This is a genomic window from Haemophilus sp. CCUG 66565 (genome assembly GCF_001679495.1).
GTDB classification, from domain to species: Bacteria; Pseudomonadota; Gammaproteobacteria; order Enterobacterales; family Pasteurellaceae; genus Haemophilus; species Haemophilus haemolyticus_K.
This window is the reverse complement of sequence record NZ_LZOX01000001.1, coordinates 57672-115342: the sequence shown is the minus strand read 5'-3', so window position 1 is coordinate 115342 and position 57671 is coordinate 57672. Positions and strand designations below refer to the sequence as shown.

Below are 57671 nucleotides of genomic sequence, written 5' to 3'. Positions count from 1 at the left end.
CTTCACGCACCGACATTGATTCCGTTTCTTTATATCGGCGAGCCATATTATTCAAAATACCTTCAAAAGGATGCTTGCGAATAACCACATCCCCCCGATCATTCATATATTGGAATTCAATTTCCTCTTTACCTGAGCCATGCATAATGATGTGTTGAATTTTCTTTGGTAAAGATTCATAAGGGGCTTCAATATCAAAATTATAATGTTTTGCCAATGAGGTGAGCATTTGATAATAATAAAAATTACGACGATCCCAACCTTTCACCGCACCACCAGCAAGGGAAATAGTTGGATTTTGTACCACTCGCTCTTCATCAAAATATTGTTGCATACCCAAACCATCACAAGTAGGGCAAGCTCCGGCTGGATTATTAAAGGAAAATAAACGAGGTTCTAATTCTGGCACAGAATAACCGCAATGCGGACAAGCAAAATTTGCCGAAAAAACTAATTCTTCCGCTTTCGGATTATCCATATCTGCCACAATCGCGGTGCCACCTGAAATCTCTAATGCGGTTTCAAAAGACTCCGCTAAACGTGTTGCTAAATCTGACCGCACTTTAAAGCGATCCACTACCACTTCAATAGTATGTTTTTTCTGTAACTCTAATTTAGGCGGATCAGATAAATCGCAAATTTCGCCATCAATACGCGCACGAATATAACCTTGTGCAGCAATATTTTCTAAAATCTTAACATGTTCACCTTTTCGATTTTTGACAACTGGCGCAAGTAACATCATCTTGCTGTCTTCTGGCAAACTTAATACTTTGTCCACCATTTGACTAATCGTTTGTGCCGTTAATGGAACATCATGATCTGGACAACGCGGTTCACCTACTCGAGCAAACAATAAACGTAAATAATCATAAATTTCGGTAATTGTTCCCACCGTAGAACGTGGATTGTGTGAGGTAGATTTTTGTTCAATGGAAATTGCAGGGGAAAGTCCCTCAATAGAATCCACATCAGGCTTTTCCATTAAAGATAAAAACTGACGGGCATACGCCGAAAGAGATTCAACATAGCGGCGCTGCCCTTCTGCATAAAGTGTATCAAACGCTAAAGAGGATTTTCCCGAACCTGAAAGCCCAGTGATCACCACAAGTTTATTGCGTGGAATAGTTAGATTTATATTTTTCAGGTTATGGGTTCGGGCCCCGCGAATATCGATATTTTCCATAAAATAACTCAAAAGGATGAAATAAGTTTAAATTCTGCGATCATTATCGCATATTTTAATATCTGTGCAAATATCCAGTTAAAATATATAGATCTTTTGAAAAATTTCAGGCAAAATAACCGTACTTTTTTAGATAAAAAATGAGGTTTTTTATGGCTGGAGTTAATAAAGTCATTATTGTGGGTCATCTAGGCAATGATCCTGAAATTCGTACCATGCCGAATGGCGATGCCGTAGCAAATATTAGCGTAGCGACTAGCGAAAGCTGGAATGACCGCAATACTGGCGAGCGCCGTGAAGTAACGGAATGGCACCGCATTGTATTCTATCGTCGTCAAGCAGAGATTTGTGGTGAATATTTACGCAAAGGCTCTCAAGTATATGTAGAAGGTCGTCTAAAAACGCGTAAATGGCAAGATCAAAATGGTCAAGATCGTTACACCACAGAAATTCAAGGTGATGTAATGCAAATGCTTGGTGCTCGTAATCAAGCTGGTGGCTACTACTCTAGTGATATGGGATCTGCACCACAACCCTCTTACCAAGCTCGTCAAACTAACAATGGTGGTAGTTACCAATCATCTCGTCCAGCGCCACAACAAGCTGCACCACAGGCTGAGCCACCAATGGACGGATTCGATGACGATATTCCGTTCTGAATTCCATCATATACAGAATAACTGCAAATAAAATATATATACGTGTAGAGAGCCCTTTAATGACAAGGGCTCTCTTTTTTACATTTATTACAGCAATTCATCTGTCGACGCCCCCGTTTGCATCACCGTAATATTCACCATCGGAAACCGCATATCAGGATAGGCATTAATCGGCAAGGTTTGAAAAGTAGGAATACCAAGAATGGTTAAAAGCAAAAATAATATAATAATCGGAATAGGATAACGAATTACCCAAGATGAGATTTTGAAATTCATAATAGAACTTAAAATTACTAATTATCAGTGATTTTAGTAACTTGTAAGACTTATTTTAAGTGAGGGATTAGGGTAGGAAAGGAAGCGGTGAGATTTTCTGAATTGTTTGCAGATTGCGAAATTTTGGGAAAGTCTGACCGCTCTGTTATAGAGTAAATCATAGGTGCAAAGGTTTACAAATTGCTCATTTTTATAATATGGCAAATAGGCAACATGCTACCTTGAGCAGCATATCAAGCACAAACACTTATACTTGAATAACATCATAAATATCTTTATTAAATTCACTTTCATTATTTGATATCCAAACTTTTTCAGGAAATCCAACACAGATATACTTCATGGAATCTGTCAAAGCTATATTTTTACTCAAATAAGAAATAACATCATCCTTTGTAGAAAAGGATTCTATATTTTCTTTTAAAACTTCTAAAAATTTATCAAACCAGTTAGGTTGTAAAGGGTTTATAAGACAATTTATTTCAAGAAGTATTTTTAAAAAAGCAATTTCTTTTGATGTTAAATTATCATCTATCATAGTAAATAATACCTCTCGAACATATTCCATAATAAACCAGCCTTGAAAAACATTAATAAAACTTACTTTACCCGAAATGTTAATGGTTATATCAACATATTGTTGCAATCTATGTATTAATCTATAGATTGCAATACTAGCTTGTTTTCCATTGATGGGTAAATAAGTACCAATAGAAACGTAAGCACCTAAATTTATCACACTTTGTGCTGGAGATGTTTCTTGATTAGCATTTAATGGGAAACTATCACAAGTACTAAATATTACAATTGGAGGTAATTTCTTAATTTTATCTCTCAAATCATTGAGATTAACGGCTTTTCCATATAAATACAATCCGTAGTTGCCTTTATCATCAATTTTTTTGCCATGACAATCAAATATTAAAATACTTTCAGTAGCTTGATTTAATGTAGATACCAAATCGTCTTCAGAACAAACATCTACAAATCTATATATTGCATATAAATCCTTATCTTTTAAGTTGCTTATTTTATCTGTAAAATCTCTCAAATTAGTAGATTCTTCTAAATAATCGGTATTACTATTTATCATCTGCGTGATTTTATCACTTATCTGTTCGCTTGATTTAGGTCTTATATTTAAGGTATTCTCCATCAAATTCTTTAATGGGTCATTTTTATCAAAACTTCTAATGATAAGAATTTTTAAAGGTTCTTTTTTTATCATAACCAGGGTCTTGGGCATGGATAATTTATATTCATGCCTAGGTAACAAGCTATAATAATGCTTTAAAGCCAATGGGCAACCATTGATATTTAACCAGCCAATAGGTAAAGAACTATATAGTTTTAAATGAAAATTTACATTTTTATCTTTAAGAAAGTCTATTAAAGATATAATCCCATCATAACCCTTCATTTTTTTATCTAGACTTGTTATCAAATGAGATAATGATTTTCTATTTTCACCATCATTTCTGCAATGTGTAGAAATTATATTAACTTCTTGTCTAATATAGTTGATATTGTAATCCAATGAGAAAAATAAAAAATTATTTATTCTTGCATAAAATAAAGGAAACAATAATCTATCTTTTAAATCTTTAATAGTTTGATTTTCAAATTTTGAGTATGCTAATTTTCTGACATCTTTTGTTAACTCAAAATCCTTTGAGTACTTCCCGTAATAATAATATTTATGTTCAAATAAATGAAATATTAACCCTTCATGTATTTCAGGTCTCGATAAAGAAAATAAACTCTTATTTGCAAAAAGATCATTTAAACTAACACTTTTTTCATTATCAATTATATTAAAATTACTTTGGTTAAACTGCTCCATTAACTGCATGGATTTAACTAAGATTTCTTGCTCTTTTTTATTTAAATGGCTTATCTTTCCAGAAAGTAAAGAATTAATATCGATAAGCTTATAAGAGATTAACTTTGTAAAGTCATGAACTCTCTTTATAATCCAGGAATTAATATTAAAATTTTTACAAACTTGATCAAAATTTACAATATCTAATTCTGAAATAGTATGATAAAATTTACCTTGTGTTCTTAATATAAATTCTATTAGTCTACTTTTAGGCTCTCCTAAATTATGAGAATTATCCATTCTTATGATTAGGCAGAAAAGGTGATTATTGTATTCTTCCTCTATTTTCTGAGTATCTCTTTTGTGAATAAAAATGTAATTTGGGTTGATAACCCCTTGTTTTATGCAATTGTGTATTGTATCACTACTATTTTCAAATATCTCTCTTACATCCCAAGGAAAATTTAAAATTTTTTCCAGAACATCAACATAAGAATATTCATCATCATGCACAATAATATATTTTATATTGAAAAAATAATTTGTTTTTTTTGAAATTTGGTCAAAATCTTTACTCATGTCAATTACCTCAGTCTAAAAATAAGTGATATTGTGGTATTGTGATAATCCATAGATAGTCAAAAACACCGTTTCTAACTCTGAAAACGATGTTTTTCTCGCACAAAATGGATTTTTACCCCTTCAAACTTCCCACATCAATCACCAAGCGATTTCATATACGCCTATAAACAGTATTGATATCTTACACATTTTTCATTTCCACATCTGGCACGATATTATGCTCAACAAAAAAACATTTCTACTGCAAGTGGTAGAATTTTACAAAATTTTTACAATCACAAAATTTCGTGAAAATCCTACCGCACTTTTCAAAGTGCCTGAAAAATTAGCAGCGTATCTATACTCAACATATCCTTTCTATTGTGTATATTCCTTGTTACTTCACAATCGGCTCAGCTCGATCTCCTTCGTTAATCAACTCTCCAGCCTTTTTCACCACTTGTTCTCCGATTTCCAAGCCTGATAGAATTTCTGCCCTACCTCAATTGACTTCGCCTAAGCTAATCAGGTGGCGTTCTGTTTGTTTATTGTGATTGACCACCATCACAAAGGCGGTTACATCGGTGTTCAAATTGACTACACTCAAAAGCAAGGTGGTTTGGACTTGCATTTCGATCAGTTTGATTAAGGCTAGGGCTGGTGTACCGAGCGTGATTTTAGCTGGATTTTACAACCGAAACGCACTTTGCCTGTACAACTTGTTTGGTCAATTTGGGAGGAAAACAAGCGAATTTGCTCTCTTGCCGTGTGATCAAGCACTTGAGCTTTTTCCTGCAAATCCGTTTTTAACAAAGATATCGGGAAAAGAATAGAAGTAAAATAAGACAAATAGTCAGATTCAAATACTATACTTCATATTGTAAAAATATCACTCTAAATCTTTTAGGGCTTTATTTTACGCATTTACATTAACAAATATCTAAAATAAACACAACATATTGATTTATAATTTGCATTCATAAATAATATAGAAACAACCTTTTTAATTAAAATAATTTGAAAACCATCTTTTGATGGTTTTCTTTTTTCTCAGGGTTTTCATTGAGATAATTTTCTAAATCAGGTAAACTACCGTCCCGTCTTTGATAGCTAGTTATCTTCGATTTTTGACCGCACTTTCGGTTGATTTTGTCTGTAAGATGATTAGCTATAATCATTTATATCCCAATACAGATTAGGTTCCCTATGGCTACAAATTATATTTTCGTCACTGGCGGTGTGGTTTCATCGTTAGGTAAAGGCATTGCGGCAGCATCATTGGCGGCAATTTTAGAAGCTCGTGGTTTAAACGTAACCATTATGAAATTAGATCCATATATTAATGTGGATCCAGGTACGATGAGCCCAACCCAACATGGGGAAGTTTTCGTCACTCAAGATGGTGCAGAAACAGATTTAGATTTAGGTCACTATGAGCGTTTTATCCGCACGAAAATGACTAAACGTAATAACTTCACTACAGGTAAAATTTATTCTGAAGTATTACGTAAAGAGCGTCGTGGCGATTATCTTGGTGCAACAATTCAGGTGATTCCACATATTACCAATGAAATTAAAGATCGCGTTATTGCTGGTGCTCAAGGTCACGATGTTGTGATTGTTGAAGTGGGCGGTACCGTTGGGGATATTGAATCACTTCCATTCTTAGAAGCATTACGTCAATTAGCCGTTCAAGTTGGTCGTGAACATACGTTATTTATGCACTTAACTTTAGTGCCTTATATTCCAACGGCGGGTGAAGTAAAAACTAAACCAACTCAACATTCTGTAAAAGAATTGCTTTCTATTGGTATTCAACCTGATGTGTTGATTTGTCGTTCAGATCGTATGATTCCGCCAAATGAACGCGCGAAAATTGCTTTATTCTGTAACGTTCCAGAACGCGCCGTCATTTCATTAAAAGATGTAAATTCTATTTATCAAATCCCAGCATTATTAAAATCTCAAGGTTTAGATGATTTTGTCTGTGAACGTTTCCGTTTAACTTGCCCTGAAGCGGATCTTTCTGAATGGGAGCAAGTGCTTTACAAACAAGCCAATCCAGTGGGTGAAGTGACCATTGGGATGGTGGGTAAATATACTGAGTTACCCGATGCCTATAAATCTGTAAATGAAGCATTGAAACATGCAGGTTTAACGAACCGTTTAAGCGTTAACATTAAATATATTGATTCCCAAGATGTTGAAACCAAAGGTGTTGAAGTATTAAAAGGCATTGATGGCATTCTTGTTCCTGGTGGATTCGGTTATCGTGGTGTGGAAGGTAAAATTCGTACCGCACAATATGCACGTGAAAACAAAATCCCTTACTTGGGCATTTGCTTAGGTATGCAGATCGCGTTGATTGAATATGCTCGTAATGTAGCAGGTTTAACTAAAGCAAATTCATCTGAGTTTGATAAAGATTGTGAACAACCTGTGGTTGCATTAATCACGGAATGGCAAGATGCAGATGGTAATACAGAAGTACGTACCGATGAATCTGATCTTGGTGGAACAATGCGTTTAGGCGCACAGCAATGTCATTTGGTGTCTGGTAGTCGTGCTCGCGAGCTTTATGGCAAAGAAACTATTGAAGAACGTCATCGTCATCGCTATGAAGTGAACAATACCTTGCTTCCACAAATTGAAAAAGCAGGATTAAAAGTAACGGGTTTATCTGCAGATAAAAAATTGGTAGAAATTATCGAAGTGCCAAATCATCCTTGGTTTGTCGCTTGCCAATTCCATCCAGAATTTACTTCTACGCCTCGTGATGGTCATCCGTTGTTTGCAGGCTTTGTAAAAGCAGCTTATGAAAATCACAAACAATCTTTGAAGTAATGGATTAAATTAGAGTAAAAATAGCGGTGAGAAACAACGAATTTTTTCACCGCTCTTTTATTTTGTAAAAATAGATAAAGATCAAAGCATACGCATTTTTTACAAGACAAAATCTCAAAATAGCTTTATCATATCGCCTGTTTTAGGCTCGCCTAACCCGTTTTAATTAACTTAATTGAGGAAAATAAAAATGGCAAAAATCGTTAAAGTGATTGGTCGCGAAATCATCGACTCACGCGGTAATCCAACTGTTGAAGCTGAAGTTCACTTAGAAGGTGGTTTTGTTGGTTTAGCTGCGGCTCCATCTGGTGCATCAACTGGTTCTCGCGAAGCATTAGAATTGCGCGATGGTGACAAATCTCGTTTCTTGGGTAAAGGCGTATTAAAAGCTGTAGCAGCAGTAAATGGCCCAATTGCTGAAGCAATTCTTGGTAAAGATGCATCTAACCAAGCTGAAATCGACCAAATCATGATCGATTTAGACGGTACTGAAAACAAATCTAACTTTGGTGCAAACGCTATCCTAGCGGTATCTTTAGCAAACGCAAAAGCAGCTGCAGCGTCTAAAGGTTTACCACTTTACGCTTACATCGCAGAATTAAACGGCACGCCAGGCGTTTACTCTATGCCATTACCAATGATGAACATCATCAACGGTGGTGAACACGCCGACAACAACGTGGATATCCAAGAATTCATGATTCAACCAGTTGGTGCGAAAACATTACGTGAAGCACTTCGTATCGGTGCTGAAGTATTCCACAACCTTGCTAAAGTATTAAAATCTAAAGGCATGAGCACAGCAGTTGGTGACGAAGGTGGTTTCGCACCTAACTTAGCATCTAACGCAGACGCTTTAGCATGTATCAAAGAAGCTGTAGAAAAAGCAGGTTATGTATTAGGTAAAGACGTTACTTTAGCGATGGACTGCGCATCTTCTGAGTTCTACAACAAAGAAACTGGCAAATACGAAATGAAAGGCGAAGGCCGTTCATTCACTTCTCAAGAGTTCACACACTATCTTGAAGAATTAACTAAACAATACCCAATTGTGTCTATCGAAGATGGTCAAGATGAATCTGACTGGGAAGGTTTTGCATACCAAACTAAAGTGTTAGGCGACCGAGTTCAATTAGTGGGCGACGACTTATTCGTAACTAACACTAAAATCTTAAAAGAAGGTATCGAAAAAGGTATCGCGAACTCTATCTTAATCAAATTCAACCAAATCGGTTCTTTAACTGAAACTTTAGCCGCAATCAAAATGGCTAAAGATGCAGGTTACACCGCTGTGATCTCTCACCGTTCTGGTGAAACCGAAGATGCAACCATCGCTGATTTAGCGGTTGGTACAGCAGCAGGTCAAATCAAAACTGGTTCTATGAGCCGTTCTGACCGTATTGCGAAATACAACCAATTAATCCGTATTGAAGAAGCATTAGAACGCGCGGGTACTCCAGCAGCATTCCCAGGCTTAAAAGCGGTTAAAGGTCAAGCGTAATTCACGCTGAATTTACTGTAAAATCTCACCGCACTTTGTATAAAAGTGCGGTGTTTTTTTAGGGAGTTTTTATGAATACTCAATCTAATTCATTGCTTACTGAACCTTGGTTATCTTGGGCGATTGAAATTCAAAGTATTGCACAAAGTGGCTTGGCTTATTGTAAAAATATTTATGATATAGAACGCTATGAGCGTCTTCGAGATTTAGCAGCTGAAATGATTAGCCATAAAATGGCAATACCAAAAGAAACGGTTAAAAATCTTTTTTGTAATGAGGATGGCTACCAAACTCCAAAAATAGATACTCGGGCAGCGATTTTTCAAGACGATAAAATTTTGTTAGTGCTAGAAAATGATGGACTTTGGTCATTGCCTGGGGGATGGGTTGATGTATTGGAGACACTTCATAGTAATACAGTAAAAGAGGTGTATGAGGAAGCAGGGCTTGATGTGAAGCCAACTTTTATTATTGCAATCCACGACCAGCATAAGCATAACTATCCACCTTTGGCTCATCGTGTACAGAAGGCTTTTATTATGTGTGAAAGATTGTCAGGTGAATTTAAGAAGAACAGTGAAACGTTGGAGTCTGCTTATTTTTCCTTGGATAAACTTCCACCAATGAATGATGCAAAAAATACGAAAGCTCAAGTAGAGCTTTGTTTTCAAGCATATAATAGTTGCCATTGGATTACACAATTTGATTAGGAAAGATTATGTTACATTTAACTTTAGAGGATGAACTCTTTTTAGGAACGCCAAAGCAAGTGGGAACGCATTCTACGGTATTTGAGCATTTTGCTGTAATGTTTGAAGATGACGGTGAAACGGGCTATTTTTATGCACTTGATATGCGTCAAAATGCTCAACCGATAGTTGATATGTTGCATGTGTATAATGTTGATTCAACCTCTAATCATCATGAAGCGCGCAAACTTGAAATTTGTTGGGATGAGAGTGGTTATTTAGCATTGTTGCTTATTAATGGCTATCCTCATGCCGTATTTGATTTTGCTCGTTTAGTCGGCTATAACAGCAATAAATATCCACAACCAGATTTAATGAGTATGTGGACTCGTGAAGAAATTACCAATAAACAGGCCGAGCAATGGCTAGGCGTGAAAACCATTCGATAAAAATTGAGAACAATGAAAAAGAAAAATCAGATTTTAGTTAGTTTATCTATTGTGGCCTTATTAGGAGGCTGTTCAGAAGAACAAGTACAACGTGATGTGTATCAGTCTTTAGATGATTGTTTAGCGGATTGGAAAAAAATTGAGCTTTGTGAGGCAAATAAAAATACCGAGAGTACTCAGAAAACTGAAACCACACCACAACAGGGGCTTGGTTTAAATATTCGTGATAATGGTAATGCAGAAAGTGCGGTAAAAAATCCAGCTGAAAATAATGCACAAGCGAATCAAAGCGAGAACAATGTCGAATCGACTGCAAAAGCTGAAAGTACCGATCCTTCTTTAGGGGCCGCGATTGCTGGTGGAGTTATGGGGTATATGGCGGCTCGTGCAATTAGTAGTTTCCTTGGCCCAAGTTATCATCCTGGAAATCGAGCTGTCACCACGCCAACAGGGCAAGTTGTGCAACCGCAAACAAATCGTTCTGTTGGAAAACCAATGCTAGTGAAAGGAAATGCAGGAAGCATGAATAGCAAACCTGTATCTCGTGGTGGTTTTAGTAGCCCAAATAATACTAATCGTAGCAGTGGGGGCTAAATGAAACGTGTAACAGGGTTTCCTACTCGACCAGATATGGTGCAACAGCTACTTAATGTTGGGTTTGATTATTATAACTTGCCTTCCAGTGATGGATCTCATTATTGGTCTGATAATGTCGCCTATGAATTTACCTTAGCGGAAATTGATCGCATTGAGGATACAACTAATGAATTACATTCAATGTGTTTAGATTTTGCGGCGGATGAAATTAAAAAAGGCGATTATGAAAATTACCGTTTTACGGAGTTGCAAAAACAGCTTATTGAAAGCTCTTGGTGTAATCAAGATCCTTATTTATATGGACGCTTTGATTTCGGCTATGATGGCGAAAACCTTAAAATGTTTGAATATAACGCCGATACGCCAACATCTTTGTTGGAGGCTGCCGTTGTTCAATGGCAGTGGTTGGAGCAAATTGAGGGCTTGAAACACCGTGATCAGTTCAACTGGATTCACGAAGAATTAATTAAACATTTCCAATTTTTGAAACAACAAAGTGGTAAAACAGATTTCCATTTGAGTGCCATGCAAGATGCTGGCCGTGAAGATTGGGGCAATGTGGATTATTTAGCTGATGTGGCTTATAACGCGGGTTGGAATATTCATCAATTAGCAGTGGAAGATATTGGCTATAACAGCGAAACAAAAAAATTTGTAGATTTAAATGATCAGCCTATTGAAATGTTATTTAAATTGTATCCGCTGGAATGGCTAAGCCATGCTGAGTTTGCTCGCCATATTACAACGGCTGAAACACGATTTATTGAACCAGCATGGAAAATGCTATTAAGTAATAAAGCGCTATTGGCAAAACTTTGGGCGCGTTATCCTAATCATCCGAATTTATTGCCAGCTTATTTTACGCCCTTCGAATTACCAAAAGATTTATCAATGTGGGTGAAAAAACCATTGTTAGGTCGAGAAGGTGCCAATGTCTTCTATTATGAGAAAAACAATGGTGTAGAATTTGCAGCGAAAGGAAGCGAACATTCTACGTTTTATGGTAATTCAGGTTATGTTTATCAACAAAAATTTGAATTGCCGAGTTTTGATGGAATGTATCCCATTATCGGCTCTTGGGTTGTGGGTGATGTGGCTTGCGGTATGGGATTACGCGAAGATTTTACTGCAGTGACGGGTAATGATAGCCATTTTATACCTCATTATATTGTACCTTAATGTGTCCTGAGTATTGCTAAAATAACCAGAAAACTAACCGCACTTTTGTCTTTTTTGATAAAAGTGCGGTTATTTTTTTACCTAAAAACTATCACTAAAGAGTTATGGTTATTTTATCTGAAAAAATCTTGCAAAATATCAAATTTTGTTAGAATAAATCGTAGCATTTCTTTGAAATGAAAAATTAAAAGAGTAAAATGTCCTCGGTGGTAGAAGTATTTGAAGTTGTAAACATATTAGAAGTATTAAATTTTCATCAACTTTTTTAATATTTGGAGTTTGATTATGGCATCAGAAATTCAAAAACTGTCTTCTGTTGCGCTCACACCTGTTGAAGCAACGGATTATGCAGAAAGTACAGCTACTTATAAAGCAAATAAACGTCCATTTTTATCGTTTATGTCTGGCATTAGTGCTGGAGCTTGTATTGCTTTAGCTTTTGTATTTTACACGACAACACAAGCTGCTAGTGCCGGAGCACCTTGGGGGCTGACCAAATTAGTGGGTGGGTTAGTATTCTCATTAGGTGTGATTATGGTGGTGATATTAGGATCTGAATTATTCACCTCTTCTACTTTAACCTTAGTTGCCCGTGTTGGTGGTAAGATAACCACAACGCAAATGATCCGAAATTGGATTGTCGTATATTTAGGTAACTTTGTGGGCGGTTTATTTATTGCTGCAGTGATTTGGTTTGGGGGGCAAACCATGGCAGCAAATGGCCAATGGGGTTTAACAATTCTTGCAACCGCCCAACATAAAATTCATCACACGTGGTTTGAAGCATTTAATCTAGGTATTTTATGCAACATTATGGTATGTGTGGCGATTTGGATGTCTTATTCTGGTAAGACTGTTACAGACAAAGCTTTTATTATGATTATGCCGATTGGTTTGTTTGTTGCGTCAGGATTTGAACACTGTGTGGCTAATATGTTTATGATTCCGATGGGAATTATTACTGCACATTTTAGTACTCCTGAATTTTGGCAACAAATCGGCGTTGATCCGATGAAATACGCAGATTTAGATTTGTATCATTTCATTGTGAAGAATTTAATTCCCGTAACGTTGGGAAATATTGTCGGCGGGGCAATTTGCATGGGTGTATTCCAACGTTATTTAACCAAAACGCATTAAAGATTTATTTACTTATTTATTAATTAACAAAGGAAATGACTATGTCAGAACTTAATGAAGCGCAAAAATTAGCGTGGGCTGGTTTTACTGGTGGTGATTGGCAAGAAAATGTCAATGTACGTGACTTTATCCAAAAAAACTACACCCCATATGAAGGTGATGATTCTTTCTTAGCGGGTCCAACTGAAGCGACAACAAAACTTTGGGAGACTGTAATGGAAGGAATCAAAGTTGAAAACCGCACACATGCGCCATTAGATTTTGACGAGCATACGCCTTCAACAATTACTTCTCACGCACCAGGTTATATTAACAAAGACTTAGAAAAAATCGTTGGTCTTCAAACTGATGAGCCTTTAAAACGTGCCATTATGCCATTTGGTGGTATCAAAATGGTGGAAGGGTCATGCAAAATTTACGGTCGTGAATTAGATCCTGAAGTGAAAAAAATCTTCACTGAATACCGTAAAACCCACAACCAAGGTGTATTCGATGTTTATACGCCAGATATTTTACGTTGCCGTAAATCTGGTGTATTAACTGGTCTTCCAGATGCTTATGGTCGTGGTCGTATCATCGGTGACTACCGTCGTGTAGCACTTTATGGTGTTGACTTCTTAATGAAAGATAAATACGCACAATTCACTTCTTTACAAAAAGACTTAGAAGAGGGCGTAAATCTAGAAGCAACTATCCGTTTACGTGAAGAAATCGCAGAACAACACCGTGCATTAGGCCAATTAAAACAAATGGCTGCAAGCTATGGTTATGATATTTCTAACCCAGCGACTAATGCTCAAGAAGCCATTCAATGGATGTACTTTGCTTATCTTGCTGCAATCAAATCACAAAATGGTGCGGCAATGTCATTCGGTCGCACTGCAACCTTTATCGATATCTATATCGAACGTGATTTACAAGCAGGTAAAATTACTGAAACTGAAGCGCAAGAATTAGTTGACCACTTAGTCATGAAACTCCGTATGGTTCGTTTCTTACGTACACCTGAATACGATCAATTATTCTCAGGTGACCCAATGTGGGCAACTGAAACCATCGCAGGTATGGGGTTAGACGGTCGTACATTAGTAACCAAAAATACATTCCGTATTTTACACACTCTTTACAACATGGGTACTTCTCCAGAACCAAACTTAACTATTCTTTGGTCTGAACAATTACCTGAAAACTTCAAACGTTTCTGTGCGAAAGTATCGATTGATACCTCATCAGTTCAATACGAAAACGATGATTTAATGCGTCCAGACTTCAACAATGATGACTACGCAATCGCATGTTGTGTATCACCAATGGTTGTGGGCAAACAAATGCAATTCTTCGGTGCACGTGCAAACTTAGCGAAAACATTGTTATACGCAATCAACGGCGGTATCGATGAAAAATTAGGTATGCAAGTAGGTCCGAAAACTGCACCAATTACTGATGAAGTATTAGATTTCGATACAGTCATGACCCGTATGGATAGCTTTATGGATTGGTTGGCAAAACAATATGTGACTGCCTTAAACGTAATCCACTATATGCACGATAAATATTCATACGAAGCAGCATTAATGGCATTACATGACCGTGATGTATACCGTACCATGGCTTGTGGTATCGCAGGTCTTTCTGTTGCGGCTGACTCACTTTCAGCAATCAAATATGCGAAAGTTAAACCAGTTCGTGGCGACATCAAAGATAAAGATGGCAATGTTGTTGCAACTAACGTAGCAATCGACTTTGAAATCGAAGGTGAATATCCACAATATGGTAACAACGATAACCGTGTTGATGACATCGCTTGTGACTTAGTTGAACGTTTCATGAAGAAAATTCAAAAACTTAAAACTTACCGCAATGCAGTGCCTACACAATCTGTATTAACCATTACTTCTAACGTGGTTTATGGTAAGAAAACTGGTAACACCCCAGATGGTCGTCGTGCTGGTGCGCCATTCGGACCAGGTGCAAACCCAATGCACGGTCGTGACCAAAAAGGTGCGGTAGCATCATTAACTTCTGTAGCTAAACTTCCATTTGCTTACGCGAAAGATGGTATTTCTTATACCTTCTCAATCGTACCAAATGCGTTAGGTAAAGATGCCGAAGCACAACGCCGTAATCTTGCTGGCTTAATGGATGGTTACTTCCACCACGAAGCAACAGTTGAAGGTGGTCAACACTTAAATGTGAATGTGTTAAACCGTGAAATGTTGTTAGACGCAATGGAAAATCCGGATAAATATCCACAATTGACTATCCGTGTATCTGGTTACGCAGTACGTTTCAACTCTTTAACTAAAGAGCAACAACAAGACGTCGTAACTCGTACATTTACTGAGTCTTTCTAAGTAAATAAAATTATGTTTTAATATAAACCACTCACAGAATAGTTTTGTGAGTGGTTTATTTTTATATAGGAGAGCAAATTATGCTAACAGTTATTGCCCAATTTTCAGTAAAAGCGGACAAAATTAATGATTTTCTAACTCAATGCCAAGAATTAATTAAGCATACTCGTCAAGAAACAGGATGCGTATCTTATGAATTACAACAAAATAGCGAGCAGGCTAATCATTATGTTTTTATTGAGCAATGGAAAAGCAAAGCCGATTTAGAACAACATTTTGCAACGCCACACTTTACCTCAATTGTACCTGTATTGGTCGAGTATTGTGAACAAGCGCCAGTGGTGCAAACCTTTCAAAAAGTCAGCGAATAATGACCGCACTTTGATAAATATATTTTAATTATGAGCCTGATTTAAATCAGGCTCATTTTTTATAGACCAAATCTTTGGTAAAATTTAGCTATATCTAATTTTAGGAAATCTATGTATGTCAGTTCTTGGAAGAATTCACTCTTTTGAATCTTGTGGCACTGTAGATGGGCCAGGTATTCGTTTTATTTTATTTATGCAAGGCTGCTTGATGCGCTGTAAATATTGCCACAATCGTGATACTTGGGATCTTGAAGGTGGTAAAGAGATCAGTGTCGAAGATTTAATGAAAGAAGTCGTGACTTATCGCCATTTTATGAATGCTACTGGCGGTGGTGTTACTGCATCTGGTGGCGAGGCTGTGTTACAAGCTGAGTTTGTGCGTGATTGGTTCCGTGCTTGTAAAGAAGAAGGGATTAATACTTGCTTAGATACAAATGGTTTTGTACGTCATTATGATCATATTATTGATGAATTATTAGATGTAACAGATCTTGTTTTACTCGATTTAAAAGAGCTTAATGATCAAGTTCATCAAAATCTTATTGGGGTACCAAATAAACGTACCCTTGAATTTGCAAAATATTTGCAAAAACGTAATCAACGTACATGGATTCGTTATGTTGTTGTTCCTGGTTATACCGATAGCGATCACGATGTGCATTTATTAGGTCAATTTATTGAAGGTATGACCAATATTGAAAAAGTTGAACTTCTTCCTTATCATCGATTAGGTGCGCATAAATGGAAAACCCTTGGGTTAGATTATGAGCTTGAAGATGTATTACCGCCAACCAAAGAATCGTTGGAGCATATTAAAACAATTCTAGAAGGTTATGGGCACACTGTAAAATTCTAGAATGAATATCAGCTAACATAAGGAGTGAATAATGAAAAAACTGATTTTAATATTATCATTTGGGTTACTTAGCGCTTGTTCTATTCATCCTAAACAAAATCCAATACAACAAGATGTAAAACTCGCAACACCAACAGAAATTAGAAATGGCTATGTTCGTCTAGTGAAAGATATAAATTACTATATCGATACTAGTTCAATTTGGGTTGATAATGAAGAACCTCAAATTGTCCATTTTGATGCAGTGATTAACTTAGATAAAGGTTTATTTGTTTATCCAGAAACTAAACGTTATGCCCGTTCTGTTCGACAATATAAAATATTAAATTGCCAAAACTATCACTTAACCCAAGTCCGTACTGACTTCTACGATGAATTTTGGGGCGAAGGCGTACGTGCAGCCCCTAAAAAGCAAAAAAAACATACTTTACGCCTAATGCCTGATACTACACTTTATAATGCCGCACAAATTATTTGTGTAAATTATAGTAGAGAAATATCTGAAATAAAATCAACTAAAAAATAGAAATAAAAAATAGCTATAAATAAATTTATAGCTATTTTTCTTCTCTATTAAAAAAAACTTTGCCAAAGATGAGAAATCGGCATTGCTAAAAAAAGTGCCGGTAGCATATTTGCTACGTGGAAAATTTGAATATTGCAAATTCGAAAACCTGTAGCAATCATCAACACTCCACCTACAGCGCCAAAATCAGCACGCATTTCAGGTGTGACAAAAGGGATAATAAATACTGCTGAATATGCCAAAATAGATTGTAATACGGTTTGTGGGATAAAAATTGTTGTCACCGCATAACCTAATGTTGTTGCAAAAATCATTACAGTGAAAAAGTCCAAGAAAGATTTTATGATTAAGATGCTTGGGTCCCCTGTCATGCCTTCATTCATTGCACCAAAGATTCCAGTTCCACTAAAAGAAGCAAGAATCACAAGAGCCACAAATTTTCCTAAAAATTCATCATGACTAATCCCTTTAGGGGCAGAAGGAAATACCCGTTCTACTAGACTTTTAGCATAGCTAGCCAATTTATTAATACCATTTTCAAGCAAGATGATTTCACCAATAATTGTTCCAATCAGTATAGATAAAACCATTGCTGGCATACTTTCTACTTTAGAAAGCATTACTATTCCCATACACATTGAACACAAACCAAAAATTAATGTTAAATTAACTCGTAATCGTTCTGGTAATTTTCCACCAATCATTGCACCGATTAATGCGCCAGTAATAATTGCTGCCGCATTAATATAAGGCCCCACTATCATTATACTTCCCCTATTTTTCAAAAATAAAATAGCGCTTAAATATCAAGCGCTATCCAAAATACAATAAAAATTTACCGCACTTTATTACTTCAATAAGTAAGCCCGTAGTTGTGCAAAATCATTATCCATTTCATCAGAAAGCAATGGCAGTTGATTATGTTTATCTAGAGCTTCTGGCAATGGTAACTGAATACCAAGAATACGTTCTACAGATTCTTTAAATTTTGCAGGATGCGCTGTACATAGGAAGATTCCTGTTTCACCCGCTTTAAGTTGATCTTTCAACACTTGGTAAGCTATCGCACCGTGAGGTTCACATAAATAACCTTTTGCCTGCATCGCTTTTAAGGTATCTTCTGTTTCACTATCACTTAGCATACCCGAACCTAAATCAGTTAAATCCCAACCATTTCGTTTAAACAATTCTTCCACTCTTGGCCAGTTATTTGGGCGACTTACATCCATTGCATTAGAAAGGGTTGCAACTGTCATTTTAGGATCCCAATTTCCCGATTTCAAATAACGTGGCACTGTATCATTTGCGTTTGTTGAGGCAACAAAGCGTTTTATTGACAAGCCTAATGTTTTTGCGATTAATCCTGCAGTTAAGTTACCAAAATTACCACTTGGCACAGAAACCACAACATTATCACGTTTTTCTTTTGGCAATTGCGCTACAGCCTCAAAGTAATAACAAACTTGAGCTAATAATCGGCTGATATTAATAGAATTTGCAGAGTTGAGTCCAATAGTTTGGCGCAATTCAACATCATCAAAGGCTTGCTTAACTAAAGCCTGACATGCATCGAAATCGCCATTAATCGCAACTGTACGAATATTCCCACCTAAAGTACAGAATAGCTTTTCTTGTAATGGGCTGATTTTTCCTTTTGGATAAAGGATAACTACATTAATATTTTCTAATCCATAAAACGCATGTGCTACAGCCGCCCCAGTATCGCCAGACGTTGCCGTTAAAATAGTAATTTTGCCATCCCCACGAACTGCTGCAAGCGCCTGAGCCATAAAACGGCCCCCAAAGTCCTTAAATGCCAATGTGGGACCATAAAATAATTCAAGTGCATAAATATTATCGTCAACTTTTTCTAACGGTGCGGTGAAAGTGAATGCATTTCTCACCATCTCGTCTAACGTTGCTTTCGGTAATTCTTCACCAATTAATGCACCTAAAATTTTTTGGCTACGCTTAATAAGAGGTAATTCAAGTAATTCATCAATGTTATTAAGTTGAGGAATAACTTCAGGAAAGAATAAACCTTGATCCCGTCCAAGACCTTGACGAACAGCCTGAGAAAAAGTGACTTGTTCTTCGGGATGTTTGATATTGTATAAATTCATATTTAATCCGTTTTTAATTTAATTTTATCTATTTAAATTATGCTTATTTAATTTCTCTTGCGCCTTCGTTATCGACCTTACATACATGCACAAAACCTTCATTATTTTGTAAATAATGATTCTCTAAATAAGTTGAAAGTTTAATTGCATTTTGTAAATCAGGAGCAATGGAGAAAATTGTTGGCCCTGAGCCTGAAATACCAGTGGCAAGTGCACCTAAGTCTCGCGTAGCTTGTTTTACTTCAGCAAAATTAGGTAGCAGAGATTCACGATAAGGCTCGGCAATAACATCTTTCATCATAATCGCGGCAAGGTTTTCCTGATGGGTATGGCAAGCATGTACAAAGCCCCCCAAATGACGACCATGGGCAATCACGTCTTGTCGAGTATAGCTTTTCGGTAAAATTGCACGAGCTTCAGCAGTAGAAACTTCAATTCCTGGATACGCCAACACCCAATACCAATTATCAAAAAATGGAAGCTTTTGACAAATATTGCCGAGCGATTGCACCATAAATTGCACACCGCCAAGATAGCAAGGTGCGACATTATCATAATGGATTGAACCAGAAATACGCCCTTCCAATTCGCCCATCATTTCAAGCAATTCCATTTTCGAAAAAGGTTCATTATGAAACTGATTTAATACCACTAATGCAGCAACAATAGAACAAGCACTAGAGCCTAAACCAGAGCCAATAGGCATATTTTTTTCGAGCGTTAAACGCAAAGGCTTCACATTTGCTCCACGTAATTTTAATTGCTCGCTAAATAGCACATAAGCTTGGTAAACAATATTTTTTTGTGGTTCTTTCGGTAATTTACGAACAAAATAGCCCGCACTTTCTAACTCAAAACCACTTGAAATAGATTCTATTTGAACCACATCACCTAACAAAGAACCATCAATAGGAGAGATCGCAGCACCTAAAGTATCGAAACCTACGCTAATATTCGCGCTAGATGCAGGGGCGTAAATTCTTAACATCTGAAATCCTTATTAATGTTGTAATGTTCTTAAAATATCTGCAAAGATACCTGCCGCAGTAACTGCATTGCCAGCGCCATAACCACGTAATAAAAGTGGGATAGGTTGGTAATAACGAGTATAAAATGCCAAAGCATTTTCACCATCTTTCACTTTATAAAGTGGATTATTCTGATCGACTGCAACAATAGATACTTTACATTTACCTTCACAAATTTTTCCAACATAACGCAGTACTTTGCCTTCAGCTTTAGCGGTGGAAACACGAGTTTTAAACTCTTCATCAAGCTGCGGCAACATTGCCATAAATTCATCTGCAGATTTTCCTTCAGAGAAGCCTTTCGGCAATACACCTTCAACTTCAACATCTGAAAGCTCAAGTTCAATGCCTGCTTCACGAGCAAGAATTAATAATTTGCGCGCGACATCTTGTCCAGAAAGATCATCACGGGGATCTGGCTCAGTAAAGCCTTTTTCACGCGCAAGTGCGGTGACTTCTGAAAGAGAAAGCCCTTCTTCCAATTTACCAAAAATAAAGGAAAGGGAGCCAGATAAAATGCCTTCAAAATATTCAAGTTCATCACCCGCAGCAAGTAAGTTTTGAAGATTTTCAATTACTGGCAAACCAGCGCCCACATTGGTTTCATATAAGAATTTATGTTGGCTTGCTTGAGCGTTTTGGCGTAACTCATTGTAATAAGCTAATTCTCGTGTATTCGCTTTTTTATTTGGCGTGACCACATGGAAACCTTCTTTTAACGCACGAGCATAAAGCCCAGCTACAGATTCGGCTGAGGTACAATCTACAAATACTGGATTCACCACATGATGTAATTTAATGAAAGAAAGCAATACATCAAAATCTGATGGCTGAGTCGCATTTTCTAAATCGGTTTTCCAATCGTCTAAACATAATCCATTTTCATCGAGCAACATTCGGTTGGAATTCGCAATAGCGCAAACTCGAATTTCAACATTCTTCTTTGCTAGATACTCCTTTTGACGCTTTACCTGCTCAATTAATTCTCCGCCTACTCCACCAACGCCCACTAAAAACATATCCACGACTTTTTTATTATTGAAAAGCGCCTGATGGGTAGCTTTCACCGCTTCAATCGCTTTATTTTGCGGCACAACTGCAGAAATTGAACGTTCACTAGAACCCTGTGCAATCGCCACAATGCTAATATTTGCTTGTGCTAACGCAGAGAAGAAACGAGCAGCAATGCCTTTCGCTTGCTTCATTCCATCACCCACAACAGAAATAATGGATAAATCTTTAATCACTTCAATTGGTTCTAATTGATGTTCATTTAATTCATTAGCAAACTCAGTTTCTAGTACGGTTTTCGCTACTTCTGCAGATTTCACTGGCACGCAGAAGCTAATACTGTATTCAGATGAAGACTGGGTAATTAAGATGACTGAAATGCCTGCGCCTGACATAGCTGAAAATACGCGAGATGCCATGCCTACCATACCTTGCATACCAGGGCCTGATACATTAAACATCGCCAAGTTATCTAAGTTAGTGATACCTTTGACTTGTAAACCTTCTGATTTCACATTGCCATCAATAATCGAACCCGGCGCAGAAGGATTTCCTGTATTTTTAATGACACAAGGAATATTTTGTGGCAACAATGGGCCAATCGTACGAGGATGAATCACTTTCGCACCGAAATAAGAAAGTTCCATAGCTTCACGATAAGAAAGAGTTGGTAATAAACGTGCATCAGGCACTAAACGCGGATCGCAAGTATAAACGCCATCCACATCGGTCCAAATTTCGCATACGCTTGCGCCTAAACAAGCGGCTAAACAGGCAGCAGAATAGTCTGAGCCATTACGACCGAGCAGCACCAACTCACCTTTTTCGTTACCCGCAGTAAAGCCTGCCATAAGCACCACTTTATCTTTTGCGATACTTGCTGCATCAACACGTTTTGTTGATTCTTCAATTTCAACAGAAGATTCGAGGTAACCGCCTTTTGCCAATAATTGTTTGACAGGATCCACAATATGTACGCTATAGCCACGCGCTTCAAACCAAGCTTTCATCATTGCGATAGAAAGTTTTTCACCACGGCAATCAATCGTCGCTTTAACTGCATCTTCTACTTTTCCTGCTTGGCTAATTTCTTCTAATAATCCTTTGATTTGAGCAAATTCAGCATCAATAAGCGCCTTGGTGCCATTTAAGTCGAATTGATTATTTTCGGCATGTAAGCCATTGATGATGTTATAGAAAATTTCGATTGCTTCGTTGAAATGCGTATCGGTTGGTTGATTTAATGCAGCTTTTTCAGAAAGGGCGACGAGATGATTGGTTATTTTGGCTGGTGCTGATAAAACACCTGCAGCTTGCTCTTCTAAATGAGCTCGCTCGATCAATTTCGCTGCTTGGGAAAAACGTTCCGGATTTGCAAGCGAAGTGCCGCCAAATTTAAGTACGCGCATGATTGGTTCTCCTAGAGATATTGTGTTTTTAAATTTATAAAAAAACCCGCTATTCAGTTGAATCGCGGGTTTTCTGTATCCTGTTTTTTGGTGCACTAACCCGCGCCATTAATCATAGTAATGGTCATCATAATGGTGGTAATCGTGCTAATGATTACGGATAAAGTGCGGTTATTTTTCATTGTGTTTTATCTTGAAAAATGAATGCGTAAAGAAATACCGAAATTTCCCGAGCTTGTCAAACAGAAAGTAACAAATTTTTCGGAAATTTTCTCAGTAAATAAATTTCGTGTAAACTAACCGCACTTTTATAAAGGAGAACCTATGGATATCCAGCATAATCTCAACCTAATTCATCAAAAAATTGAAACGGCTTGCAAAGAAGCTAAACGCAATCAAAATACCGTAAAATTACTTGCCGTATCTAAGACCAAACCTATTTCCGCGATTCTTTCGGCTTATCAAGCGGGACAAATTGCCTTTGGGGAAAATTATGTGCAAGAAGGTGTAGAAAAGATCCAATATCTTGAATCTCAAGGTATTAACCTTGAATGGCATTTTATCGGTCCATTACAATCGAATAAAACACGTCTCGTGGCAGAACATTTTGATTGGATGCAAACACTTGAGCGAGCAAAAATTGCAGAGCGTTTAAATGAACAACGACCGACGAATAAGGCGCCGTTGAATGTCTTGATTCAGATGAATATCAGCGATGAAGAAAGTAAATCTGGTATTCAACCTGAGGAAATGTTAACACTAGCAAAACACATCGAAAATTTACCGCACTTATGCCTACGTGGCTTAATGGCAATACCTGCACCGACCGATAAAATCTCAGAACAAGAAAATGCATTTAGAAAGATGTTGGCCCTATTTGAACAACTTAAACAAGCCTTACCTAATCAACAAATTGATACACTTTCTATGGGAATGACGGATGATATGCCGAGCGCAATTAAATGTGGATCAACAATGGTAAGAATTGGTACTGCTATTTTTGGCTCAAGAAATTATACCCAAAAGTAAAATGAATAATTAAAAACGGCTTATGTTTCCATAAGCCGCCCCCCAAAATATACTGTACCTTAAAAAATATTCCGTATGTTAGAAAAATAGGATTCCCCCCCAAACAACAGCAACAATACAAAGAGCAATAAATACCGATGCAGAGCCTTGATCTTTCGCGCGCCCTGAAAGTTCGTGGCGTTCTGTACCAATGCGATCGACAACAGCCTCCACCGCACTATTTAAAAGTTCTAATGCCATCACAAGCAAAACAGAAGAAATCATCAAGATAATTTCAATTTTTGTTTCGCCTAAAAAGAAAGCAAGAGGAATTAAAATGCAGGCTAAAAAACATTCGTGGCGAAAAGCCGTTTCATTTTTAAACGCACTTTTTAAGCCTTGTAATGAATATTTAGTGGAATTGATTAAATGGGCTAGCCCCGTCGTTTTATACATAAATTTTCCTATTTTTATAAACGTTTCGCTTCAATAACATCATCTAATTTTGCTAATCGAGCCAATATTTTACTCAAACTTTCAACATTGTGGAGTTCAATCTCCATATCAATAGTAGCAAGCTGTTTTTTAGTATCAGCACGGCTTGACACTCCTAATACGCTAATTTTCTCATTTGCTAGAACGGTCGTAATATCACGTAATAAGCCGTTGCGATCGCCTGCCACAATACGGATATTAATATGGAAACCACTTGCGTAATTTTCACCCCAAATAGATTCTACTACTCGTTCTGGGTGAGCCGCTTGCAAATCTAAGAACTGTTCACAATCCGCTCGATGAATAGAAATACCACGCCCCATTGTGATATAACCAACAATCGCATCGCCAGGAATAGGTTGGCAGCAACGTGCAATATGATGCATAAGATTGCCCACACCTTCCACAATCACGTAGCCATTTTTTTTCTCAGATTTCTGCTGAGAATTCACCGCACTTTTGTTAGCAACATGACGTAAAATTTCTTGATCAGCCTCTTCAGCGGTCACTTTAATCAATTTACTTTGCAAGAAATTGATTAAGTTATTTAAACGAATATCGCCACTGCCAATGCCCGCATAAAGATCGTCCAAATTTTTCAAGTTATAGCGTGGTAACGCATAAGGTTCCACTTGCTTAATACTTAAATTTAAACGCGCTAATTCATTATCGAGTAATTCTTTACCCGCTGGAATATTTTTATCGCGATCTTGTTTTTTAAACCACGCTTGGATTTTGGCTCGAGATTTTGCGGTGTGAGTAAATCCTAAATTTGGGTTTAGCCAGTCACGGCTTGGATTAGGATTTTTCTGGGTAATAATATCGATTTGATCACCCATTTGTAGCTGATAGGTAAATGGCACAATACGTCCTGCCACTTTAGCCCCGATGCAACGGTGACCAATTTCACTATGAATTGCATAAGCAAAATCTAATGGTGTAGATCCCGTTGGCAAATCCACCACTTCGCCTTTTGGCGTAAACACATAGACGCGATCGTCAAATACTTGGCTACGCAATTCTGCCATCACTTCGCCTGAATCCGTAATATCATCTTGCCAAGCTAGCAATTTGCGCAACCATGCAATTTTTTCTTCATAGGCAGACATACTGCCCGTATTGCCTTCCTTGTATTTCCAGTGAGCCGCCACCCCTAACTCTGCATCATCATGCATTTGTTGAGTTCGAATTTGTACTTCAATTGGCTTGCCGCCTTTACCTAAAACAACAGTATGAATGGATTGATAACCGTTCGGTTTCGGGTTAGCGACATAATCGTCAAATTCTTTGGGTAAGTGTTTAAATTGAGTATGAACAATCCCAAGTGCGGTATAACAATCTTGTAATTTTTGCACGATAATTCTGACCGCTCTTACATCATATAAACCGCTAAACTCAAGATGCTTTTTCTGCATTTTGCGCCAAATGCTGTAAATATGTTTCGGACGACCATATACTTCCACTTGCTCAATACTTTCACGTAAATAACCGCTCAACTCGCTAACGAAATCAGCAATGTAATGTTCACGATCAAGACGACGTTCCTGCAATAATTTAGCAATAGCGCGATATTGTTCAGGATGGAGATAACGGAAGCAGTAATCTTCTAACTCCCATTTCAACTGACCAATCCCAAGACGATTGGCAAGAGGAGCATAAATATTAGAACATTCTTTGGCAGCAAGGACTTTGTCTTCCTCTGCGCAACGATGCTCTGCATCACGTAAGAAAGTAATGCGTTCAGCAAGTTTAATGATTACGCAGCGGAAATCATCCACCATCGCCAACAACATACGGCGAACATTATCCACTTGTAACGCGTTAGCGGAATGACTGGCATTGAGTTGGCGGATATTATCCATTTCCAACACACCTTTGAGCAATTTAGTGATTTTCGCACCAAACTTTTCTTTTAGACTTTCCCAGTCTGTTAATTTATTTACAACGATAGGAAACAACATTGCAGTAAGTAATGTTTCCGCATCCATATTAAGTTCGTGCAAAATTTCTACCATTTCCACGCCAGACTGGAGCATCAAGGTAGCATTCTTCATTTCATCGGGATGGGTGCTCATTAAGTCACGTGCGTAATACCACGCATCGATCAAACTTTTTTCTGTTTGTTCTGCCAGTTTTAAGCCAGCGCACCATTGTTCAATCACAAAATCCTGCGGATTTAACAAATGAGAACCACGAACAGCAACCATAACACCCCCTTGTTGATGAAGAGCAAGCAACTTCCTGTCGCTTTTATTTTGGGTGGATATTGTACCGAATAACCGAGTTATTTTGTAGTGAATAACGTTATCGATTCCAAATGCCCCGTATGAGGGAACATATCTATCACCGCGCTTTTTTCAATCTTGTAGCCAAAATCACGTAAAATTTCCGCATCGCGCACTAATGTTGCGGGATTACAAGACACATATAAAATTTTCTCTGCTTTCAACTCGCACAAAGCATTTAACGCGAAAGCTGCGCCACTGCGTGGAGGATCAAGCAAAATTTTATTGAACGACTGACGTGACCAAGGTTGTTCAACAAAGGATTGGTCAAGATCAGCTTGGAAAAATTCAATATTCTTGATTTGGTTTCTTGCGGCATTTTGTGCCGCTTTTTGTACCATATCAAAAACGCCTTCAATACCTACCGCACTTTTTACGCGTTTGGCGAGAGGAAGCGTAAAATTTCCCATGCCGCAAAATAAATCTAACACGCAATCCTGTTGGTTCAATTCAAGCCAATCCAACGCCGTATTAACCATACGTTCATTTAATGCACGATTTACTTGGATAAAATCACGAATATCAAAATGTAATTTTATACCATCAGAAAATTGATAATAAGGTGCATCGCCATAGTTTTGTTCAATACCTTCATCGCTTTGTAAAAACAGCATTAAATTTTCTTGTTCAGCAAATTTGAGCAATAAAGTGCGGTCAATTTCTACAAGTTTTTTGGTGTAACGTAACAACATTGCGACGCCATTGTCGGCCGCCACAAGTTCAATATGCCCAAGCTGTTTTGGTGTAGAGAATTGTTCTAAAAGTGCGGTTAATTTAGGCAGTAAATAATTAATTTCAGGTTCTGCCACTTCACAAGATTGAACGGTAACTAAATCATTGGTATTTTTCTGACGAAAGCCCATGTCGATTTGTTTTGTGTTTGGGTTAAACCATAAACTCAAACGCACACGACGACGATATGCCCAAGCATCGCCACAAATCATAGGTTGAAATGAAATCGGCTCTGACTGTAATTTACTTAATCGCTTAAACAATGCGGATTCTTTCGCCTTCCTCTGCATTTCAATAGGAATATGTTGCCCTTGGCAACCACCACAACGCATAAAATGAGCACATTTAGGTGCTAAACGTTCAGGGCTTTTTACTCGCCATTTTTTTGCCGTAGCATGCCCATATTGGCGTTTATCTTCCAGAATCCGACATTCCACTTTTTCGTGCGGAAGTGCATTTTCAATAAACCAAGTTTTACCATTAATTTTCGCTACGCCTAAACCTTGATAATCTAAATCAAGAATATTAGCCGTAATGGTTTGAACATTGTTTGTTTTTTGCTTTGGGGTATAAAGAAGAACCATTATTTTAGAAGTAAAATATTTTGAGTGAATAATTCCCGGCTTTTTAATGGTTTATCGCCAAGATAAGGTTTCAGTGCAATACGAGTAAAACGTTTTGCTGCTTGACGTACCGCCTCATCGGAAAAATCGAGAGCTTCAAAGGCTAATAAATCTCTGCCGTAAAAGGTGAGATTATCTTTCACTAAAGACGCGATAAAACCTTTTTCCTCACGATAACGATATGTCATTGAGAAATCGACTGGCTCGCCAGACCCTGCACAATGCAGAAAATCCACGCCGTAACCGAGAATTTGTAAAAGTTGAAATTCAAAAAGACGCAACGTTGGCTCAACATTGGTTTCAGTTGCCAAGCCTGTTAAGCATTTTAAATAATGTTGAAATAGCGAAGGATTCGGCATTTCAGGCTCAATGACACGAGTCAATAACTCATTCACATAAAAACCGCTATAAAGTGCGGTTTGTTGTAAAGGCAGTGTAATTGCGGCAGGTTCAGCTTTAGTGAGGGTTTTCAATGAGCTTTTTCCCGTCCAACGCAACAATAAAGGTGTGAAAGGTTGCAAGACCGACTTCCAAGATGAACGCTTTGCTCGTGCGCCCTTGGCGATCACGGTTAGGCGACCACTTTCTTCAGTAAACAAATCGACTAAAAGACTCGTTTCACTATAAGGGAGACGATGAAGAATAAAGCCACGTTGGAGTTCGGTTTGCACAATTAATTACCGGATAAACGCTCTACGGGTTGTAACACACATTGTTCCGCTAAAACTTCACCTAAATTAGTTTTTAGCACACTGAAATCCTCGCGCTCTTGCCACGTCCAACGAATATTGCCGTAATTCTTACCGCGCTCAGAAATCATTAATGTCAATTTTTCTGACATAGAATTGAACGTCACCGTAATGTGATGCAATGATTTTTTACGTTTTTTTTGAGTGGAATGAACAACACGAACTTGTTTGTCATCTTTACACAAATAAACTTTCGCCTCACCTTTTTGCAAAGCTTTATCTACTTTTTCCACCTGCATCTTTTGCAGCTCTAGCTTCTTTGGTAAATCACTTTGAGCACAACCGACCAAGCAAAGTGCGGTTAAAATTAGAAACGTTTTTCTAAACATAAAATCCTACTTAAAAAAGAAAAATGGGCGATTGCTCGCCCTAAAAATTATTTTTTATATTCATAAGAACCATCAGATTGACGAACAAATCGAGTACCGTTAGATAAACGCATTTCATTTACTCGCCCTTGACTGTTCACAGATACTGAAACTTTATCACCTGGTTTAAAGCTACTTAAAACATTGCCCGCTCCAGCTGCTTTACTCATTGCATTAACATCCGAAATATTAAGTTGATTGTCACGGAATACTTGCATAAGAGAAACGCCTTTAGGCACAGTTAATGTTTTCGCCGATGCCGTTGGTGCTGCTGCTTTCGTTGCAGGTTTTGCCTCAACAATTTGAACCTTAGCTTCTTTTTTAACTTGAATCGGTTTTGCTTCAACAATTGGTGCTTTTCCAGCTGTTTTAGCGACGGTTTGTTCAGTTGCTTTTGCTGGTACATGTGCTTTTTCCGCAACTTTCACTTCTTTTTTCGCGGTATCTTTATGCACAACTTGTTGTTCGACTACTTTTTTCACCGGTTGAACTGGCGCTACAACAGTTGGTGCTTTTGGCTGTTCCACTTGAGCTTGTTGAACTTGAGTTTGTAGTTGCTCAGGTTGAGCAGCTTGCATAGGCTTAGCTGAAGCTGAATCCATTGTATTGGAGGTTTGAACTGGAGATTGAGCCATATTTTGTGGCGCAGCCATGTTTTGTGGCGCAGCCATGTTTTCTGCAGGTTGATTTTGAGCAGTCGCACTATTAGCTGATTCATCTGCTTTTGGCGCATTTTCAGGTTGGTTAGCTTGCTCTGTAGCCATCTGATTTTGTGCAGGAGGATTATCTAAAATCGTGGTTTCAACTGGTTGATTTTGATCTAAAGATTGGAACTGCACTGGGATTTCATTGCTGTTAGATTGAGTGAAAGACTCAACCGTGTCAGAACTTGGTTTTAATGCAAAGAAAATAATTAATAAAATGACCAACGCCAAAATAGCCATAAATAAACGGCGATGTTTTGCCGGTAATACTTGCAACACTTTCCATTTTTCCGGTTGGCTTAAAGTGCGTTTTTCCGCTTGCTCAACAGTTTCTGTAGCAATAGTTTCAGTTTTAATTTCTTCTTCAACAGCAGATACTGTCTCTTCTGCAAATACAGTCTGAATAACAGGCTCTTGTTCTGTTCTCAATGTTTCGTTAGAAATAAAAGGTGCGCTTTCTTGAGCTGGAGTATGGCCAAAAGTGGGCTCTTTACGCTCATGAAAATTTGTTTCTACATGATCTTTTTTAGCAAATAAACCTTTTGCTTTATCAAAAATTGACTCACTTGGTTGCACCACTTTCTTTGGTGTAATTGGTTCAACTTGATTAAGACCTAAATCTAATTCATCTTGAGATGATTGTTCATTTTGATTTTTATTCATAGAATCCACTGGATTACTCCTGATACTTGTTGTTATTCATGTTAATTAGCCGCGGAAGTGCGGCGAAAAAAATTACGCGATATTTTATCGGATCTTATTCCGCGTATAAAGTCTTATTTGGTTCGCCAGCAATTTCTCGTGCAAGTTTGGGAACAAGATAGCCAGATGTAAGAGATTGCAAGGTTTTATAAATTTGCATAGCCTCGATATCGCTAATCAAAAAATGGCTCGCCCCTTGCACTTTATCTAGCAAATGCAAGTAATAAGGCAAAATTCCTGTTTGAAAAAGTTTATCACTCAATATTTTTAGAATTTGCGCGTCATCATTCACGCCTTTTAACAAAACGGATTGATTCAAAAGCGTGACATTCACGGCTTTTAATTTTTGCATCGCATGGGCAAAAATTTGATCAATTTCATTTGGGTGATTAATGTGTGTCACCATAACCGTTTGCAAACGAGTTTCTACTAATAAGGTACAAAATTCATCAGTAATTCGTTGCGGAATCACAACAGGCAAACGGGTGTGAATACGCAAACGTTGTAAGTGCGGTATATTTTCCAAATGTTTTATTAACCACGCTAACTCATGATCTTTCGCCATTAAAGGATCACCGCCTGAAAAAATCACTTCTTCAATTTCAGGATGCACCGCAATGTAATCTAATGCCAGTTGCCAGCTTCTTTTATTTCCTGGGTTTTCGTCGTAAGGAAAATGTCGGCGGAAGCAATAACGACAATTCACCGCACAACCGCCCTTCGCCATAAAGAGCAAGCGGTTTTGATATTTATGAAGAATATTCGGCACGGCATTGGCATTTTTTTCTTCTAATGGATCCGTACTAAATCCTTCGGCTTGTACAAACTCTAGATTAGAACACATCACTTGCAAGAAAAGGGGATCTTGCGGATTACCTTTTTCTATTTTATCAATGAAAGGTTGTGGTACGCGAAGAGAAAAAAGTTTCCGCGCAGCAATAGATTGCTCAAAATCATCTTCTGGTAAATTTAAGGCTTTTAGCAATAATTTAGGATCTGAAATCGCATTTTTTAGAATTGTGAGCCAATTTTGTTCTTCTCTAATGACGGGTTCTTGGGTTAAAATACGCACTTTTCAAACCATCTCTAATTTTTAGGATATTAAAAATATGGCTACATATACTACCAGTGATTTCAAACCAGGTCTAAAATTTATGCAAGACGGTGAACCTTGCGTAATCGTTGAAAATGAATTCGTAAAACCAGGTAAAGGTCAAGCTTTCACCCGTACTCGTATTCGTAAATTAATTTCAGGCAAAGTATTAGACGTAAACTTCAAATCTGGTACTTCGGTTGAAGCTGCTGATGTTATGGATCTTAACTTAACTTATTCATACAAAGACGATGCATTCTGGTACTTCATGCACCCAGAAACATTTGAACAATACTCTGCTGATGCAAAAGCTGTAGGTGATGCAGAAAAATGGTTATTAGACCAAGCAGATTGTATCGTGACTTTATGGAATGGTGCGCCAATTACTGTTACTCCACCAAACTTTGTTGAATTAGAAATCGTCGATACAGACCCAGGTCTTAAAGGCGATACAGCAGGTACTGGCGGTAAACCAGCAACATTAAGCACTGGCGCAGTAGTAAAAGTGCCTCTTTTCGTTCAAATCGGTGAAGTAATCAAAGTTGATACTCGTTCTGGCGAATACGTATCTCGTGTAAAATAATATTTTACTGTTAAACGAAGGTAAGCTATTTTCGCTGCTATTCAAAGCAAAAAATCTAAATAAAAAATAGCCCCAGACAATTATAGTCTGGGGCTTACTTTTAGTTGATTATCAAGAAATCACGGTAATTCATCAATTTCCTTATCTACTTTAGGCGGGATCATATGTTCTCGGCGTAATCCAACATCGTATGCAATTGCGATTGCAATAAAGATTGAAGAATATGTACCAAATCCAATCCCCACAAGTAACGCTAAAGAGAAGTTATGAATTGATGGACCACCAAAAAAGAACAATGCAATAACAACAATTAATGTTGTAGCAGAGGTCATGATGGTTCTTGATAAAGTTTGAGTTAAAGAAACATCAATAATATCAATCGTATCTAGACGTCTTATTTTTCTAAAGTTTTCACGCACACGGTCAAAGACCACGATACTATCGTTAATAGAATAACCCACAACAGATAAAATCGCTGCAACGAAGGTTAAATCAATTTCGATTTGTAACGCTGAAAACACACCAAGAGTAATAATTACGTCATGCGCAAGGGATGCGATACCGCCGAAACCTAAACGCCATTCAAAGCGAGAACCTACATAAACTAGCATCATCGCTAATGTCGCTAATGTCGCATACACCGCGCCTTGAGCCAATTCTTCCCCTACGTTTGGCCCAACGAATTCAACACTACGAATCTTAATGCCAGAATCTACTTCTTGGAGCATTCCTTTTACGCGATCGCCAATGCCTGAATCATTATCCGTAGCTGGTAAACGAATCATGACATCTTGAACAGAACCCGTTGTCTGCACAATTGGGCTTTCAATACCATTTTCATGGAGCTTACCACGGATTTTTTCTAAGTCTGCAGATTGTGAAAAATGGGTATCAAAAACAACCCCACCAGTAAAATCCAATCCCCAGTTAAAGCCTTTTGATACGATAAAAAATAGCGAAATGGCCATTAAAAGTGCGGAAAAAACATAGCCCCATTTACGCAGTTTCATAAATTCGGTCAATGGGAACGGGAGTTTAATCCCATTGATTTCACGGATAAAATGTCCGTCTTTATCTTTTGCAAAAATTTTCATCGTTCCCTACCTAAATTGATAATTTCTTAAGTTGTTTGCCGCCATAAAGTGCATTAACTAATGCGCGTGTTCCTGTAATTGCAGTAAACATTGAAATTGCCACACCAAGTGAAAGCGTAATTGCAAATCCTTGAATTGGGCCTGTCCCCACAGCATACAAGATAATTGCGGTTAAAATTGTCGTTAAATTCGCATCAAAAATAGAGGTAAACGCCCCGTTGTAACCTTCGTTGATTGCTTGTTGAATTGGGCGGCCATTACGAATTTCTTCTTTAATACGTTCAAAAATCAATACGTTTGCATCCACCGACATACCTAAGGTTAATACGATACCGGCAATCCCTGGCATGGAAAGTGTCGCACCAGGTAAAATAGACATTAAACCAACTAACAACACAATATTAATGACCAAAGCAAAACTTGCGATAATACCGAACATTTTGTAGTAGAACAGCATAAAGACAATCACAGCGATGAGTCCCCAGAAACTTGCATTAATCCCTTGTTCTACATTTTGTGCACCCAAAGATGGGCCAATTGTACGTTCTTCAACAATTTGAATTGGTGCAATTAATGCGCCAGATTTCAATAAGGTAGAAAGATTGTGCGCTTCAGCGATACTATCAACACCGGTAATTTGGAAATTAGAACTGAAACGACCTTGGATCGTCGCCACATTAATGACTTCCTCATGTTTTTCTAGAATGGTTTTACCATTTTCGTCTTTTTTACCGTTATCTTTATATTCAACATAAAGCGTCGCCATTGGTTTCTTGTAATATTTTTTGGTGGTTTGAGACATAATCTCACCACCTTCACCATCCAAGGTTACACTCACTTGCGGGGTGCTTGAATGCTGATCTAAACCAGAACTTGAATTAATAATATGCTCACCACCTAATACTGCACGTTTAAATAATGCGACAGGATGACCTTGGCGATCATATTTAACTTCCGAATCAGCTGGCAACATATTACGAGAAATTGCATCGGCCGTAACATTTTGATTTACGATACGAAACTCAAGCGTTGCAGTTGCTCCTAAAATTTCTTTTGCGCGAGCAGTATCTTGAACACCTGGTAATTCAATTACAATACGTTCCGCGCCTTGACGTTGAATGACAGCCTCAGATACCCCTAGTTCAGCAACACGTTTACGCAAAATCGTTAAGTTTTGCTCAATGGCTAAGTCGCGTGCTTCATTTAATGCTGAAGTTGAAAGACCTAAATTGATACTATCGTTATCCAACTCTGTGATATCTAAGGTTGGATGCAACTGATGAATAATACGTTCCGCTTTAGAGCGTTGACTTGCATCAGCCAATGTGACAGACGTGCCAAAATGCTCAGTATTTTTAATTGTCGTATATTGAATTTTTTCTTTGCGAAGTTCGTTACGTAAACTGTCTTGTAATTGCTCTTGACGTTTTACAAGTGCAGCATTCATATCGACTTCCATCAAAAAACGAACCCCACCGCGTAAGTCTAATCCCCATTTCATTGGGTTAGCACCAAACATGCTTAACCAAGCTGGAGTGGCAGGAGCAAGATTTAATGCAGTGGTGTAATTATTGCCAAGACGTTCAGCAATTTTATCTTTAGCGAGGAGTTGATCATCGGTATTAGTGAAACGAGCTAGAATTGAGCCGTTCTCAAGCACGACAGATTTGGTTGGAAGATTGTTGGTTTTAAGCACATCTTGAACTTGTCCAAGCACGCTAGTATTCGCTTCTTGACCGCGCGTACCAGAAATTTGAACCGCAGGATCTTCACCATAAATATTTGGAAGAGAATATAAAATCCCGATGGCCACAATAAAAATAACCATCAAATTCTTCCATAATGGATAACGGTTTAACATAGTTTTCCTTTTCTTTTCTAACGCACAGAGCCACAATTCGTGGCTCTGGAAAATAATTTAACGTTACTCTTAAAGTGATTTTAATGAACCTTTAGGAAGAACGCTCACAATGTAGTTACGATTAATCGTAATTTCTGTCGTGTCGTTTAACGCAATCACGATGCTATCGCTACCTTCGGTTACTTTAGTAATTTTGCCGATTAAACCACCAGCAGTTAAAACTTCAGTACCTTTTGCAAGCTCAGACATCAATTTTTTATGTTCTTTATTGCGTTTAGCTTGCGGGCGATAAATCATAAAGTAAAAAATTAAACCAAAGATCACGAAAATAAATAACGTGGACATCGGGTTTTGTGCTTCCATTGTATGTTTTCCTTGTTAATTTAAGTTAAAAATTGCGCTTAAAATACCATAAATTGGCTCATTGGGAAAGGTGAACCACGCCCAATATCCTACGTTATGGCGATTAATTTTATTTTTTCAAGATAACGATAAATTCTTTTTCCGAAGCGTAATATTGCTCGACCAAAACAACAGAATTTTCTTCTGCAAAAATAGAAAAATTTTCCACCGCACTTTCAAGGTTTAAGATCAACATTAGCTCATCATTTTTATCCAAATTTTTTAAGGCTTTTTTGGCACTTAAAATAGGAATTGGACATCGAAGTGCGGTTAAATTGAGCTGATATTTCATTCTTTAACTTGACGACGAGCACTCATGTTCTTGCCCATTTCAGCCAAAATATCCGCACTTAAGCATTCACGCCCCATTTCAAATAGCGGTTCTTCTAACGCAATATGACGCTCATAACCTTGAACAAAGCGTTCAATTAAATGTTCATCAATATTTTGACGTTGTTCAGAAATAAGTTCTTCTAACTGCGCAGATAGTGCATTCCAATTTTCATGCAAATATTCGTGCTGTTTTTCTAATTCATCAATGGAGGTTTGTGCTTGCGGAGCCACTTTGACTAATTGAGGAAAAAAATCTAATTCTTCATCCTCATGATGTAGCGGTGCTGCACGATTGAAATAAGTTAAAATCTGCTCAACATCATTTAATACAGCCTGAGTATAGCCGTGTTTTTCTAGATAATCAGGCAAAATGCTTAACTGGCGACAAAAACGTTTTACCTTACTATGACAGGCATAAAGCATTTCAATAGGTTCATTCCAGGTGGCGAATTGTTGAGGTTCAAGAATTTGCATAAGGTTTCCTTTGTTAAAAAGTGCGGTCAAAAAACATTTCATTTTTCTACCGCACTTTCATCAATTATGATTTATCTGCTAATTGTAATGGTGGAACAGGTTTGCCCATGAGAGCATAGAATTCCACCACAAAATCATCAAAACGATCATCTTCAATCGCTTGACGAATTTCCGCCATTAAACGTTGATAATAGCGTAAATTGTGAATGGTATTTAAGCGCGCACCTAAAATTTCACCGCACTTATCTAAATGATATAAATAGGCTTTGGTGTAGTTTTTACAGGTGTAGCAATCACATTCAGGATCTAATGGGCTGGTATCATCGCGATATTTTGCATTACGGATTTTAACAATGCCGTCAGTCACGAATAAATGGCCGTTACGAGCATTACGAGTTGGCATTACGCAGTCAAACATATCAATACCACGACGCACGCCTTCCACTAAATCTTCTGGTTTACCCACGCCCATTAAATAACGCGGTTTATCAGCAGGGATTTGTGGGCAAATGTATTCTAAAATACGGTGCATGTCTTCTTTTGGTTCGCCTACCGCTAAACCGCCCACTGCATAACCGTCAAAGCCAATATTCACTAAGCCTTCTAATGATACTTTGCGTAATTCTTCAAATACGCCGCCTTGGATAATACCAAATAGGGCATTCTTATTGCCTAATTCATCAAAGCGATCGCGGCTACGTTTTGCCCAACGAATAGACATTTCCATGGATTTTTTCGCATAATCGAAAGTCGCTGGATAAGGCGTACATTCATCGAAAATCATCACGATATCAGAACCTAAATCATATTGAATTTCCATAGATTTTTCAGGCGAAAGGAAAATGCGCTCACCGTTAATTGGATTTTGGAATTTCACGCCTTCTTCGGTAATTTTACGTAATTTACCTAAACTAAATACTTGGAAACCGCCACTGTCTGTCAAAATCGGGCGATGCCATTGCATAAAATCATGTAAATCACCGTGTTTACGCATCACTTCCTGTCCAGGACGAAGCCATAGATGGAACGTATTACCCAGTAAAATCTCTGCACCTGTCGCACGCACTTCTTCTGGTGTCATGCCTTTTACTGTTCCATAAGTACCCACTGGCATAAATGCAGGGGTTTCTACACTGAACGTGCCTTGTGGACGTTCAAATACCAAGCGACCACGACGGGCATTGCCGCTTGTTTTATCTAATTCATACTTCATTTTTGCTCCAACGAATAAACAGTTCGAAGATTTTTTGAACAAAAAAGCCTGTTAAAAAATACAGGCTTTGTGCTATCATATTTCCAATGCTCTTTGAGCAGAGGCGGATCTGCTAAAATCAGTCCGCCAGTACGCACCTGACGGGCTGTTTGAGTAGATCCTTCATTTGTAATCAAATTGAGGATAAAAACTATGATTAATCTCATCATTAAACTAATCATTGTTATTCTACTTTGCCTACTATTGAAAGGTAGCGCTGGCTAGGTAGATTCTCCGACAAGGGATGGTTACTGCCATCTCTTGTTCTTTATTGTAGGTGCTGACTAATTACAAGTCAAACAACTTATTCCAATCCTCTCACATTAGAATTTTTATTAATAAACATCGCATCTCCATAACTAAAGAAACGATATTTTTCTTGCACTGCATGCTTATACGCATTCATAGTATTTTTATAACCAGCAAAAGCTGAAACTAACATTATCAATGTGCTTTCAGGTAAGTGGAAATTAGTAATTAAACAATCTACTACTCGGAATTTTTTACCAGGATAAATAAAAATAGAGGTATCAGAAAAATAAGGTTCAATTAAATCTGGATTGCCAAATTCTTCCGCAGAAAGCGCCGCACTTTCAATAGAACGAACAGAAGTGGTTCCTACTGCAATAACACGTTTAGCCGCTTTCTTTGTTGCAATAATTGCATTGCAAACTTCTTGAGAAACTTCTACGTATTCTGCATGCATCACATGCTCTTCAATATTCTCGACACGAACAGGCTGAAATGTTCCTGCGCCGACATGCAATGTAACAAATTCAAAATTCACGCCTTTCGCTTTAAGTTTTTCAAGTAAGTTCTCATCAAAATGTAATCCTGCTGTCGGTGCAGCTACAGCACCCGGTACTTTACTATAAACGGTTTGATAACATTCTTGATCGGCTTCTTCATCTGGACGGTCAATATAAGGCGGCAATGGCATATGTCCAATGGCTTGCAACACATCTAAAAGAGCGGTTGATTTATCACTTAATTCCACTTCAAATAATGCACCATGACGCGCTGTCATTACCGCTTTAATTCCATTATTTTCGCCTAATTTATCTTCACCTAAAAATAATTCAGCCCCTTCTTTTGGTGATTTTGATGAACGGATATGGGCTAAGAAACGATACTCATCTAGCATGCGTTCAACTAAAACTTCAATTTTTCCACCACTGGCTTTACGCCCAAACATTCTTGCAGGAATGACGCGAGTATTATTGAAAATCAATAAATCGCCTTCATCAATTAAATCCAATACATCTGAAAAAGTGCGGTCAATTACCGCTCCATTTTCTCCATTCAAATGTAATAAACGGCAAGATGCTCTATCCTCTTTTGGATAGTGAGCAATAAGTTCATCAGGTAAATCAAAATTAAAATCTGAAACACGCATAATCAATATGGATAAAATAAAATGATGGTTAAGTCTAGTTTGAATTCAATATGAACTCAAGAAAAAATCAAATTAAGAGAATTTTATCCCCCTCATTGTATAGCTGTTAATTTAAGATTTGTTTCTTTCGAGAGAGAATAGCTAAATATTTTATGGTAGCCTTACATTAGCCATCAATGAGTATTCAAAATGTTAATAAACTATACCTACACGATCTTTTTGCTATCAAAAAAGATATCCTATAGAATGCCGAAATCAAGATAAGGTGAAAGACAATGACAAAGAAAAAAATAAAACCCGGATCAAATACTATTGCACTGAATAAACGAGCACGACACGATTATTTTATTGAAGATGAGATTGAAGCAGGTCTTGAACTACAAGGCTGGGAAGTAAAATCAATGCGTGCAGGCAAGGCAAATATTAGTGATAGCTATGTAATTTTCAAAAATGGAGAAGCTTTTTTATTTGGTGCCAGCATCCAGCCTCTAAATGTTGCCTCAACTCACATTGTTTGCGATCCTACACGAACACGTAAATTATTACTCAATAAGCGAGAACTTGCCTCACTATTTGGTAAAGCTAATCGTGACGGATTCACTATTGTGGCGCTATCTCTTTATTGGAAAAGTGCTTGGGCAAAAGTTAAAATTGGCTTAGCAAAAGGGAAAAAACAACACGACAAACGCGATGACATTAAAGAGCGTGAGTGGAAAGTTACAAAAGATCGCATTATGAAAAATGCACATCGTGGATGATATGAAAAAAGTATAAAGCCCGAAATGATTCGGGCTTTATTGCATTGTTTATTTTACTTTAGGCAAGGTTAATTCAGGTTCTTTCGGTTTTTCTACCGCTTCAAAAGATTTACCTTTATTCGCATCAATAATTTGTTGAGTTTGATTTTCTAATGTAGTTAGTCCCATCTTATTGTAGGCTTCTTTCATTAAGAATAAACCTTCATAGGTTGCTTGCGCATCAGGATATTGCTTTAACATACCAACAACACGATTTGACACAGCTACCCAAGCATCTCGTTTAGCATAAAACTTCGCAATATCTAGCTCATGGCGAGCAAGGGCCGCTTTAATATAAGCCATACGAGCAAGCGCATCTTGTGTATAAGGACTATTTGGAAAATGCGTAACTAAACCTTGGAAATAATTAAATGCATTACGCATAGAAACCGTTTCACGTGTTGCGCGATCGATTCCAAAAAAATCTTGAATAAAATTATCGCTCATAGCCGAATATGCAAGACCTGTCATATAAATCACATAAGGTTGGTTTTGGCTTTGAGGGAACATACGAATAAAATCATTTCCCAACGTCTCAATATCTGTATAGTTTTGTGACTTATAATTTGCGTAAATCAAATCAATCATTGCTTGTTCTTGATAGATGCTGCCAGGGAAGCGCTCATTTGCAGCTTTTAAGTAGCGAATAGCTTCTGAATATCCACCTTCTTGCAACGCATTTGAACCTTTCGTATAAAGTTCACTCACCGATGCTTGTTCAACATCTTTTGAGCCTGAACACCCAACTACCAATGCTGCCATTGCCAATAAAGCTAAAGATTTCATTTTACGCATTGTTTTTTCCTTAATTTTTACGAAAACCGATAAATAAGATACAATTGCTAGCTATTGTATAGAACATTAATCAATAAGCCAACTTTTAAAAAAACTTTGAGAGCCTTTTATGCCATTAATAACCCTTTCAGCTGAAATACAGTCAGAACAAATAGGACAACGCTTAGACCAAACGCTTGCAGAATTGTTCCCAGAGTACTCTCGCTCCAGATTAAAAACTTGGATTGAAGCAGATCTCGTTAAACTTAACAATCAAATTGTCAATATTCCTCGAGAAAAAGTGCTGGGGGGAGAACACGTAGAAATTACCGTTGATATAGAAGATGAAACACGTTTTGAGCCTGAAAATATCCCCTTGAATATTGTTTATGAAGATGATGATATTATAGTTATAAATAAACCCAAAGATCTTGTTGTTCATCCAGGCGCGGGGAATCCGAATGGAACTGTGCTCAATGCGCTACTCTATCATTATCCACCAATCGCAGAAGTGCCTCGTGCAGGGATTGTCCACCGACTAGATAAAGACACGACCGGATTAATGGTCGTAGCTAAAACGATCCCCGCACAAACCAAACTTGTACGAGATCTACAAAAACGAAAAATCACACGCGAATATGAGGCGGTCGCATCAGGCATAATGACTAAAGGCGGTACTGTAGATCAACCAATGGCTCGCCATGCAACCAAACGTACATTAATGGCTGTTCACCCAATGGGAAAACCTGCCATTACTCATTATCGTATTATGGAAAATTTCCGCAATTACACTCGCTTACGCTTGCGACTAGAAACAGGTCGAACCCACCAAATTCGTGTACATATGGCACATATAGCCCACCCATTATTAGGTGATCAAACTTATGGTGGACGCCCTCGCCCACCTAAAAATTCTAGTGAAGCATTTATGTCTGTTTTACGTGATTTCAAACGTCAAGCTCTACATGCCGTAATGTTACGCCTCGCACATCCAATTACAGGGGAAATGATGGAATGGTATGCGCCTTTACCAGATGATTTTGTGAAACTGCTCAACGCATTAAAAACAGATTATCTAGAACACCAAAATGAATTAGACTATTAATTAATGCGGATCATACAACCTAACTGGCCTGTTGCCGATAATATTCACGCCTTTACTACGACACGTGAAGGCGGTGTTAGTGCTGCACCTTTTAATGATTTTAATCTTGGCGATCATGTCGGCGATGATAAAAGTGCGGTCAAAATTAACCGCGCTTTACTCGTAGAAAAATTTAGCTTACCTCAAGAGCCTTTATTTCTCACTCAAACTCACAGTACACGCGTTATTCAACTCCCTTATTTGGACGATAATTTAGAAGCTGATGCCGTTTATACCAATGAACCCAATCAAGTCTGCACTATTATGACAGCAGATTGCTTGCCCGTATTATTTACAACAAAACGCGGAAATGAAGTAGCTGCAACTCATGCAGGATGGCGAGGCTTATGCGATGGCATATTAGAAGAAACAATAAAATATTTTCAAGCCAAACCTGAAGAGATCATGGCATGGTTTGGACCAGCTATCGGTCCAACAGCATTCCAAGTAGGAAACGATGTTGTAGAGCAATTTATCGCCATAGATCAAAAAGCGAAACTGGCATTTCAACCAGATAGGAGAGAAAAAGAAAAATTCCTTGGTAATCTTTACCAAATCGCTACACAACGATTAAACAACCTAGGTATTACTCACATTTACGGTGGAGAACATTGTACCTTTAACGAAAAAGAATATTTCTTTTCTTATCGCCGAGATCATCAAACAGGACGAATGGCAAGTGTTATTTGGTTTGAATAAAAAAAGAAAAGCATCTATTCATGCTTTTCTTCTTTTAAAATTCCAAGCTTAGCTATTAATTCAACCAGAATAAATATCCCATTGTTGAAATTACAAGAATACATACTAGATTTAGAACAAAGCCAGCTTTTACCATTTCACTTTGTTTCACTTGACCAGAACCAAATACAATAGCATTTGGTGGCGTTGCAACTGGTAGCATGAAGGCACAAGATGCACCAAGACCAATAATTAATGCTAAACCAATTTCTGGCATACCCAATGATTGGGCGATAGAAATAAAGATTGGGACAAGCAGTGCCGCACTTGCGGTGTTAGAGGTAAATTCAGTTAAGAAAATAATGAATGCTGCAACTAACAAGCCAATAAGATAGAAATGTTGTCCTTCAATCATAAAGACAATGCTATCTGCTAAAATTTTACTTGCTCCAGAATCCTTCAATACCGCACTTAATGTTAATCCACCACCGAAAAGCATTAATACGCCCCAATCGGTACTTTCTTGAATTTGTTTCCAGCTTGCAATGCCCGTAGAACAAATCACAATAGCCGCTAATAAAGCGACAACACTATCGAAACTCGCAATATTTTTCTGCAAACCAAGTAAGCCTGAAATCAGCGGATTAATTTGCCCACTAAATACCCAAGTTAAAGCAATCACAACAAAGATAACAAGTGTTAATACACGCACTGAATTCATTTCAATGCTTTCAAAAGATTGCTCAAAATTAATATGAAGTTTTGGCTTAAAAATAATGTAAAGCGTACCAATCATCAGTGGTAGCAAAATAATCATTATCGGTAAACCGTACCATAACCAATCTGCAAAAGTTAAATGCAAGTTACTTGCTACAATCGCATTCGGTGGACTACCCACAAGGGTTCCCATACCACCAATTGATGCACTATAAGCAATTCCTAACAACACAAACACATAAGTATTATGTTCTTTCTCACGATCAAGTTGGCTCAAAATCCCCATTGCGAGCGGTAACATCATGGCTGCAGTTGCCGTGTTACTCATCCACATAGAAAGAAAGGCTGTAATCAAAAAGAGATAAATAATGGCAATAAATAAATTACCGCGCGCTAACGCCATAATCTTATTAGCAATCATTTTATCAAGTTTTTGAATATGCAAAGCTGTAGCTAAAGAAAAGCCACCAAAGAATAAAAAGATTGTAGGATCAGCAAAAGCCACTAAAGCTTGCTTAGTGCTCACTAAATCTAGCGCAATCGCCAATAATGGCACTAATAATGCGGTAACCGTAACATGTAATGCCTCAGTTAACCAAAGCACTGCGACAAAAGCCAATAAAGCTAAACCAGCACTAGCCTTTGACTCATAAGGCAACACTTTTAATAACACAAAAAACAGCACTATATCTAAAATAAAAATAATGCCATTTTTGTGATTTTTGAAAGATTTCATCTCACTCATAAAGGTTCTCCATGAAGGTTACTACTCAAAAGAGTTATAATGTTAAAGGAATGTTATTAACATGCAATAAGTAATATTCAAAAATGTGATCCAGTGCAATAAATTTCGATAAAAAAAGTGCGGTTATTTTTCACCGCACTTTTGCTCTTTCGTATTATTCGTCCGAATCATCTAAATCTAAGGGCTCTTGCGAAAGTATAATTCCTGTCAGATCTGCGTAAATATAATCTTCTGGGAAAAAGGTTACGCCACCAAAGTTCACCGGAATATCGCTCTCACCGACACTGCTTTCATCTGCACTGACTGGAATTGGCGCAAGGGCATGAATACCAATATCAAGGTTTTCTAATTGCTGAATTTGGCGTACTGCACCATATACAATAATGCCTTCCCAACCATTATCAACGGCAAGTTGAGCCAATTCTGCATCAATCAAACCACGGCGTACCGCACCACCGCCATCAATGACAAGCACTCGACCTTCGCCGTTTTCTTCTAATACTTCAGCAATTAATCCATTATTTTCAAAGCATTTTACCGTCGTGACTTTACCGTAAAAATTACTTACGCCACCAAAGCTTGAAAAAATTGGCTCCACTACATCCACTTGTTCTGCATAAAGATCGCAAAGTTCTGAAGTATCAATAAACATAACTTTCCCCTATCGATTGTTGAAATTTTGTTTGCTTTAGTATATGCCGATTTAGCCGATAAGCAAGCCTAAACTAAACAAGATATTGATTAATAACGAAATCATCGACATTTGAGCCAAGATTGGACGCAATTCACTTGGCTGCTGACTGCGATAAACAAAGATCGCATGTTTAGCTAACAACGGCATCGCCAATACAAATAAATAATTTGTCCAAGAAATGGCCGTTGCCAAAGCAAATGCTAAATAACATAAGGCCGCCACACTTAATAAAATACTGTGGTAAACACGCCCTTTATATGCACCTAAACGAACAGCTAGAGTATTTTTGCCAGCTTTCGCATCCTGTTCAATATCGCGTAAATTATTAATATTTAATACCGCACTTGCCAATAAGCCTGAGCCAATAGCAGGCAAAATAATGTGGCTATCAATACTGTGAGTTTGCAAATAATAAGTACCGCCAACACCCAGCAAACCAAAAAAGACTAATACAGAAATATCGCCCAATCCCATATAGCCATAAGGTTTTGCTCCAACCGTGTAAGTAATGGCAGCAACAATAGCTAAAATGCCAAGCCCAGCGAACGCTAATAAATCGGAGAGGCTTTCATAAGCGATTCCAATCAAGAAACTTCCTGAAAGAAAACTAGCTACCACCATTAGAATTAATCCCCATTTCAGTTCTTTTGCTGAAATGGCTCCTTTTTGAATTCCACGTAATGGTCCAATGCGTTCTTCTGTATCTGAACCTTTTTGATGATCGCCATAATCATTAGCAAAATTAGAAAGCACCTGCAATAAAATTGTCGTGAGTAAACAAAGCGCCATTACAAGCCCATTAAAACCTTGTGGATTCGCCCAATAACCTAATGCCGAACCAGTGAAAATCGATGCCAACGCTAAGGGCAAAGTTTTTGGTCGAGCCGTTTCCCACCACATTTTCAATTTTTCATTTGTCATTTTTTTTGACCGCACTTTTGATTACAATAGGCCGCGTATTCTACACTAAGACACCCAATTTATGAATGATTTAACCTTATCGCCTATCGCCATTATCCACACGCCTTATAAAGAAAAATTCTCCGTACCACGCCAACCTAATTTAGTTGAAGACGGAGTAGGAATTGTAGAACTCTTACCGCCGTATAATTCGCCTGAAGCCGTGAGAGGATTGGAACAATTCAGTCACCTTTGGTTAATTTTTCAATTCGACCAAATCCAACAAGAAAAATGGCAACCCACCGTACGCCCTCCGCGATTAGGTGGTAACCAACGAGTTGGCGTGTTTGCTTCGCGCGCAACACACCGCCCAAATCCTCTCGGTTTATCCAAAGTCGAATTACGTCAAGTAGAATGTATCAACGGTAACGTTTTTCTCCATTTAGGTGCGGTAGATTTAGTGGATGGCACGCCCATTTTCGATATCAAACCCTATATTGCCTATGCGGATAGTGAGCCAAATGCGCAATCTAGCTTTGCCCAAGAAAAGCCATCAGCAAAACTGACAGTTGAATTTACCGAACAAGCCAAAAGTGCGGTAAAAAAACGAGAAGAAAAACGACCGCACTTAAGTCGTTTCATTCGCCAAGTGCTAGAGCAAGATCCGCGTCCAGCCTACCAACAAGGTAAACCGAGTGATCGTATTTATGGAATGAGTTTGTACGAGTTTAATGTCAAATGGAGACTCAAAACCGGAACAATAGATTGCGTAGAAGTAATTAACATTGAATTTTGTGGATAGATTTCAACCATCGAATATGATGATATTTTATCCACATTCTCTTAAAAAATAGATATACTAACTTCCTTGTAAGCTATTTGTTATGTTAACCAAGTCACATTGCTCAAGTAAAAAAACACCGCCAAGTGCGGTGTTTTTATCATGAGTTTTAGTTATTTCATAAAAGGGGCACGCTATATGAATCCACTTACATACTTATGATAAATAAATTAGCATACTTACCGATCTATTAATAAATTAACTAAGATACAATCCACCATTTACATGCAACGTTGTGCCTGTAATGTAAGCCGCATCATCAGAAGCTAAGAAACCAACGGCTTTAGCAATATCTTTCGCTTCGCCTAAACGACCAGCAGGAACATTAGATAAAATACCCGCTTTTTGTTCATCAGTAAGCACTTCTGTCATATCTGTTGCAATAAAACCTGGTGCAACCACATTTACAGTAATACCACGTGCAGCCACTTCTTTCGCTAAAGATTTAGAAAAACCAATCACACCCGCTTTTGCTGCACAATAGTTAGTTTGTCCAGGATTACCCATTGAACCCACCACTGAACCAATATTGATGATACGACCAAAACGTTTTTTCATCATTGAACGTAACATCGCTTTAGAAAGATGATACACTGAAGTTAAGTTAGTTTGCATAATATCAAACCACTCATCATCTTTCATACGCATCAATAAATTATCGCGAGTAATACCTGCGTTATTCACGAGAATATCAATATCGCCAAAATCATTTTTAATTTGTTCAAGTACAGTTTCAATAGATTCTTTATCAGTTACGTTTAAAACTAAACCTTTACCTTTATCCCCTAAATATGCAGAAATCGCCTCTGCACCTTTTTCAGATGTTGCAGTACCAATTACAAATGCACCTTTTGAACTAAGTTCTTCTGCAATCGCACGACCGATACCACGAGTAGCTCCTGTCACTAAAGCAATTTTACCTTGCATTTTTTCTTCCTTTTACGCTAAAAATTCTTCTACAACATTGAATGATGCAACATCATTTACAGATATTGCTTGTAAATCACCCACAATGCGTTTGGTTAAACCATTTAATACTTTACCTGGTCCCACCTCAACAAGCGCTTGAACACCATCTTGCGCCATTTTTTCAACTGTTTCAGTCCAACGAACTGGGCTATATAACTGACGAACAAGTGCGGTACGAATTTCTGCACCTTCAGTTTCCGCTTTCACATCAACGTTATTTAATACCGATGTTGTTGGTGTATTAATTTGAATATTCTCAAGTGTTACCGCTAATTGCTCGGCTGCTGGTTTCATTAATGCACAATGAGAAGGCACGCTCACAGCTAACGGCAATGAGCGCTTAGCGCCGGCTTCTTTACATAATGCAGCCGCACGCTCAACTGCAGCTTTCGCGCCAGCGATAACGACTTGGCCTGGTGAGTTGAAGTTCACAGCAGATACGACTTCGCCTTCCTCTGCTTGTTTACAAGCATTAATAATTGCTTCATTATCCAAACCAATAATCGCATACATTGCGCCTGTACCTTCAGGCACAGCTTGTTGCATTAATTTTCCGCGCAATTCAACTAATTTAATCGCATCTTGGAAATCCAACACACCAGCACAAACTAACGCAGAATACTCACCTAAGCTATGGCCTGCCATTACTTCTGGTTTTAATTGAGGAAATTTTTCTTGCCATACGCGATAAATAGCTACTGAAGCGGCCAAAAGTGCGGGCTGAGTTTGCCATGTTTTATTAAGTTCTTCAGCAGGACCTTGTTGAACAAGATGCCATAAATCATAACCAAGCGCATCAGATGCTTGTTTAAATGTTTCAGTAACGATTGGATATTCAGTTGCAAGATCAGCAAGCATACCGACAGTTTGGGAGCCTTGGCCTGGGAAGACCATTGCAAATTTTTTCATTATGTTTTGTCCTATTGTTTTTTAATTGAGAATTCTTCTTCGGTAATTAAAATCGGGTTTCGCCGATGGCGACTTACTTTTTCTTTGCTCGCCAAAGAAAAAGTAAGCAAAAAGAAAAGCGCCCCTGCTTTTCCTTATTTCCTTTGTTCCATTGAATTTGCTTAACGGAAATTTTCTGAACTCGCTACGCTCAAACAGACGAAAATTTCCTACAAATTCAATTCCACAAAGGTAGAAAAGAAGGGAACCCAATTTGTTCTTTCTCCTATTTAAAGTGCGCTCAAAACTCAAAATATTTTTTGTTCTTAAAATGAATTCAAAATTAACCGCACTTTTTAAATAATGCTCCGATAAATTCGGGGCCCCATATAAATCGCCTTTGCGACTTTCAATTTTTAGGCAATTTGCGTCTGTTTGAGCGTAGCGAGTTCAGCAAATTGCCGTTTAGAAAATTGAAACAAAGCAAAGAACAGCGATTTAACTGGGGCGTGTTTTCTTTGCCTACTTTCTTTTACACGTGTAAAAGAAAGTAGGTCGCCATCAGGCGAAACCTGACAACAAAATACTAAAAGTGCGGTCAAAATTAACCGCACTTTTTAAATTACTTACCTATTCTAACAAATTAATTAGAAGCGTACTAATGCTGAACCCCAAGTCCAACCACCGCCAAAGGCTTCTAATAATAATAACTGCCCACGTTGAATACGGCCATCTCGAACAGCCTCATCTAAAGCGACAGGCACAGTAGCTGCACTGTTGTTAGCGTATTTATCTAACGTTACCACCACTTGCGACATATCCATTTCTAATTTTTTAGCTGTCGCTGTAATAATACGTAAATTTGCTTGGTGTGGCACAAGCCAGTCTAAATCTTTTTTATCTAAATTATTTGCTAAAAGTGTTTCTTCCACCACATTTGAAAGTTCACGAACTGCCAATTTAAACGTTTCGTTACCTTGCATCTCGATATATCCAGATTTTTCTATACCACGTTCTGGCTGAGCTAAAACAAGGGCGTTATTTTTATCTGCTGAAGCATGCAAATGAGTCGAAATAATCCCTTCTTGTTCACTCGCTTCAAGAATAACCGCTCCCGCACCATCACCAAATAACACAACAGTGCTGCGATCAGTTTCATCTAATTTACGAGAATTGAGATCTGAGCCTATCACTAAGGCTTTTTTCACCTTGCCGGCACGAATAAATTGATCGGCTACGCTCAAGGCATAGACAAAACCAGTACAAGCTGCGGCTAAATCAAAAGAAATCGCATCATCAATATTTAATAAACCTTGTACTTGGCACGCTGCACTTGGATAAGCGTGTGAGTGACTTGTAGTGGCAACAATAATCAGTTCAATATCTTGAGGATTAATTTGAGCAGCCTCGATCGCATTTTTTGCCGCTTCAAAACCCATTGTTGCAACAGTTTCATCTGCCGCCGCGATACGACGTTCACGAATACCGGAACGAGTGACAATCCATTCATCTGATGTATCAACCATTTTTTCCAATTCCGCATTTGTGCGGATGTAGCTTGGTAAATAACTACCAGTAGATAAAATTCTGCTATTCATACTCAATAAGATAAGCGATTAAAAAAGGGAAAAATCGAGACACCGGATTATTTTCCGATGTTAAAAGAAATGTAGAGATAGTAATACGGGGACCAATGTCCCCGCCCATCACATCTAACGCCAAGGTTAGACGAGTCAAGTGAATACCTATAAGTAAAAATTACTTATTGATCACTTTACGACCACGGTAGTAACCGTCTGCAGTTACGTGGTGGCGTAAGTGAGTTTCACCGCTTGCTTTATCCACTGATACTGCAGCAGTAGTTAACGCATCGTGTGAACGACGCATGTCACGACGTGAACGAGATTTTTTATTTTGTTGAACAGCCATTGGCCATACTCCTAAATTTAATTTACTTTTGCTTTAAATTAGCTAATACAGCGAACGGGTTCGGTTTTTTTGCCAACTCATCAGGCAATTCGCCAAAAACCTGTTCCTGCGCGGACACTTCACAGTGTTCAGATAAATGCATTGGTACAAGCGGTAAAGCTAAAATTAGCTCATCTTCCACCGTGCCAATTAAATCTATTTCGCCAAACTCATTGAACTCGATTGGCTCATAAATTTCCGGCAATACATCAGCTTGATCCCAATTAGCCACTGGACTATAAGTAAACTCACATTCCAATGTTTGTTTGTAAGGTTCGTTACAACGCTGACATTCTAATTCGACATCAACTTGTACTTTACCTTTCATCACCACTAATTTTTGTGGATCAATATAAAACGATAATGTTACCTGTGCATCGCTGAGCACGTTTACCACTGATTCTGCCAAACGCTCAAGCTGATTAGCGGCATAATAGCCAACATAATCAAGCCGTCTCTGAGCATCTTTTACCGGATCAACGGTTAGGGGTAGTTTTACCTTTTGCATAGGGCGTGAATATTACCCGTTGTTGCGAAGATAGTCAAAGGGAAATCACGTTTTTTATGTAATAAAACTCGTAATTTCCCCCCACTCAATTAACTTTTACAGGAATTTCCTTTTTTCATCACTTTGCCAAAATCATTTTTCGAATCCGGTTTTGTCATATTATTTGGCGCACCTTTTTGTATAGGATAAACAGAATCCATTTGCCATTGATTCCAGCCACCATCATAAATCAAAGTATCTTTCCAGCCAGCTAGTTGAGTCATAAACCAAGGTACGCCGGCTCGCCAGCCTGTGCCACAATAAAAGGCTAATTTATTGCCTTTTTCGATACCTTGAGTTTTCCACAAAGCAAAAATTTCATTTGGGTTACGCAATGTGCCATCCGGATCATAAAAATCAGCCATATTGGAAGAATCAGTGCCGGCAAAGCCCCAAATTGCTCCTCGCGGTTCACCTTTGCCTGGAATGTAATCATAGCCACTCACTTTGCCAGTATATTCATCCCAAGCTCGGTTACTAATGAGTTTCAAACCATTTTGTTGTGCCAACATAATTTCTTTCGGCGTTTCAATATCAATTGCAGGATTTGCCGGAATTGTTGCACCAAAATGAGTTTCAGGTATTGGTGTATTCACTGTGGTTTCTGTTGGTAAATTGGCATCCATCCAAGTAGAAAGATTGCCATTTAATACGCGTATATCTTTCACACCAGCCCATTTTAAAGCCCAAAATACGCGATAGGCAGCCAATTGATTATCTGAATACAAAATAATAGTTTTGTCCGCCGTAATACCATTTTTCAACAAGTTTTGCTCAATCACTTCCGGCGATGATAAATTCCAAATCGGGCCATTTTCGATCCAATCTGTATCAAAATGATAAGCGCCAATAATGTGTTGTACATAGCCTTGGGATTTTTCTAACGGTCCCCAAGACACTTCAAAAATCGCAAATTTATCATTGTCGAAAGTTTCTGGTTTTTCGCCTTTCAGCACAGAATTAATCCATTCCGGAGAAACGCTATATTGGAAATTTTGAAAATGTTCTAATGGATAATCTGCATTAGCGTAACTGATAAAATCATTAAATACGCGAGTTTTATAGCCTTTTGCGGCGAAATCAGCACTAATGCAAGCTAAATTATCCAGATTAGAATCATAAAATACCAAGGTTTTATCCTTAGTAATCCCCTTGCCTGCTGCAAAAGATTCAAATTTATCTGGTGCAATGGAATCGAGCCATGAGCAAGAAAACTGCACAGCGTTAGGAATATGTCCACCACGCATCGTATTTTTATCTTTGAAACCGTTGTAAAGGCTATCTTGGCGAGAATCAATAATCACATAATTCGGATTATTCAAATTATCCAGAAGTTCTTTTGTTTCAATAGTTTTTACTTGATTGTCATCACAAGCTGCAAGTGCAAATACAATGCCAATACCTAATAAAGAGCGGTTAAATTTCATTGAGTTTCTCCTTTTTATCTTTTCACTAACAATCTGTTACCAATCCAACACCCTAATAAAATAAAGCCTGTGGCAAGCCAGCCTTGCCAAGAAAAATAGGCGGTTGCCACTAAAGAATTTGTCACTGTGCAGCCACCAGCTAATGCTGCGCCTAAGCCCATTAAAACGCCCCCTAAAATACGTCGTAAGGCTTCTTTTGGCTGAGGCATTCTGAGATTAAAATCACCACTAAGTTTTGCCATTAAAAATGATCCCAATGGAATCCCAACCACAAATAAACTCCCCCAGTTTAAATAACGTTGCTGACCGATGACTAAATATTGCACCACATTAGCCGAAGGCACAGAAATACCATAGCCAAAATTACGTCCGGCCTTAGCACTAAAATACCAAGCGACAACACCCAACAAACCAATTAATAATGCCCCTAAATAAGGATTCCAACTACGCTTAAAAGTGCGGTCAAAAAATGAAAGATTTGAAAGATTTTCTTGGGAAAGAATTTTTTCACGGCGAGAAAATAGAATCAGCGTGGCGATAATTAAAATCGCAACCAACCACCAAGGAGAAATGGAGAATGTTAAATAAATATTATTCCATTGTGTGGTTTGTTGGGTTAATCCGCCAATGAATTGACGAAGGCTGCCAGTTTGTGTTGAAGCCATTGTGAGCGCAAAAGCAAACAGAGCAAGTAAACTGCCTAACGCCCCTTCAGCACTGCGAAACCAAGCTCCACTCCCACAACAATTACTTAACACCATACCAATGCCAAATAATAATCCACCTAAAATACTGGCAAGCACAGGCAACTGAGATGTAGGAATTTTAATGAGTTCAAATTCAGCCAGCGTAAAAAGCCCGATAGATTGCACACTGACAGCAATTAAAAGTGCGGTAAAAAAACGGAAGTTTTTTTCAAATAAAAAACGACGAAAACCAGAAACAAAACAGAATTGTGTACGTTGAAGTAGAATGCCGAAAGCTATTCCAATAAATAAGCCGCTAAACATAGATTAAACCTTAATACTGATGGCGGAAATGAATTGCTGATATTAAAACATAATTGTTCTGTAGCTGTCATTATTTAAATAGTTGGAAGAATAAAAAAAATTGCTATAATCACGCCTCTTTTTTTAACAAGGAAAGATAATGATGACTTCAAATTCTTATTGGCAACGCTTGAAAGTGGCATTTCAATATGTCATGCCGCAAATTTATTTAACTCAAATTGCAGGCTGGTTTGCTAAACAAAAATGGGGTGTGCTAACCCATGTTGTAATTAAAGCTTTTGCGAAAAAATACAACATTGATATGAGCATTGCGCAAAAAGAACAATTTTCTGATTACGCAAGTTTTAATGAATTTTTTATTCGTCCGTTAAAAGAAAATGCGCGTCCAATTAATCAAAATCCTACCGCACTTTGTTTACCAGCAGATGGCCGCATTAGTGAATGCGGTCATATTGACGATAATCTTTTATTGCAAGCTAAGGGGCATTTTTTCAGCCTAGAAGACTTACTGGCAGAAGATAAAGAATTAGTGGAAACCTTTAAAAATGGTGAATTTGCCACTACTTATCTTTCTCCTCGTGATTACCACCGAGTGCATATGCCGTGCGAGGGTACGCTACGCAAAATGATTTATGTACCAGGTGATTTATTCTCTGTGAACCCATTTTTAGCCCAACATGTACCAAATTTATTTGCGCGTAATGAACGTGTGATTTGTGTATTTGATACTGAATTTGGCACAATGGTACAAATTTTAGTCGGCGCAACCATCACAGCAAGTATTGGCACAACTTGGGCAGGCGTAATTAATCCACCACGCCACAACGAAGTGAAAACTTGGACTTATGAAGGCGAAAGTGCGGTCAAATTATTGAAAGGTCAAGAAATGGGTTGGTTCCAACTTGGCTCGACAGTGATTAATTTATTCCAAGCAAATCAAGTGCATTTGGCTGATCATTTAAGCGTCAACGAACCTGTTCGCATGGGCGAAATCTTGGCATATAAAAAATAATTTTTTAACGAAAGGAAAACATCAAATGAATTTTGAACAAGTAAAATTAGAAAGCATTTCTGAAAAAGGTAGCTATGGGATTGGTTTGCAAATTGGCCAACAATTAGCCGATAGCCAAATGGAAATCACCGTTGAAGCTGTAGCGAAAGGTATTTTTGACGCATTAAATCATAATCAACCTGCATTAGACATCAATGAGTTAATGCATTCGGTTCAAGCACTTCAACAACAAGCCGCTGAAGCACAACAAGCGCAATTTAAAGCCATTGAAGAAGAAGGCAAAAAATTCTTAGAAGAAAATGCGAAAAAAGCGGGCGTAAACGTAACCGACAGCGGTTTACAATACGAAATCATAACTGAAGGCAATGGCGCAAAACCAGCTGCAACAGATAAAGTGCGTGTACACTACACAGGTACATTACCAGATGGCACTGTATTCGACAGTTCTGTGGCTCGTGGCACACCGGCTGAATTCCCTGTAAATGGCGTAATTCGTGGTTGGGTTGAAGCATTACAAATGATGCCTGTCGGTTCTAAATGGAAACTCACTATTCCACACGAACTTGCTTATGGTGAACGTGGTGCTGGCGCATCAATTCCACCATTCTCAACGCTTGTATTTGAAGTAGAATTATTAGATATTCTTTAATCGAAAAATACGATGCCTATAAAGGCAAAGTCATAAAGATTTTGCCTTTATTGTTAAAATAATGTTATTATTTTACCTGACAAATTTCATTTGTCTTATATCGCAAGTTTTGTGTATAGGAAAATGGGCACTTCTTTTTTCACTGCATTCATTATTTATACCTTTCTTGCAAATCTTTCTTTTCAATAAATTTAGGTTATCTTATGAAAGAGATTTGGCTACAATTTAAACAAAACTACTTAATTAAATACTGGAATCCGATTGTCGCAGTGACTGCAGCAGGTTTGCTTTCCGCTTATTACTTTGGGGTAACAGGCACTTATTGGGCTGTGACAGGGGAATTTACTCGGTGGGGAGGACATGCATTACAAGCATTAGGCGTTGATGTATCTGAATGGAGTTACTACAAAATCATAGGAATGCAAGGTAACATCTTCTCACGTGTTGATGGCGTCATGATCTTAGGCATGTTTGCAGGTTGTATTTCTGCAGCACTTTGGGCAAATAATGTAAAATGGCGCAACCAACCACATAAACGTCGGATTGTTCAAGCTTTAATTGGCGGTGCATTAGCAGGATTTGGCGCACGTTTAGCAATGGGATGTAATTTAGCTTCACTTTTTACAGGTATTCCACAATTTTCGGTACACGCTTGGTTCTTCACTATCGCAACTGCAATAGGTACTTATGCGGGTGTAAAAGTCACATTACTACCAATATTTCGCGTTAAATTAGAACTGAAAAAAGGCGCAGCGAAAATAAAAGAAACAGATCCTAAACAAGCACAACGCCGTTTCTGGATTGGTATGGTTATATTTTTTGCTTATCTTATTGCTTCACTTTATGTAATGACTCAATCTATTAAGCTTGGTTTTGCTATGCTTTGTGGTTTGGCTTTCGGGTTATTAATTGAACGTGCTCAAATTTGTTTTACCTCAGCTTTCCGGGACTTATGGGTAACTGGGCGTGCTTATATGGCAAAAGCGATTATTTTTGGAATATTAGTGGGCACCATTGGTGTATTTAGCTACATTCAACTTGGCGTCTCGCCTAAGATTATGTGGGCTGGTCCCAATGCGATTATTGGCGGTTTATTATTCGGCTTTGGTATTGTACTCGCTGGTGGTTGTGAAACTGGTTGGATGTATCGCTCAATGGAAGGTCAAGTACACTTTATGTGGGTTGGCTTAGGTAACGTAGTCGGTTCAACTTATCTCGCCTATGTTTGGGATGATATCGCTCCTGTTTTAGCACTTGATTACGAAAAACTTAATTTACTAAAATCTTTCGGGCCCGTAGGTGGCTTACTTGTGAATTACGGTTTATTAATTTTATGTTTAATTGCCGTAGTCTGGTGGGAACGTCGTTTCTTAGCCAAAGCAAAATCTCAAATAACCGCACAAACTGGCTGTGGATGTAATTAATCAAAAGGAGCATAATCATGGCATTTACTATTGTTCAAAAATTAGATAAAGATCCAAAAGACATTTCACCCGATTATACATTAGATACGTTAGGCGAACCCTGCCCTTACCCCGCTATTGTAATGTTAGAAACCATGCCACAATTACAAAAAGGTGAAATTTTAGAACTATTAAGCGATTGCGCACAATCTATCAACAACATTCCTATTGATACTAAAAATCATGGCTATACACTGCTAAGTGTAGAGCAAGATGGAACAAAATTACGTTACTTAATTCAGCGTTAAAAAATGGCTCCATAAGGAGCCATTTATTATCTACCCATAAAATCAAATTAATCTTCGCCCCAAACCTCTTTAGCGATTTCTTCAACGTGACGCACTTTTGCCCATTGTTGGGATTCAGTCATAATATTGCCTTCCTCTGTAGAGGCAAAACCACATTGAGGGCTTAAACAAAGCTGTTCGAGAGGCACGTATTTTGCAGCTTCGGCAATGCGTGATTTAATTACATCTTTATCTTCTAAATCAGGAAATTTAGAACTCACCAAACCAAGTACAACGCGACCTTTATGTGGATTTTGTGCAAAATATTTTAATGGCTCAAAACCACCTGAACGATCATCATCATATTCCAAGAAATATCCATCATAATTAGTCTTAGCAAATAATGCATCTGCTACTGGATCATAAGCACCACTTAATAAATATGTTGAACGGAAATTACCACGGCAAACATGCGTTGTAATCACCATATCAGCAGGCTTATCTGCCAATACCACTTGAATATTCTCAAGTGCTTGAGCTTTATCTGCCTCAAATTCAGGTTTTAAGTGGTTATTACAGAGTGAACCCCAGTAAACATCATCAAATTGTAAATAACGGCAGCCAGCATGATAAAAAGCTTTAATTGCTTCTTTATAAGCCTGTTGAACATCTTTAGCAAATTCTTCGCGTGTAGCATAAATGCCCGTATCCCACTGGATAGGATACATTAATTGATTGGGACTAGGGATGGTATATTTAACTATACCGCGATCACCTACAATAGCATTCAATTTCTTAAAATGTTCAATAAATGGATGATTTGGATTCCAAGAAACCTTTCCACAACAACGTGTATTATAAGGTTTCGTTTCAACACCATTAAATTTATAGCCATGTTCAGGGTGATAACCTTCAATACCATTTAATTCTTCTAGAAAATCAATGTGCCAAAATGCACGACGATACTCACCGTCAGTGATAATTTGAATACCCGCATCTAACTGAGCTTGGATTAACTTTGTAATTTCTTGATCTTCAATCTCAGTTAATTGTTCACGAGAAATTTCACCTGATGCAAATTTTAAACGGGCCTCTTTTAATACTTGTGAACGTAAATAAGAGCCGACTGTGTCTGCATGTAATGGGAGGATTTTTGACATTTTACTTCCTTATTTTATGATTTAATGAAAAGAATTCTAACGTATTTTCAACATCCCTTCTACTTTTCACTAATTCCTTGTGAACAAGCATAAGCCGAGCTCCACGCCCATTGGAAATTATAGCCACCGAGCCAGCCTGTCACATCCAGCACTTCACCAATAAAATACAAACCGCTGACTTGGTTACTTTCCATCGTTTTAGAAGAGATCACTTTGGTGTCCACACCGCCCATTGTCACTTCAGCCGTACGATAGCCCTCTGTACCATTAGGAGTGAATTGCCAGTGATGAATAAAATCCACCAGATTTTTTACCCGCACTTTACT

Annotated in this window: 57 protein-coding genes and 1 other annotated feature (2 of these 58 cut by a window edge); of the genes, 22 read left to right on the top strand and 35 right to left on the bottom strand. The window is 37.9% G+C overall.

Annotated features, from left to right (window positions below; genetic code table 11):
* A protein-coding gene (gene uvrA / locus A9501_RS00560) for an excinuclease ABC subunit UvrA (RefSeq protein ID WP_065264509.1) crosses the window boundary here: on the bottom strand, positions 1-1186 show its start. Its footprint begins 1646 nt before the window's first position; the window shows 1186 of its 2832 coding nt (coding positions 1-1186); its start codon is at positions 1184-1186; its stop codon lies beyond the left edge, outside the window.
* A 152-nt stretch (positions 1187-1338) separates the two neighbouring features.
* On the opposite strand from uvrA, the gene A9501_RS00555 reads away from it, so the two are divergent.
* Positions 1339-1845, top strand: a complete 507-nt coding sequence (locus tag A9501_RS00555) for a single-stranded DNA-binding protein (protein WP_065264508.1) — start codon at positions 1339-1341, stop codon at positions 1843-1845.
* An 87-nt stretch (positions 1846-1932) separates the two neighbouring features.
* On the opposite strand, the gene A9501_RS00550 is transcribed toward A9501_RS00555, so the two are convergent.
* The 3 genes from A9501_RS00550 to A9501_RS09775 all read right to left on the bottom strand — a co-directional run bounded on the left by A9501_RS00550 (position 1933) and on the right by A9501_RS09775 (position 5135).
* Positions 1933-2121 (bottom strand): efflux RND transporter permease subunit, encoded by a 189-nt coding sequence (locus A9501_RS00550; RefSeq protein WP_065264507.1) that lies wholly within the window; start codon positions 2119-2121, stop codon positions 1933-1935.
* Positions 2122-2368: 247 nt separating this feature from the next.
* Positions 2369-4522 carry a hypothetical protein gene (locus A9501_RS00545; RefSeq protein WP_065264506.1) on the bottom strand — a complete coding sequence of 718 codons (2154 nt, stop codon included), beginning with the start codon at positions 4520-4522 and terminating at the stop codon, positions 2369-2371.
* Positions 4523-5006: 484 nt separating this feature from the next.
* Positions 5007-5135, bottom strand: a complete 129-nt coding sequence (locus A9501_RS09775; protein ID WP_257006465.1) for a hypothetical protein — start codon at positions 5133-5135, stop codon at positions 5007-5009.
* A gap of 575 nt (positions 5136-5710) precedes the next feature.
* Between A9501_RS09775 and pyrG the strand changes: the two genes are divergently transcribed.
* The 11 genes from pyrG to A9501_RS00485 all read left to right on the top strand — a co-directional run bounded on the left by pyrG (position 5711) and on the right by A9501_RS00485 (position 17010).
* On the top strand, positions 5711-7348 hold the full coding sequence (gene pyrG / locus A9501_RS00535) for a glutamine hydrolyzing CTP synthase (protein ID WP_065264504.1): 1638 nt from the start codon (positions 5711-5713) through the stop codon (positions 7346-7348).
* A gap of 190 nt (positions 7349-7538) precedes the next feature.
* On the top strand, positions 7539-8849 hold the full coding sequence (gene eno / locus A9501_RS00530; protein WP_005635098.1) for a phosphopyruvate hydratase: 1311 nt from the start codon (positions 7539-7541) through the stop codon (positions 8847-8849).
* 71 nt (positions 8850-8920) lie between these two features.
* Entirely contained in the window at positions 8921-9559 is a 639-nt protein-coding gene (locus tag A9501_RS00525; RefSeq protein ID WP_046950595.1) for an NUDIX hydrolase N-terminal domain-containing protein, read from the top strand.
* An 8-nt stretch (positions 9560-9567) separates the two neighbouring features.
* A complete protein-coding gene (locus A9501_RS00520; protein ID WP_005636440.1) occupies positions 9568-9987 on the top strand; it encodes a DUF2251 domain-containing protein in 420 nt (139 codons plus the stop codon).
* Positions 9988-9999: 12 nt separating this feature from the next.
* Positions 10000-10581, top strand: coding sequence for a hypothetical protein (locus A9501_RS00515; protein WP_065264503.1), 582 nt, complete (start codon positions 10000-10002; stop codon positions 10579-10581).
* Entirely contained in the window at positions 10582-11763 is a 1182-nt protein-coding gene (locus tag A9501_RS00510) for a glutathionylspermidine synthase family protein (RefSeq protein ID WP_065264502.1), read from the top strand. It begins immediately after the preceding gene.
* A gap of 285 nt (positions 11764-12048) precedes the next feature.
* On the top strand, positions 12049-12903 hold the full coding sequence (focA, locus tag A9501_RS00505) for a formate transporter FocA (RefSeq protein WP_005627709.1): 855 nt from the start codon (positions 12049-12051) through the stop codon (positions 12901-12903).
* Positions 12904-12944: 41 nt separating this feature from the next.
* Positions 12945-15257: a formate C-acetyltransferase gene (gene pflB / locus A9501_RS00500; RefSeq protein ID WP_065264501.1), complete on the top strand. Its 2313-nt coding sequence runs from the start codon at positions 12945-12947 to the stop codon at positions 15255-15257.
* Positions 15258-15337: 80 nt separating this feature from the next.
* On the top strand, positions 15338-15628 hold the full coding sequence (locus A9501_RS00495) for a putative quinol monooxygenase (RefSeq protein WP_005636456.1): 291 nt from the start codon (positions 15338-15340) through the stop codon (positions 15626-15628).
* 115 nt (positions 15629-15743) lie between these two features.
* The gene (pflA, locus tag A9501_RS00490; protein ID WP_005636458.1) at positions 15744-16484 is read left to right on the top strand and encodes a pyruvate formate lyase 1-activating protein; all 741 of its coding nucleotides are present in this window, start codon (positions 15744-15746) and stop codon (positions 16482-16484) included.
* Between the two features lie 31 nt (positions 16485-16515).
* Positions 16516-17010, top strand: a complete 495-nt coding sequence (locus A9501_RS00485) for a surface-adhesin E family protein (RefSeq protein ID WP_065264500.1) — start codon at positions 16516-16518, stop codon at positions 17008-17010.
* 47 nt (positions 17011-17057) lie between these two features.
* Here A9501_RS00485 and A9501_RS00480 read toward each other — a convergent pair whose 3' ends face one another.
* The 4 genes from A9501_RS00480 to thrA form a co-directional block, all read right to left on the bottom strand.
* Positions 17058-17774, bottom strand: coding sequence for a DUF554 domain-containing protein (locus tag A9501_RS00480; protein ID WP_065264499.1), 717 nt, complete (start codon positions 17772-17774; stop codon positions 17058-17060).
* An 84-nt stretch (positions 17775-17858) separates the two neighbouring features.
* The gene (gene thrC, locus A9501_RS00475) at positions 17859-19133 is read right to left on the bottom strand and encodes a threonine synthase (protein WP_065264498.1); all 1275 of its coding nucleotides are present in this window, start codon (positions 19131-19133) and stop codon (positions 17859-17861) included.
* 43 nt (positions 19134-19176) lie between these two features.
* Complete coding sequence (gene thrB / locus A9501_RS00470; RefSeq protein ID WP_065264497.1) at positions 19177-20121, bottom strand: homoserine kinase; 945 nt, start codon at positions 20119-20121, stop codon at positions 19177-19179.
* A gap of 12 nt (positions 20122-20133) precedes the next feature.
* On the bottom strand, positions 20134-22581 hold the full coding sequence (thrA, locus tag A9501_RS00465) for a bifunctional aspartate kinase/homoserine dehydrogenase I (RefSeq protein WP_065264496.1): 2448 nt from the start codon (positions 22579-22581) through the stop codon (positions 20134-20136).
* 35 nt (positions 22582-22616) lie between these two features.
* Positions 22617-22735 (bottom strand) — a sequence feature (Thr leader region).
* Between the two features lie 170 nt (positions 22736-22905).
* On the opposite strand from thrA, the gene A9501_RS00460 reads away from it, so the two are divergent.
* Positions 22906-23610 carry a YggS family pyridoxal phosphate-dependent enzyme gene (locus A9501_RS00460; RefSeq protein WP_065264495.1) on the top strand — a complete coding sequence of 235 codons (705 nt, stop codon included), beginning with the start codon at positions 22906-22908 and terminating at the stop codon, positions 23608-23610.
* Positions 23611-23688: 78 nt separating this feature from the next.
* On the opposite strand, the gene A9501_RS00455 is transcribed toward A9501_RS00460, so the two are convergent.
* The 7 genes from A9501_RS00455 to epmB form a co-directional block, all read right to left on the bottom strand.
* On the bottom strand, positions 23689-24045 hold the full coding sequence (locus tag A9501_RS00455; RefSeq protein ID WP_065264494.1) for a diacylglycerol kinase: 357 nt from the start codon (positions 24043-24045) through the stop codon (positions 23689-23691).
* Positions 24046-24059: 14 nt separating this feature from the next.
* The gene (relA, locus tag A9501_RS00450; RefSeq protein WP_065264493.1) at positions 24060-26291 is read right to left on the bottom strand and encodes a GTP diphosphokinase; all 2232 of its coding nucleotides are present in this window, start codon (positions 26289-26291) and stop codon (positions 24060-24062) included.
* A gap of 77 nt (positions 26292-26368) precedes the next feature.
* Positions 26369-27685, bottom strand: a complete 1317-nt coding sequence (rlmD, locus tag A9501_RS00445) for a 23S rRNA (uracil(1939)-C(5))-methyltransferase RlmD (protein WP_065264492.1) — start codon at positions 27683-27685, stop codon at positions 26369-26371.
* A complete protein-coding gene (recO, locus tag A9501_RS00440) occupies positions 27685-28395 on the bottom strand; it encodes a DNA repair protein RecO (RefSeq protein ID WP_065264491.1) in 711 nt (236 codons plus the stop codon). Before recO ends, rlmD begins: the two co-directional genes overlap by 1 nt.
* Before the next feature lie 2 nt (positions 28396-28397).
* Entirely contained in the window at positions 28398-28802 is a 405-nt protein-coding gene (locus tag A9501_RS00435; RefSeq protein WP_065264490.1) for an Opacity-associated protein OapB, read from the bottom strand.
* A gap of 47 nt (positions 28803-28849) precedes the next feature.
* Positions 28850-30217 (bottom strand): opacity-associated protein OapA, encoded by a 1368-nt coding sequence (gene oapA, locus A9501_RS00430; RefSeq protein ID WP_065264489.1) that lies wholly within the window; start codon positions 30215-30217, stop codon positions 28850-28852.
* 85 nt (positions 30218-30302) lie between these two features.
* Positions 30303-31319, bottom strand: coding sequence for an EF-P beta-lysylation protein EpmB (epmB, locus tag A9501_RS00425; RefSeq protein ID WP_065264488.1), 1017 nt, complete (start codon positions 31317-31319; stop codon positions 30303-30305).
* A 37-nt stretch (positions 31320-31356) separates the two neighbouring features.
* Between epmB and efp the strand changes: the two genes are divergently transcribed.
* Positions 31357-31923, top strand: a complete 567-nt coding sequence (gene efp, locus A9501_RS00420; protein ID WP_005635150.1) for an elongation factor P — start codon at positions 31357-31359, stop codon at positions 31921-31923.
* Positions 31924-32042: 119 nt separating this feature from the next.
* Here efp and secF read toward each other — a convergent pair whose 3' ends face one another.
* The 7 genes from secF to queA all read right to left on the bottom strand — a co-directional run bounded on the left by secF (position 32043) and on the right by queA (position 38735).
* On the bottom strand, positions 32043-33017 hold the full coding sequence (secF, locus tag A9501_RS00415) for a protein translocase subunit SecF (protein WP_065264487.1): 975 nt from the start codon (positions 33015-33017) through the stop codon (positions 32043-32045).
* A gap of 10 nt (positions 33018-33027) precedes the next feature.
* Positions 33028-34878: a protein translocase subunit SecD gene (secD, locus tag A9501_RS00410; RefSeq protein ID WP_065264486.1), complete on the bottom strand. Its 1851-nt coding sequence runs from the start codon at positions 34876-34878 to the stop codon at positions 33028-33030.
* Positions 34879-34947: 69 nt separating this feature from the next.
* Positions 34948-35241 carry a preprotein translocase subunit YajC gene (gene yajC / locus A9501_RS00405; protein WP_005631054.1) on the bottom strand — a complete coding sequence of 98 codons (294 nt, stop codon included), beginning with the start codon at positions 35239-35241 and terminating at the stop codon, positions 34948-34950.
* A 109-nt stretch (positions 35242-35350) separates the two neighbouring features.
* Positions 35351-35572 (bottom strand): sulfurtransferase TusA family protein, encoded by a 222-nt coding sequence (locus tag A9501_RS00400; RefSeq protein ID WP_065264485.1) that lies wholly within the window; start codon positions 35570-35572, stop codon positions 35351-35353.
* Positions 35569-36087, bottom strand: a complete 519-nt coding sequence (locus tag A9501_RS00395; RefSeq protein ID WP_065264484.1) for a hemerythrin domain-containing protein — start codon at positions 36085-36087, stop codon at positions 35569-35571. The genes A9501_RS00400 and A9501_RS00395 overlap by 4 nt, the downstream gene beginning before the upstream one ends.
* Positions 36088-36151: 64 nt before the next feature.
* A complete protein-coding gene (gene tgt / locus A9501_RS00390) occupies positions 36152-37300 on the bottom strand; it encodes a tRNA guanosine(34) transglycosylase Tgt (protein ID WP_065264483.1) in 1149 nt (382 codons plus the stop codon).
* A gap of 343 nt (positions 37301-37643) precedes the next feature.
* Positions 37644-38735, bottom strand: coding sequence for a tRNA preQ1(34) S-adenosylmethionine ribosyltransferase-isomerase QueA (gene queA / locus A9501_RS00380; protein WP_065264481.1), 1092 nt, complete (start codon positions 38733-38735; stop codon positions 37644-37646).
* A 275-nt stretch (positions 38736-39010) separates the two neighbouring features.
* Here queA and smpB point away from each other — a divergent pair, with 275 nt between their 5' ends.
* Complete coding sequence (gene smpB, locus A9501_RS00375) at positions 39011-39493, top strand: SsrA-binding protein SmpB (RefSeq protein ID WP_065250223.1); 483 nt, start codon at positions 39011-39013, stop codon at positions 39491-39493.
* Between the two features lie 48 nt (positions 39494-39541).
* On the opposite strand, the gene A9501_RS00370 is transcribed toward smpB, so the two are convergent.
* The gene (locus tag A9501_RS00370) at positions 39542-40327 is read right to left on the bottom strand and encodes an outer membrane protein assembly factor BamD (protein ID WP_065264480.1); all 786 of its coding nucleotides are present in this window, start codon (positions 40325-40327) and stop codon (positions 39542-39544) included.
* Positions 40328-40436: 109 nt separating this feature from the next.
* On the opposite strand from A9501_RS00370, the gene rluD reads away from it, so the two are divergent.
* Positions 40437-41411 (top strand): 23S rRNA pseudouridine(1911/1915/1917) synthase RluD, encoded by a 975-nt coding sequence (gene rluD / locus A9501_RS00365; protein WP_065264479.1) that lies wholly within the window; start codon positions 40437-40439, stop codon positions 41409-41411.
* Positions 41412-41414: 3 nt separating this feature from the next.
* Entirely contained in the window at positions 41415-42149 is a 735-nt protein-coding gene (pgeF, locus tag A9501_RS00360; protein WP_065264478.1) for a peptidoglycan editing factor PgeF, read from the top strand.
* Positions 42150-42204: 55 nt separating this feature from the next.
* Here the strand turns inward: pgeF and A9501_RS00355 are convergent, their stop codons facing one another.
* The 3 genes from A9501_RS00355 to menA all read right to left on the bottom strand — a co-directional run bounded on the left by A9501_RS00355 (position 42205) and on the right by menA (position 45205).
* The gene (locus A9501_RS00355) at positions 42205-43590 is read right to left on the bottom strand and encodes a DASS family sodium-coupled anion symporter (protein WP_065264477.1); all 1386 of its coding nucleotides are present in this window, start codon (positions 43588-43590) and stop codon (positions 42205-42207) included.
* A gap of 154 nt (positions 43591-43744) precedes the next feature.
* Positions 43745-44242 carry a ribonuclease E activity regulator RraA gene (rraA, locus tag A9501_RS00350; protein ID WP_065264476.1) on the bottom strand — a complete coding sequence of 166 codons (498 nt, stop codon included), beginning with the start codon at positions 44240-44242 and terminating at the stop codon, positions 43745-43747.
* A gap of 51 nt (positions 44243-44293) precedes the next feature.
* Complete coding sequence (gene menA, locus A9501_RS00345) at positions 44294-45205, bottom strand: 1,4-dihydroxy-2-naphthoate octaprenyltransferase (RefSeq protein WP_065264475.1); 912 nt, start codon at positions 45203-45205, stop codon at positions 44294-44296.
* A 61-nt stretch (positions 45206-45266) separates the two neighbouring features.
* On the opposite strand from menA, the gene tsaA reads away from it, so the two are divergent.
* The gene (gene tsaA / locus A9501_RS00340) at positions 45267-45986 is read left to right on the top strand and encodes a tRNA (N6-threonylcarbamoyladenosine(37)-N6)-methyltransferase TrmO (RefSeq protein WP_065264474.1); all 720 of its coding nucleotides are present in this window, start codon (positions 45267-45269) and stop codon (positions 45984-45986) included.
* A gap of 237 nt (positions 45987-46223) precedes the next feature.
* Here the strand turns inward: tsaA and fabG are convergent, their stop codons facing one another.
* From fabG to A9501_RS00305, 7 genes are all read right to left on the bottom strand, one after another.
* A complete protein-coding gene (gene fabG, locus A9501_RS00335) occupies positions 46224-46952 on the bottom strand; it encodes a 3-oxoacyl-ACP reductase FabG (RefSeq protein WP_065264473.1) in 729 nt (242 codons plus the stop codon).
* Between the two features lie 12 nt (positions 46953-46964).
* The gene (gene fabD / locus A9501_RS00330) at positions 46965-47903 is read right to left on the bottom strand and encodes an ACP S-malonyltransferase (protein WP_065264472.1); all 939 of its coding nucleotides are present in this window, start codon (positions 47901-47903) and stop codon (positions 46965-46967) included.
* 626 nt (positions 47904-48529) lie between these two features.
* Entirely contained in the window at positions 48530-49480 is a 951-nt protein-coding gene (locus tag A9501_RS00325; RefSeq protein ID WP_065264471.1) for a beta-ketoacyl-ACP synthase III, read from the bottom strand.
* Positions 49481-49640: 160 nt separating this feature from the next.
* Positions 49641-49811 (bottom strand): 50S ribosomal protein L32, encoded by a 171-nt coding sequence (gene rpmF, locus A9501_RS00320; protein ID WP_005544470.1) that lies wholly within the window; start codon positions 49809-49811, stop codon positions 49641-49643.
* Positions 49812-49833: 22 nt separating this feature from the next.
* Positions 49834-50358: a 23S rRNA accumulation protein YceD gene (gene yceD, locus A9501_RS00315; protein ID WP_065264470.1), complete on the bottom strand. Its 525-nt coding sequence runs from the start codon at positions 50356-50358 to the stop codon at positions 49834-49836.
* 89 nt (positions 50359-50447) lie between these two features.
* A complete protein-coding gene (locus A9501_RS00310; protein WP_065264469.1) occupies positions 50448-51824 on the bottom strand; it encodes a rhodanese-like domain-containing protein in 1377 nt (458 codons plus the stop codon).
* A 14-nt stretch (positions 51825-51838) separates the two neighbouring features.
* Positions 51839-52834: a YeeE/YedE family protein gene (locus tag A9501_RS00305; protein ID WP_065264468.1), complete on the bottom strand. Its 996-nt coding sequence runs from the start codon at positions 52832-52834 to the stop codon at positions 51839-51841.
* A gap of 142 nt (positions 52835-52976) precedes the next feature.
* On the opposite strand from A9501_RS00305, the gene asd reads away from it, so the two are divergent.
* The 4 genes from asd to yedF all read left to right on the top strand — a co-directional run bounded on the left by asd (position 52977) and on the right by yedF (position 56206).
* Entirely contained in the window at positions 52977-53846 is an 870-nt protein-coding gene (gene asd / locus A9501_RS00300) for an archaetidylserine decarboxylase (RefSeq protein ID WP_065264623.1), read from the top strand.
* 25 nt (positions 53847-53871) lie between these two features.
* Positions 53872-54495 (top strand): FKBP-type peptidyl-prolyl cis-trans isomerase, encoded by a 624-nt coding sequence (locus A9501_RS00295; protein ID WP_032827240.1) that lies wholly within the window; start codon positions 53872-53874, stop codon positions 54493-54495.
* A 203-nt stretch (positions 54496-54698) separates the two neighbouring features.
* The gene (gene yedE, locus A9501_RS00290) at positions 54699-55919 is read left to right on the top strand and encodes a selenium metabolism membrane protein YedE/FdhT (protein WP_065264467.1); all 1221 of its coding nucleotides are present in this window, start codon (positions 54699-54701) and stop codon (positions 55917-55919) included.
* A gap of 17 nt (positions 55920-55936) precedes the next feature.
* Positions 55937-56206 carry a sulfurtransferase-like selenium metabolism protein YedF gene (gene yedF, locus A9501_RS00285; protein ID WP_005627337.1) on the top strand — a complete coding sequence of 90 codons (270 nt, stop codon included), beginning with the start codon at positions 55937-55939 and terminating at the stop codon, positions 56204-56206.
* A gap of 47 nt (positions 56207-56253) precedes the next feature.
* On the opposite strand, the gene A9501_RS00280 is transcribed toward yedF, so the two are convergent.
* Positions 56254-57345 (bottom strand): 5-methyltetrahydropteroyltriglutamate--homocysteine S-methyltransferase, encoded by a 1092-nt coding sequence (locus tag A9501_RS00280; RefSeq protein WP_065264466.1) that lies wholly within the window; start codon positions 57343-57345, stop codon positions 56254-56256.
* A gap of 59 nt (positions 57346-57404) precedes the next feature.
* Positions 57405-57671, bottom strand: partial view of an NAD(P)/FAD-dependent oxidoreductase gene (locus tag A9501_RS00275; RefSeq protein ID WP_065264465.1) — the 3' end only. It continues 939 nt past the right edge of the window; only the last 267 of its 1206 coding nucleotides appear in the window; its start codon lies beyond the right edge, outside the window; its stop codon occupies positions 57405-57407.

Coding starts and splice junctions, on each gene's coding strand:
- A9501_RS00555 (WP_065264508.1), top strand. CDS start 1,339: ATGGCTGGAGTTAATAAAGTCATTATTGTGGGTCATCTAGGCAATGAT.
- A9501_RS00550 (WP_065264507.1), bottom strand. CDS start 2,121: ATGAATTTCAAAATCTCATCTTGGGTAATTCGTTATCCTATTCCGATT.
- A9501_RS00545 (WP_065264506.1), bottom strand. CDS start 4,522: ATGAGTAAAGATTTTGACCAAATTTCAAAAAAAACAAATTATTTTTTC.
- A9501_RS09775 (WP_257006465.1), bottom strand. CDS start 5,135: ATGCAAGTCCAAACCACCTTGCTTTTGAGTGTAGTCAATTTGAACACC.
- pyrG (WP_065264504.1), top strand. CDS start 5,711: ATGGCTACAAATTATATTTTCGTCACTGGCGGTGTGGTTTCATCGTTA.
- eno (WP_005635098.1), top strand. CDS start 7,539: ATGGCAAAAATCGTTAAAGTGATTGGTCGCGAAATCATCGACTCACGC.
- A9501_RS00525 (WP_046950595.1), top strand. CDS start 8,921: ATGAATACTCAATCTAATTCATTGCTTACTGAACCTTGGTTATCTTGG.
- A9501_RS00520 (WP_005636440.1), top strand. CDS start 9,568: ATGTTACATTTAACTTTAGAGGATGAACTCTTTTTAGGAACGCCAAAG.
- A9501_RS00515 (WP_065264503.1), top strand. CDS start 10,000: ATGAAAAAGAAAAATCAGATTTTAGTTAGTTTATCTATTGTGGCCTTA.
- A9501_RS00510 (WP_065264502.1), top strand. CDS start 10,582: ATGAAACGTGTAACAGGGTTTCCTACTCGACCAGATATGGTGCAACAG.
- focA (WP_005627709.1), top strand. CDS start 12,049: ATGGCATCAGAAATTCAAAAACTGTCTTCTGTTGCGCTCACACCTGTT.
- pflB (WP_065264501.1), top strand. CDS start 12,945: ATGTCAGAACTTAATGAAGCGCAAAAATTAGCGTGGGCTGGTTTTACT.
- A9501_RS00495 (WP_005636456.1), top strand. CDS start 15,338: ATGCTAACAGTTATTGCCCAATTTTCAGTAAAAGCGGACAAAATTAAT.
- pflA (WP_005636458.1), top strand. CDS start 15,744: ATGTCAGTTCTTGGAAGAATTCACTCTTTTGAATCTTGTGGCACTGTA.
- A9501_RS00485 (WP_065264500.1), top strand. CDS start 16,516: ATGAAAAAACTGATTTTAATATTATCATTTGGGTTACTTAGCGCTTGT.
- A9501_RS00480 (WP_065264499.1), bottom strand. CDS start 17,774: ATGATAGTGGGGCCTTATATTAATGCGGCAGCAATTATTACTGGCGCA.
- thrC (WP_065264498.1), bottom strand. CDS start 19,133: ATGAATTTATACAATATCAAACATCCCGAAGAACAAGTCACTTTTTCT.
- thrB (WP_065264497.1), bottom strand. CDS start 20,121: ATGTTAAGAATTTACGCCCCTGCATCTAGCGCGAATATTAGCGTAGGT.
- thrA (WP_065264496.1), bottom strand. CDS start 22,581: ATGCGCGTACTTAAATTTGGCGGCACTTCGCTTGCAAATCCGGAACGT.
- A9501_RS00460 (WP_065264495.1), top strand. CDS start 22,906: ATGGATATCCAGCATAATCTCAACCTAATTCATCAAAAAATTGAAACG.
- A9501_RS00455 (WP_065264494.1), bottom strand. CDS start 24,045: ATGTATAAAACGACGGGGCTAGCCCATTTAATCAATTCCACTAAATAT.
- relA (WP_065264493.1), bottom strand. CDS start 26,291: ATGGTTGCTGTTCGTGGTTCTCATTTGTTAAATCCGCAGGATTTTGTG.
- rlmD (WP_065264492.1), bottom strand. CDS start 27,685: ATGGTTCTTCTTTATACCCCAAAGCAAAAAACAAACAATGTTCAAACC.
- A9501_RS00435 (WP_065264490.1), bottom strand. CDS start 28,802: ATGTTTAGAAAAACGTTTCTAATTTTAACCGCACTTTGCTTGGTCGGT.
- efp (WP_005635150.1), top strand. CDS start 31,357: ATGGCTACATATACTACCAGTGATTTCAAACCAGGTCTAAAATTTATG.
- secF (WP_065264487.1), bottom strand. CDS start 33,017: ATGAAAATTTTTGCAAAAGATAAAGACGGACATTTTATCCGTGAAATC.
- secD (WP_065264486.1), bottom strand. CDS start 34,878: ATGTTAAACCGTTATCCATTATGGAAGAATTTGATGGTTATTTTTATT.
- yajC (WP_005631054.1), bottom strand. CDS start 35,241: ATGGAAGCACAAAACCCGATGTCCACGTTATTTATTTTCGTGATCTTT.
- A9501_RS00400 (WP_065264485.1), bottom strand. CDS start 35,572: ATGAAATATCAGCTCAATTTAACCGCACTTCGATGTCCAATTCCTATT.
- A9501_RS00395 (WP_065264484.1), bottom strand. CDS start 36,087: ATGCAAATTCTTGAACCTCAACAATTCGCCACCTGGAATGAACCTATT.
- tgt (WP_065264483.1), bottom strand. CDS start 37,300: ATGAAGTATGAATTAGATAAAACAAGCGGCAATGCCCGTCGTGGTCGC.
- queA (WP_065264481.1), bottom strand. CDS start 38,735: ATGCGTGTTTCAGATTTTAATTTTGATTTACCTGATGAACTTATTGCT.
- smpB (WP_065250223.1), top strand. CDS start 39,011: ATGACAAAGAAAAAAATAAAACCCGGATCAAATACTATTGCACTGAAT.
- A9501_RS00370 (WP_065264480.1), bottom strand. CDS start 40,327: ATGCGTAAAATGAAATCTTTAGCTTTATTGGCAATGGCAGCATTGGTA.
- rluD (WP_065264479.1), top strand. CDS start 40,437: ATGCCATTAATAACCCTTTCAGCTGAAATACAGTCAGAACAAATAGGA.
- pgeF (WP_065264478.1), top strand. CDS start 41,415: ATGCGGATCATACAACCTAACTGGCCTGTTGCCGATAATATTCACGCC.
- A9501_RS00355 (WP_065264477.1), bottom strand. CDS start 43,590: ATGAGTGAGATGAAATCTTTCAAAAATCACAAAAATGGCATTATTTTT.
- rraA (WP_065264476.1), bottom strand. CDS start 44,242: ATGTTTATTGATACTTCAGAACTTTGCGATCTTTATGCAGAACAAGTG.
- menA (WP_065264475.1), bottom strand. CDS start 45,205: ATGACAAATGAAAAATTGAAAATGTGGTGGGAAACGGCTCGACCAAAA.
- tsaA (WP_065264474.1), top strand. CDS start 45,267: ATGAATGATTTAACCTTATCGCCTATCGCCATTATCCACACGCCTTAT.
- fabG (WP_065264473.1), bottom strand. CDS start 46,952: ATGCAAGGTAAAATTGCTTTAGTGACAGGAGCTACTCGTGGTATCGGT.
- fabD (WP_065264472.1), bottom strand. CDS start 47,903: ATGAAAAAATTTGCAATGGTCTTCCCAGGCCAAGGCTCCCAAACTGTC.
- A9501_RS00325 (WP_065264471.1), bottom strand. CDS start 49,480: ATGAATAGCAGAATTTTATCTACTGGTAGTTATTTACCAAGCTACATC.
- rpmF (WP_005544470.1), bottom strand. CDS start 49,811: ATGGCTGTTCAACAAAATAAAAAATCTCGTTCACGTCGTGACATGCGT.
- yceD (WP_065264470.1), bottom strand. CDS start 50,358: ATGCAAAAGGTAAAACTACCCCTAACCGTTGATCCGGTAAAAGATGCT.
- A9501_RS00310 (WP_065264469.1), bottom strand. CDS start 51,824: ATGAAATTTAACCGCTCTTTATTAGGTATTGGCATTGTATTTGCACTT.
- A9501_RS00305 (WP_065264468.1), bottom strand. CDS start 52,834: ATGTTTAGCGGCTTATTTATTGGAATAGCTTTCGGCATTCTACTTCAA.
- asd (WP_065264623.1), top strand. CDS start 52,977: ATGACTTCAAATTCTTATTGGCAACGCTTGAAAGTGGCATTTCAATAT.
- A9501_RS00295 (WP_032827240.1), top strand. CDS start 53,872: ATGAATTTTGAACAAGTAAAATTAGAAAGCATTTCTGAAAAAGGTAGC.
- yedE (WP_065264467.1), top strand. CDS start 54,699: ATGAAAGAGATTTGGCTACAATTTAAACAAAACTACTTAATTAAATAC.
- yedF (WP_005627337.1), top strand. CDS start 55,937: ATGGCATTTACTATTGTTCAAAAATTAGATAAAGATCCAAAAGACATT.
- A9501_RS00280 (WP_065264466.1), bottom strand. CDS start 57,345: ATGTCAAAAATCCTCCCATTACATGCAGACACAGTCGGCTCTTATTTA.